The 57,671-nt window shown below is 46.2% G+C and carries 47 protein-coding genes (2 of these 47 cut by a window edge); 5 read left to right on the top strand and 42 right to left on the bottom strand.

The window, feature by feature from the left end; genetic code table 11:
• The 10 genes from mutL to GON05_RS30645 all read right to left on the bottom strand — a co-directional run.
• Positions 1-726, bottom strand: the start of a protein-coding gene (gene mutL, locus GON05_RS30690) for a DNA mismatch repair endonuclease MutL (RefSeq protein WP_157324678.1). It extends 1,296 nt beyond the left edge of the window; only the first 726 of its 2,022 coding nucleotides appear in the window; the start codon lies at positions 724-726; its stop codon lies off the left edge, out of view.
• Positions 727-732: 6 nt separating this feature from the next.
• The gene (locus GON05_RS30685; RefSeq protein WP_246239590.1) at positions 733-2,172 is read right to left on the bottom strand and encodes a S41 family peptidase; all 1,440 of its coding nucleotides are present in this window, start codon (positions 2,170-2,172) and stop codon (positions 733-735) included.
• Between the two features lie 50 nt (positions 2,173-2,222).
• Complete coding sequence (gene mutS / locus GON05_RS30680; RefSeq protein WP_181646356.1) at positions 2,223-4,847, bottom strand: DNA mismatch repair protein MutS; 2,625 nt, start codon at positions 4,845-4,847, stop codon at positions 2,223-2,225.
• A 205-nt stretch (positions 4,848-5,052) separates the two neighbouring features.
• Positions 5,053-6,522, bottom strand: a complete 1,470-nt coding sequence (locus tag GON05_RS30675; RefSeq protein ID WP_157324676.1) for a putative amidoligase domain-containing protein — start codon at positions 6,520-6,522, stop codon at positions 5,053-5,055.
• 108 nt (positions 6,523-6,630) lie between these two features.
• Positions 6,631-7,197: an outer spore coat protein CotE gene (cotE, locus tag GON05_RS30670; RefSeq protein WP_127451622.1), complete on the bottom strand. Its 567-nt coding sequence runs from the start codon at positions 7,195-7,197 to the stop codon at positions 6,631-6,633.
• Between the two features lie 114 nt (positions 7,198-7,311).
• Positions 7,312-8,271: an aromatic acid exporter family protein gene (locus GON05_RS30665; protein WP_157324675.1), complete on the bottom strand. Its 960-nt coding sequence runs from the start codon at positions 8,269-8,271 to the stop codon at positions 7,312-7,314.
• Positions 8,272-8,340: 69 nt separating this feature from the next.
• Positions 8,341-9,180, bottom strand: a complete 840-nt coding sequence (locus tag GON05_RS30660; protein ID WP_181646369.1) for an ABC transporter permease — start codon at positions 9,178-9,180, stop codon at positions 8,341-8,343.
• Positions 9,180-9,950 carry an ABC transporter ATP-binding protein gene (locus GON05_RS30655; RefSeq protein ID WP_157324671.1) on the bottom strand — a complete coding sequence of 257 codons (771 nt, stop codon included), beginning with the start codon at positions 9,948-9,950 and terminating at the stop codon, positions 9,180-9,182. Before GON05_RS30655 ends, GON05_RS30660 begins: the two co-directional genes overlap by 1 nt.
• A 44-nt stretch (positions 9,951-9,994) precedes the next feature.
• Positions 9,995-11,008 (bottom strand): ABC transporter substrate-binding protein, encoded by a 1,014-nt coding sequence (locus GON05_RS30650; RefSeq protein WP_157324668.1) that lies wholly within the window; start codon positions 11,006-11,008, stop codon positions 9,995-9,997.
• A 148-nt stretch (positions 11,009-11,156) separates the two neighbouring features.
• The gene (locus tag GON05_RS30645; RefSeq protein ID WP_157324667.1) at positions 11,157-12,677 is read right to left on the bottom strand and encodes a carboxypeptidase M32; all 1,521 of its coding nucleotides are present in this window, start codon (positions 12,675-12,677) and stop codon (positions 11,157-11,159) included.
• Positions 12,678-12,831: 154 nt separating this feature from the next.
• Here GON05_RS30645 and GON05_RS30640 point away from each other — a divergent pair, with 154 nt between their 5' ends.
• Both GON05_RS30640 and GON05_RS30635 read left to right on the top strand, forming a co-directional pair.
• Positions 12,832-13,155, top strand: coding sequence for an iron-sulfur cluster biosynthesis family protein (locus GON05_RS30640; RefSeq protein ID WP_157324665.1), 324 nt, complete (start codon positions 12,832-12,834; stop codon positions 13,153-13,155).
• 50 nt (positions 13,156-13,205) lie between these two features.
• A complete protein-coding gene (locus GON05_RS30635; protein WP_157324663.1) occupies positions 13,206-13,775 on the top strand; it encodes a beta-class carbonic anhydrase in 570 nt (189 codons plus the stop codon).
• Between the two features lie 46 nt (positions 13,776-13,821).
• On the opposite strand, the gene GON05_RS30630 is transcribed toward GON05_RS30635, so the two are convergent.
• From GON05_RS30630 to GON05_RS30590, 9 genes are all read right to left on the bottom strand, one after another.
• Positions 13,822-14,400, bottom strand: coding sequence for a nitroreductase family protein (locus GON05_RS30630; protein ID WP_157324661.1), 579 nt, complete (start codon positions 14,398-14,400; stop codon positions 13,822-13,824).
• Positions 14,401-15,317: 917 nt separating this feature from the next.
• Entirely contained in the window at positions 15,318-17,492 is a 2,175-nt protein-coding gene (locus tag GON05_RS30625) for a hypothetical protein (RefSeq protein WP_157324659.1), read from the bottom strand.
• 23 nt (positions 17,493-17,515) lie between these two features.
• Positions 17,516-18,694 carry an ABC transporter permease gene (locus GON05_RS30620; RefSeq protein WP_157324658.1) on the bottom strand — a complete coding sequence of 393 codons (1,179 nt, stop codon included), beginning with the start codon at positions 18,692-18,694 and terminating at the stop codon, positions 17,516-17,518.
• The gene (locus tag GON05_RS30615; RefSeq protein ID WP_127451607.1) at positions 18,691-19,410 is read right to left on the bottom strand and encodes an ABC transporter ATP-binding protein; all 720 of its coding nucleotides are present in this window, start codon (positions 19,408-19,410) and stop codon (positions 18,691-18,693) included. Before GON05_RS30615 ends, GON05_RS30620 begins: the two co-directional genes overlap by 4 nt.
• A 27-nt stretch (positions 19,411-19,437) precedes the next feature.
• The gene (locus tag GON05_RS30610) at positions 19,438-21,168 is read right to left on the bottom strand and encodes an efflux RND transporter periplasmic adaptor subunit (RefSeq protein ID WP_157324656.1); all 1,731 of its coding nucleotides are present in this window, start codon (positions 21,166-21,168) and stop codon (positions 19,438-19,440) included.
• A 15-nt stretch (positions 21,169-21,183) separates the two neighbouring features.
• Entirely contained in the window at positions 21,184-21,786 is a 603-nt protein-coding gene (locus tag GON05_RS30605; protein WP_157324654.1) for a hypothetical protein, read from the bottom strand.
• A 101-nt stretch (positions 21,787-21,887) separates the two neighbouring features.
• Positions 21,888-23,342 (bottom strand): sensor histidine kinase, encoded by a 1,455-nt coding sequence (locus GON05_RS30600; protein WP_157324652.1) that lies wholly within the window; start codon positions 23,340-23,342, stop codon positions 21,888-21,890.
• Positions 23,335-24,063, bottom strand: coding sequence for a response regulator transcription factor (locus tag GON05_RS39970; protein ID WP_127451600.1), 729 nt, complete (start codon positions 24,061-24,063; stop codon positions 23,335-23,337). The genes GON05_RS30600 and GON05_RS39970 overlap by 8 nt, the downstream gene beginning before the upstream one ends.
• Positions 24,060-24,593 carry a DUF309 domain-containing protein gene (locus GON05_RS30590; RefSeq protein ID WP_157324651.1) on the bottom strand — a complete coding sequence of 178 codons (534 nt, stop codon included), beginning with the start codon at positions 24,591-24,593 and terminating at the stop codon, positions 24,060-24,062. The genes GON05_RS39970 and GON05_RS30590 overlap by 4 nt, the downstream gene beginning before the upstream one ends.
• Before the next feature lie 181 nt (positions 24,594-24,774).
• On the opposite strand from GON05_RS30590, the gene GON05_RS30585 reads away from it, so the two are divergent.
• Positions 24,775-26,697 (top strand): glycosyl hydrolase family 18 protein, encoded by a 1,923-nt coding sequence (locus GON05_RS30585; RefSeq protein ID WP_157324649.1) that lies wholly within the window; start codon positions 24,775-24,777, stop codon positions 26,695-26,697.
• A gap of 188 nt (positions 26,698-26,885) precedes the next feature.
• Here GON05_RS30585 and GON05_RS40155 read toward each other — a convergent pair whose 3' ends face one another.
• On the bottom strand, positions 26,886-27,101 hold the full coding sequence (locus GON05_RS40155; protein ID WP_397369812.1) for a double zinc ribbon domain-containing protein: 216 nt from the start codon (positions 27,099-27,101) through the stop codon (positions 26,886-26,888).
• A gap of 161 nt (positions 27,102-27,262) precedes the next feature.
• On the opposite strand from GON05_RS40155, the gene GON05_RS30580 reads away from it, so the two are divergent.
• On the top strand, positions 27,263-27,421 hold the full coding sequence (locus GON05_RS30580; RefSeq protein ID WP_157324647.1) for a DUF1540 domain-containing protein: 159 nt from the start codon (positions 27,263-27,265) through the stop codon (positions 27,419-27,421).
• 94 nt (positions 27,422-27,515) lie between these two features.
• Here the strand turns inward: GON05_RS30580 and GON05_RS30575 are convergent, their stop codons facing one another.
• The 14 genes from GON05_RS30575 to GON05_RS30510 all read right to left on the bottom strand — a co-directional run bounded on the left by GON05_RS30575 (position 27,516) and on the right by GON05_RS30510 (position 38,632).
• Positions 27,516-29,591 carry a thioredoxin domain-containing protein gene (locus GON05_RS30575; protein WP_157324645.1) on the bottom strand — a complete coding sequence of 692 codons (2,076 nt, stop codon included), beginning with the start codon at positions 29,589-29,591 and terminating at the stop codon, positions 27,516-27,518.
• A gap of 93 nt (positions 29,592-29,684) precedes the next feature.
• Positions 29,685-29,942, bottom strand: a complete 258-nt coding sequence (locus tag GON05_RS30570; protein WP_157324643.1) for a hypothetical protein — start codon at positions 29,940-29,942, stop codon at positions 29,685-29,687.
• Between the two features lie 140 nt (positions 29,943-30,082).
• Positions 30,083-30,283, bottom strand: a complete 201-nt coding sequence (locus GON05_RS30565) for a hypothetical protein (protein ID WP_157324641.1) — start codon at positions 30,281-30,283, stop codon at positions 30,083-30,085.
• Entirely contained in the window at positions 30,276-30,686 is a 411-nt protein-coding gene (locus tag GON05_RS30560; RefSeq protein WP_157324639.1) for a hypothetical protein, read from the bottom strand. Before GON05_RS30560 ends, GON05_RS30565 begins: the two co-directional genes overlap by 8 nt.
• A gap of 16 nt (positions 30,687-30,702) precedes the next feature.
• Entirely contained in the window at positions 30,703-31,152 is a 450-nt protein-coding gene (locus GON05_RS30555) for an HAD domain-containing protein (protein WP_157324637.1), read from the bottom strand.
• Between the two features lie 115 nt (positions 31,153-31,267).
• Positions 31,268-31,591 (bottom strand): hypothetical protein, encoded by a 324-nt coding sequence (locus tag GON05_RS30550; RefSeq protein WP_221435282.1) that lies wholly within the window; start codon positions 31,589-31,591, stop codon positions 31,268-31,270.
• Positions 31,592-31,794: 203 nt separating this feature from the next.
• On the bottom strand, positions 31,795-32,295 hold the full coding sequence (locus tag GON05_RS30545) for a DUF5071 domain-containing protein (protein WP_338114247.1): 501 nt from the start codon (positions 32,293-32,295) through the stop codon (positions 31,795-31,797).
• Positions 32,296-32,567: 272 nt separating this feature from the next.
• Positions 32,568-32,936, bottom strand: coding sequence for a hypothetical protein (locus tag GON05_RS39965; RefSeq protein ID WP_338114235.1), 369 nt, complete (start codon positions 32,934-32,936; stop codon positions 32,568-32,570).
• Positions 32,926-33,282, bottom strand: coding sequence for a hypothetical protein (locus GON05_RS30535; protein ID WP_157324631.1), 357 nt, complete (start codon positions 33,280-33,282; stop codon positions 32,926-32,928). The genes GON05_RS39965 and GON05_RS30535 overlap by 11 nt, the downstream gene beginning before the upstream one ends.
• A 134-nt stretch (positions 33,283-33,416) precedes the next feature.
• The gene (locus GON05_RS30530; protein WP_157324629.1) at positions 33,417-33,980 is read right to left on the bottom strand and encodes a hypothetical protein; all 564 of its coding nucleotides are present in this window, start codon (positions 33,978-33,980) and stop codon (positions 33,417-33,419) included.
• 139 nt (positions 33,981-34,119) lie between these two features.
• Entirely contained in the window at positions 34,120-34,584 is a 465-nt protein-coding gene (locus tag GON05_RS30525; protein WP_181646354.1) for a CBO0543 family protein, read from the bottom strand.
• A 164-nt stretch (positions 34,585-34,748) separates the two neighbouring features.
• On the bottom strand, positions 34,749-36,161 hold the full coding sequence (locus tag GON05_RS30520) for a YfcC family protein (RefSeq protein WP_246239589.1): 1,413 nt from the start codon (positions 36,159-36,161) through the stop codon (positions 34,749-34,751).
• Entirely contained in the window at positions 36,154-37,368 is a 1,215-nt protein-coding gene (locus GON05_RS30515) for a M20 family metallopeptidase (protein ID WP_157324623.1), read from the bottom strand. Before GON05_RS30515 ends, GON05_RS30520 begins: the two co-directional genes overlap by 8 nt.
• Positions 37,369-37,744: 376 nt before the next feature.
• Positions 37,745-38,632, bottom strand: coding sequence for a LysR family transcriptional regulator (locus tag GON05_RS30510; protein ID WP_157324621.1), 888 nt, complete (start codon positions 38,630-38,632; stop codon positions 37,745-37,747).
• A gap of 200 nt (positions 38,633-38,832) precedes the next feature.
• Between GON05_RS30510 and GON05_RS30505 the strand changes: the two genes are divergently transcribed.
• On the top strand, positions 38,833-40,020 hold the full coding sequence (locus GON05_RS30505) for an MFS transporter (protein WP_157324619.1): 1,188 nt from the start codon (positions 38,833-38,835) through the stop codon (positions 40,018-40,020).
• Positions 40,021-40,081: 61 nt separating this feature from the next.
• On the opposite strand, the gene speD is transcribed toward GON05_RS30505, so the two are convergent.
• The 8 genes from speD to GON05_RS30465 form a co-directional block, all read right to left on the bottom strand.
• Positions 40,082-40,894 (bottom strand): adenosylmethionine decarboxylase, encoded by an 813-nt coding sequence (gene speD / locus GON05_RS30500; protein WP_127451576.1) that lies wholly within the window; start codon positions 40,892-40,894, stop codon positions 40,082-40,084.
• A gap of 123 nt (positions 40,895-41,017) precedes the next feature.
• Positions 41,018-44,656, bottom strand: a complete 3,639-nt coding sequence (locus GON05_RS30495; RefSeq protein ID WP_157324617.1) for an immunoglobulin-like domain-containing protein — start codon at positions 44,654-44,656, stop codon at positions 41,018-41,020.
• Positions 44,653-47,820: a GH92 family glycosyl hydrolase gene (locus tag GON05_RS30490; protein WP_157324615.1), complete on the bottom strand. Its 3,168-nt coding sequence runs from the start codon at positions 47,818-47,820 to the stop codon at positions 44,653-44,655. Before GON05_RS30490 ends, GON05_RS30495 begins: the two co-directional genes overlap by 4 nt.
• Before the next feature lie 77 nt (positions 47,821-47,897).
• A complete protein-coding gene (locus tag GON05_RS30485; RefSeq protein ID WP_157324613.1) occupies positions 47,898-53,804 on the bottom strand; it encodes a GH92 family glycosyl hydrolase in 5,907 nt (1,968 codons plus the stop codon).
• Positions 53,805-54,040: 236 nt separating this feature from the next.
• A complete protein-coding gene (locus GON05_RS30480; protein WP_157324611.1) occupies positions 54,041-55,618 on the bottom strand; it encodes a cohesin domain-containing protein in 1,578 nt (525 codons plus the stop codon).
• Positions 55,619-55,663: 45 nt separating this feature from the next.
• Positions 55,664-56,692 (bottom strand): S-layer homology domain-containing protein, encoded by a 1,029-nt coding sequence (locus tag GON05_RS30475; RefSeq protein WP_157324610.1) that lies wholly within the window; start codon positions 56,690-56,692, stop codon positions 55,664-55,666.
• Positions 56,693-56,719: 27 nt separating this feature from the next.
• Entirely contained in the window at positions 56,720-57,541 is an 822-nt protein-coding gene (locus GON05_RS30470) for a carbohydrate ABC transporter permease (RefSeq protein WP_127451564.1), read from the bottom strand.
• Between the two features lies 1 nt (position 57,542).
• Positions 57,543-57,671: the 3' end of a carbohydrate ABC transporter permease gene (locus tag GON05_RS30465; protein WP_157324608.1), read on the bottom strand. The gene runs 798 nt beyond the window's last position; the window shows 129 of its 927 coding nt (coding positions 799-927); its start codon lies beyond the right edge, outside the window; its stop codon occupies positions 57,543-57,545.

Raw genomic sequence — 57,671 nt, 5'->3', positions numbered from 1 at the left:
CATTTCGGGCTTCGCAACGAAGCCCGTGATGGTGTAATCCAAGCTATCCACTTGGAGTGGAAGCATTTGCTTGCCGATGGCTGTGCCGTATATGCCGGCGATCACTTGAAGCAAATCGCCGTTGCCCAGCGTTTGCAGCAGCATATTGCCGTTGTGCTTCAGCGAAAAGGCAATGCCGGGGTGTGCTAGCGCTAAGCGGTACATATAGTCCGAAATATGGCCTAGCTCGGTTTGGATCGTTTTCATATATTTGAGGCGCGCAGGCGTGTTATAAAATAAATCTCTAACCGTCACTTCGGTCCCACGCGAAGCGGCTGTTTCTTCAACCGTCCGAATGGTGCCGCCTTCGATGGAGATTTTCCGCCCTAAACCATCATTTGTAGAGCTCGTCACACACTCCAGTCGGGAGACCGACGCGATACTTGGCAACGCCTCGCCGCGGAAACCCAATGTGCGAATCGAAAACAAATCTTTGCTTGTCGCAATTTTACTCGTCGCGTGCCGCTGAAAGGCTAATTCACAGTCTTCGAGCGCCATACCGGTCCCGTTATCGGACACGCGAATCAACTGCAGCCCACCCTCTTCGATGGTTACATCAATCCGTGTGCTCTCTGCATCGACCGAGTTCTCAACAAGCTCTTTGACGACGGAGGAAGGGCGTTCCACCACTTCCCCTGCGGCAATCTGGTTCGCGATATGTTCGCTTAAAAGCTGGATTTTACCCATAATACCTTAGTTCCCCTTTACAGCTCGGATGGAAACATGATCTCCTTGCTCTTTCACTTGCAATTGCGGGAAATATTGCGCAAACAAGTCAACATTCACATAGCTTGTACCATTTTCGATGATAAGCTTGTCATCCTCAACCGGAATGGCATGAGTCCCTTTGCTGTCGGAAATATCGACGGTATGGTTCGCTTCATTCCATGTAATAGTCGCACCAACTAAGGCTGCCAATCCACGAGAAGTCGCAAACAATTTGCCATTTTCATGGAAGTTTCCGAAACCGCTGCTAACTTCAACCCCATTGAATGTCACCAAATGATTGGAGATGTCAACTTGAACATCAGGGATGCCTGCTGTGTGCAAGGCTGTAATGAATTGAGCGGCTGGTCCATCTACCTTCACATCTGGCGTAATGCCGACTTTGTTCACTTTCCGTTTGTTCGGTGTCAGATACTCTTCAATCGTCACTTTCAATGCGCTGTCGTTATCTAGCTGATACAGCTGCTGTACGCTTCCTTTGCCATAAGTTTGCATACCGATTACTTTCGCAACATTATAATCCTGCAAAGCGCCTGACAACACTTCCGATGCGCTGGCACTATTCTCATTGGCTAAAATATAAACTGGAATCGATAGCTGGCTCCCGCCTTGAATCAATACGGGATCATCGACGCCATTGCGATCTCTCGTATGAATGAGCACGCCGTCTTTCACGAAATGCTTCGCAATGTTCTGTGCGGTGTCCACAAGCCCTCCGGGGTTATTGCGCACATCCAGAATCAACGATTTCAAACCTTTGGCCTGAAGCGCGGCAAGCTGTGTATCAAAATCCTCATCCGCATCGCTGGAGAAATCTGTAATTTGGATGTATCCTACCCCATTCGTAAAGCTGTGGCTGTACACTTCAGGGACGTTAACCCCTTTGCGCGTAAGCTCAACGGTCAATTCTTTCTCTCCGCGAGCCACCGTTATCTTTACTTTCGAGCCTTCCACACCGACGATTTTGTTGCGCACTTCATCGATGGACGTTGTCGAGGCAGGCACACCATCTACCGCACGGATGTAGTCATCCCGCTGCAAACCGGCGATTTCGGCAGCTGAACCTGCAAAAATTTCGGTTAAGTATACGCCTTTTTCGTCAATTCCAATGCGTGCACCCATACCAACATAATTATTTTCCAAAGAACTGGAGAACTGGCCAAACTCTTCTTTACTAAAGAAAACGGTGTAAGGATCTTTCAATCCATCGATCATTTGTTTAATACTTTGACCGGCTAAGGCTTCCTCCGTTACCCCGCTCACATGCATTTTCCCGATAATTTCTCTGACTTGCATGGTTTGCAAATCTTCTTGGGCTAATGCGGCGCTAGCAGGCAATACGGCCATTAAAGCAGAGACGAGAGCTAAAGTTACCTTCATTTTTTTCAATCTAGGTTGATTTTTCATGTGCGTCTCTCCTTGAGTTTTATAAAATGAATAGATGAATGCCATCCGTATTATTGCAGCTTTTGTTTCCATTCATAGACCAAATTCAGCGCCTGCAGTGGCGTCATATTGATTAAATCAATCCCTTTCAGCTGATCAATCACCAGCTGAGACTTGGTGTCCGGCTTCTTCTTGCCGGACACAGCCGCGGCGCTGTCCTCCTCGAAGAGGGACAGCTGCTGAATCGGGGCGGACGCAGGAACAACGTCCGCCACAGTGGCGGCGACCTGCGCAGAACCCGCCGCCCGCTCTTCAAAGCCATTCAGCAGCTCGTAGGAGCGCTGAATGATCGTATCCGGCAGCCCGGCGATTTCGGCACAATAGATGCCGTAACTCGTACTAGCTGCCCCAGGAATGAGCTTGCGCAGGAAGGTTACCTGCCTGCCGCTTTCCTTGACCGCCATGCAATGATTGCGCAGATGGCGGAGGCTTTCTTCCAGATGCGCAAGCTCATGGAAGTGGGTCGATACAAGCGTCTTGCAGCCGATACGGTCATGCAAGAACTCGATAACGGCCTGCGCAATCGCCATGCCTTCTCCTGTTGAAGTGCCGCGTCCGAGTTCATCAATGATGACAAGGCTCTTGCTTGTCGCTTTCTCCGTCATCACTTGGATGTCCATCATCTCGACCATGAACGTGCTCTGCCCGCCGATCAAGTCATCGGCCGCTCCGATTCTCGTGAAGATCCGGTCCGTGACCGGAATCCGCGCGGATCTTGCAGGCACGAAACACCCGATCTGCGCCATCAGGCAGATGACGGCGACTTGCCGCATGTATGTACTCTTACCGGCCATGTTCGGGCCGGTAATGAGCAGAATGCGACCCTGCTCATCTTCAAGGCGCGTATCGTTCGCGATGAACGAGCCGTCTTGGATGACCGCCTCTACGACAGGGTGGCGGCCTTCTTCAATCTGGAGATCGAAGCCTTCGCCGATCTCCGGCTTGCGGAAATGCTGCGCCGCGCTGACAGCGGCCAGCGATTGGTATACGTCGGCGGTCGCGATCACTTCCGCCAGCTTCTGCAATCTGGAAATATGCTGGGAAATCCGGTCGCGAAGCTCCGTGAACAGCTCATATTCCAGATCAATCATTTTATCCTGCGCTTCCAGAATCAGCGCTTCTTTCTCTTTCAACTCCGGCGTGACGTAACGTTCCGCATTCGCCAGTGTTTGTTTGCGTTCATAGCGGCCTTCTTGAAGCGCCGACATGTTCGCTTTGGTCACCTCGATGAAGTAACCGAACACTTTGTTGTAGCCGATCTTAAGCGATTTAATACCCGTTGCTTCGCGCTCCTGGCGCTCCAGCTCAGCAATCCACTGCTTCCCGTTGGTGCTTGCCTCACGCAGTTGATCCAGGTAAGGTTGATAGCCTTCACGGATCATTCCGCCATCCCGAATGGATACCGGAGGCTCATCGACAATCGCGTTGGAAATCCACGCCATCACGTCATCGCAGACATCCATGTTCTCAACAAGCTTACGCAGGGTTGCAGAACCGGATTGTGCGCAAACTTCCTGCAGCAAAGGCACCTGCTGCAAGGAATGCTTCAGAGCGACCATGTCCCGGGCATTTGCATTACCGTACGAAATGCGCGCTACGAGACGTTCCAAATCGTAGACTTCCTTCAACGCTTGCTTCACGTCATCACGTACGATGAGCTGATTGTAAAGCAAGTCAACAGCTTCCAGACGCTCTTCAATGCGCGAAACACTCATGAGCGGCTTCTCGATCCAGCGGCGCAGCATCCGTGCGCCCATTGCCGTTACGGTTTTGTCGAGCAGCCAAAGCAAGGAGCCCTTTTTCGCGCGTTCACGGACTGTTTCTACAAGTTCAAGATTTCTACGTGTGAATGGATCCATCGTCATGAATTGATCAGGTTCATAGACCCTAATATGTTTCACGTGCGTAAGGGCGCGTTTCTGGGTTTCTTTCAAATAAGCCAGCAGTAAAGCCACGCCGTTACGATTAAGTGCCGATAAACCGGAAAGCGCGGAATCTTCTGCAAAATGCTCGTCCAGCAGCTTCTCGTCCGACTGCGTCCATTCGGTTAATACCGTGCTCCGTCCCCAAGTGACACCGGACTCGCGAATTGTCGTTAATAAAGCCGCATCCGTAATAATCTCGGACGGGTTGTACACATTAAGCTCATCTACAACGAGCTCCCAGGAAGGAGCTAATTTCGTCGTATACAACTCGCCGGTTGAAATATCGCATGCCGTAAAGGCATACCCTGCTTCGCGGCTTACCAGAGAAACAATGTAATTGTTGCTGGATTCCCCTAACAGCTTGCTGTCCATGACCGTACCCGGTGTCACAATCCTCACAATTTCGCGACGAACAACGCCTTTGGCCTCAGCAGGATCTTCGACCTGTTCGCAAATCGCTACTTTGTAGCCCTTCTCGATCAAACGAGACATATAATTCTCAGCCGAGTGATGAGGCACGCCGCACATCGGAATTTTCTCGTCTGCGCCGCCTTCTCTTCCGGTTAAGGTGATTTCCAGCTCACGGGAAGCGTTGATGGCATCTTCAAAAAACATTTCATAAAAATCCCCCAGACGAAAAAACAAAAATGCATCCGGGACCTGCGCCTTCACGGCCAAGTATTGCTGAATCATCGGCGTATATTGGGCCACCTTGCGTTCCTCCAACCAATCACGTTATTCATTAATCAAACACTATGAAACTACTATTTTCCTTTTCATAGACAGGTAAAATATTAAAAAGCAGAAACCGCTAAAGGCCCGCTCGCCCGAAATCAGCCTGCCAATTGGACAGGGCACATTCGGATCTACGAGCCTCTAGCGTTAGCCAATCTTCCATCTTTGTATAGATAATCTATTATAACATGATTCCTTCTTCAATTGCTTCTTTACGGTTGTACGGAGCAATTTTCCAAGCTTTGCGAAAGTCTTCTCTCTCATCCCAAGGTTTCATGGATAAAACTCGCTTGCGGAAGCGGTCGAGAACGGCTGCGTGCACCTCATAACCCTTCAACTGCTCTAGATCCTGCCAAAGCTTGGCAACCACACTGTAAAGCCGCTGCTTATCACCGCTATAATAGGCCGCTTGAATGTCCAGATCCTGCAGCGGCTGCCTTGCAAGCAGCCAGTAATTATCCGCTATAAGCGCAGCGAGCGCGAAAACCCCGCGCGTAATCAAAGGCGAATGCATCCAGCTCGGCAGCGTGCGGTACTCGAAGCCTCCGTGCGACTTTTTGCGGAAGTCGCCGAGAAAGCCGTATCTGGGGCGACGCTGGCCCGTCGTGTCGCCTTCAATCAAGATCAAAGGCAGCGCGAGGTAGTTATCGAGCGCGCGCAGAAGATGGGCATTCAGCCAGCAGCGGCTGAAGTGGATATGTCCGCCGAGGGGGTAGCCCCCCACCGGCATGCCGCCCGAGAGCCACGCCAGGCTCTCGTCAGGGATGGACCGCGCGGCGAGCTGCATCGTAGACAGCAGGTTCCTCGCCAGCTCGCGCGGGTCTGCGCTGGGCTGCGGCCGCAGCTCCGCCAGCGGCAGGATCAGGCGTTGCCCGCTGAGCACGATGGCATCGCAGCCGACTTCGCCTTTTCGCGTCAGGAAGCGGTCGGCGAAGACGACTTCGCCTTGCGGGCTCAGGAGCAGGAACTCGGGATCTGTCCCGAGCATAACCCGCTCCTTGCGCAGCACTTCTTTAGATAGTGCGAGCTCATACCGGTCAATGGCCTGTGCGAACAACTGCGCCAGCTTGTCATTGAGTTTAGGTACCGGATCTACATCCAAAACAACGGTATGCCCGGAGGCCAGCACCCCGATTGTAACCAATCCATAATCCAATCCTAGGGCATAAATGGCTTTTACCGCCTCACGGCTTGCTCGGCGCACATGAAAGCTGGCTCGGTCCGGCTGGACTTCTATGTAGGCGGAGCTTGCGTTTGCTTGCCGCTGATTAAATAGCGTTTTCTCAGACAGCAGCAGCGTTTCTTTTTTCTCGTAAACAATAAGCGTTTGTAAGTGAAAGACAGCCACTTTATATTTGTGGGTGAACGTCAGCGGGGCATCCTTCATCAAACCGCGTTTCTTCAGTGACGCTAAGGTCTTCAACCCATGCATAGCCAGCTGCTCGTCACGCTTAGCGCTTGCCTTCGCTCTGAGAATCGCTCGAATTGGCTGCAGCGCCTGTTTCTGTGGCCATTCATCATGAGCGGCTCCCCAGTGTATAATGGTCCGTCCCTGCCAATTATCCGGAAGTTTCGTACCGCTCGGAATTTGAATAAGATCAGCCAGCTCCAGCGCTTCTTTCTCCTGTGCGTGCAGTAAAAATGATTCCATCGAGATTGCCCCTTCTCGTTAAGCCCAAATATGTCTATAAAACAAAAAAGAGGGCAAATGCCCTCTGCCGAACCTGCTACGCCAGCATACACTGGCGTATAGGGTTCATTAATCCAGATCATCTTCAAGAAGTTCGGCATCGAGATCCTCGAAATCTCCATCGCCGCTATCATCGAAGTCCACATGTTTGTCATCGAAATCTCCCGGACCATACGGGCTCACAATGACAAACACTTTCGTTTCGGCAGTGAGCTCGACTTGGAACTCGCGCTCAACCCGAATCACTACGCTGTCGCCGCTTGTAGCGATACTGGCTTCCACACAGTTTGGCTCTTGCGTTGCGACAGCGGATACTTCAGCTGTCGTTGGCTTATGTTTTTTGTCCAGATAGCTTAGACCGACGACTTCTACATAAGAAACGGTTTCTTTTGCTACGTCTGTTTTCGTGTTGCGATCGTAAGAATACCAGATGTTGATATCATAAGTACCAACTACCTCTACGCCCTCTCCAGATTGGATCGCCTCGAATTGGTTATTAATAATCCAAGCGCCCAATATACTGGTCGGAGAAAAGGGCGGAGTCACGGTATGACTTACATGTGAAAATTTGCGACCTTTACCGCAGACAGCTTTAGTAATGATCTCTCTGCTTTGCAAATCTTTATCTAATGACATCCTTTCAACCTCCTCCATACAATCATTCATTACAAGTGTATGCAGGACAGTAGTCTAGAGTGACAATTATTTTATATTATTTTTGCTGTTTAAAAATAGGAATATCTGTTAGAGTCAACCCGCCCCCGCGCGGTGTTTTTTTTGCTTTTTGGCAATCGATAAATAGATCTTCAGCTCTCTGTTTAGCTGTAAAATCGCGGATCGGACCTCGAATTCCTCGCGGCTTTCCGGCAGGCTCATCTGTTTATAACGGGCATCCAGCTCTTGCAATTCTTTCTCCGCTTCGCCTGTATAATAGTCTTCCTTCACAGATTGGCTAATATCTTCAAGAATCTTTGCGAGCAGTTCTCCTTGCGGTAAAGCCTGATACACCTGTGCGACCAGAACGAGCATCCGATTCACCGACTCCAGCTGCTCACCCCTCATATAGAAATAAACCCGCCAGTAGGGTTCTCCACCGAAAAGAAGCGTATTATCTAAGGAGCGTTTGGCAAGCGCGGCACCCAGATCAATTTGTTCACTGACCTCCAGCAGCTCCTTCCCATCCCAAACGATGGAATTATCCCGCAGATGCTTGGCCATATTCATAAAAATGATTGAAAATAAGTCCTCTACTCTTTTTTTCTGGTCCGCCATTGCTTTATCCGTCTTTGGCATATAAGCAATATTGATAAGTGTAGCAACGCCTAATCCGATAAGAAGTAGAATGATTTCGTTCCATATGGCTGCCCAGCTATCATCCTCATACGCATAAAGATGAAGCAAAACAACGGCTCCGGTCACGGCTCCCTCTGAAATCCGCATGCGATGCAGTACCGGGAATACGAACAAAATGAATAAAACGACGACCCAAATATGAAAACCCAAGAACCTGAATAACAGGCTGCCCATTAACAGTGCGAGCATAGAGGAAGCTATGCGGTGCAATGAGCTTTCTATTCCTTTTTTCTTCGTTACTTCTATTCCGAGAATAGCTAACAGCCCTGCGGCGGCCGGCGTTTTGATCCCGAATAGATGAGCAAGATACATCGCTACCCCCACCGCAATGGCCGTTTTGAGCACGCGAAAGCCCATAGCGTTTCACCTCTTTACTGGTTGTACTATGGGCTCCATTATTTCATTTTGATTACAAAGTGGCAAGTATTACCGATGTTTTGTCAATCTTTTTTCTAAATTGGATACGATCTGGTACATGAAAGTCGCTACAATCGCAATAACGAACAACGTTGAGATAACCAATGTAAAATTAAAAACTTGAAAGCCGTATATGATTAAATACCCGAGACCCATTTGAGAGACTAGAAATTCCCCTACAATGACACCGATCCACGCTAAGCCTACATTTACTTTCAAAGTCGAGACAATCGCAGGAAACGATGCGGGTAGAATAACTTTTTGGAATACTGTTCTCTTCGTACCCCCGAATAAGGACACTACTTTCACGTAATTCTGATCAACCTCTTTGAAGCTGCCATAAACAACAAGAGTAGTTATAATGACAGTAATCGAAAGGGTCGTCGCAATGATTGAGAGCAATCCTGGACCCAACCCAACGATAAAAAGAGGCCCTAATGCAACCTTCGGCATACTATTTAAAACGACGATATAAGGGTCAAGCACCCTGGAAAGAAACGGTGACCACCAAATGACGACAGCCAATGCAGTGCCGAATAATGTACCTAGCACAAAACCTATGATTGTCTCGACAACCGTGACACCCACATGAGGAAGCAGGCTCCCGTCCAGCAGTTTATCCCAGAGCAGCTTAAATACCTTCGTTGGGTAACTGAACAGGAGCACATCAATCCATTTTAATCGGGCCGCAACTTCCCACAGAGCAAAAAACACAAGTAAAATGATGAGTTGAACAAGCCTTACTTGCTTCGTTTCCCTCTTCTTTGCTTGAGCGAACCGCTCATGAACCTTTTTGGTAAGTGAATCTTCAGTTGCTATATGTTTAGCCGATTGGCGTTGATTCTCCATCATGCGTCATGCCCTCCAAACTCCTGCCAAATCAATCGAAAGAGTGCATGGAACCCTGGCAATTCTCTTGCTTCAAAAGGCACTGATGTGCGAATTTCATCCGGAATACGGAATTCTTGCCGTATACGCCCCGGGTTAGGGTCCAGGACAATAATGCGGTCGCTCATCGCAATGGCCTCAGAAATGTCATGCGTTACAAGGAGCGCTGTTTTCTTCTTGACTTGCAGCGTTTCCACCACCAAATCTTCCAGCTGAAGCTTCGTCTGGTAGTCGAGTGCAGAAAACGGTTCATCCAACAGCAGCAGCTCGGGCTCGGTAGCAAGTGTGCGGACCAAAGCGACTCGCTGGCGCATCCCCCCGGAAAGCTGAGAAGGATAATAATCCTTGAAGCTGTACAGCCCCATCTCTTCCAGCAAGTGAAGCACGTTTTGCTTCTTCTCTTTGGTCAAAACACCTGCAATCTCTAATCCCATGCAGGCATTATCTTCAATCGTCCGCCAAGGGAACAGATAATCCTGCTGCAGCATGTAACCGACCTTTGTTGATGGACCGTTCACTACGTTCCCAGCAACCGACACAGTGCCAACGGTCGGCCGAATCAGGCCGGCAATGATCGACAAGAGAGTCGTCTTCCCACAGCCGCTTGGACCGATGAGACTTACAAATTCGCCGCGCGCTACCGCAAAATCGATCCCCTGAACAGCAAGTGTCGCCCTCTCTTCGGTCACGTAAACTTGAGTTACATTTTGAACCGTCACAGCTGAATCCATGTTCGTACCCCCCTCTCGCCCTTCATTGCCTTCCCATGTTCTTCTTAAGGTTTTACAGTCGATTTGGCTTTCTCAGCAAATGTGTTGTTCACCAGCGTTTTCCAAGCCACTTTTTCCTTCAACTCACCTGCAGAAGTCATGACATCGAGCAAATTGTTCCATTCCTGCTCATCGACGATACCGTCTGTGGCAAACGAACCTTGATCTTTGTAACGTTTAACAACACTTTTTACGATTTCAACATCGATATCTTTAAAATAAGGCAAAACGGCATTCGTGATTTCATCTACACTTTTCGCCGCGACCCATAGCTGTGCACGTTGGATAGCATTCGTGAACTTTTGAACCGTACCCGGATTTTGCTTGATGAAGCTTTGTTTCGTCATGAATACCGTGTATGGCAGGTGACCGCTCTCGACGCCAAAGGAAGCCAGCACGAATCCTTTTCCTTCTTTCTCAACAATCGATGCCTGCGGTTCAAACAACTGAACATATTCCCCGGTTCCCGACGAATAAGCCGAAGCGATGTTCGCAAAATCGATGTTTTGAATCAGCTGCAGATCTTTCTGAGGGTCGATGTTGTGCTTCTTGAGCGTGAACTCCCCTGCCATCTGTGGCATTCCGCCTTTTCTTTGGCCGAGGAATACAGATCCCTTGAGTGAATTCCAATCAAATTGATCCACTTTCTTGCGAGCCACGAGGAAAGTCCCGTCCGTTTGCGTTAATTGTGCAAAATTAATAACAGGATCATCTGAACCTTGCTGCGACACATAAATGGACGTTTCCGAGCCAACCAACGCCACATCGATGGCATTAGAGAGCAAAGCCGTCATGGTTTTGTCGCCGCCAGGTGTTGTTGTAAGCTCTACATCAAGGCCTTCATCCTTGAAAAAGCCCTGTGACAGCGCCACATACTGTGGTGCATAAAATAAAGATCGCGTTACCTCACCAATGCGAACTTTGGTTGTTTCCGTGCTTTTCGTTCCGCAAGCCGAAACGATGCTGCTGAGCAGCAAGACCACGGATAAAGCCACTCCCCATTTTTTCCGAATCTTCATACGACGTCCCTCCGCTAAAGTAGTAATCTATCCTATGCAGGAGCCCAGAAGACGGTTAATGGCAACTTTTGGTTAAATTGTTTGTTGCAACACAAAAAACAGCATCCCAAGACAGTTGTCACTGCCGAAGGATGCTGCTCATATGGTTTTATATGCCGTAGACCGACTTATACTTTTCTTCCAAATACTGAACCAAATACTCAGGGTTCAACTCTTCGCCTGTTACTTGGCGAATAATTTCGTTTGGCGTCAGCAGTTTTCCATGCTTATATACTTTCTCTGTGAGCCATTCCTTAATCGGCGCCAGATTGCCTTCGGCGATCAAGCTTTCGAAAGCCGGCAGCTCTTTACGTAAGGTTTGGGTAAATTGTGCGGCATACATGTTGCCGAGCGCATAGGATGGGAAATACCCGAACGATCCCCCTGACCAGTGCACGTCTTGCAGCACGCCCTCGCCATCATTTGCCGGCGTTACGCCCAAATATTCTTCATATTTGGCATTCCAAGCCGCAGGCAGATCCGCCACCGCGATGGTTCCGTTAAACAGCCCTTTTTCCAGCTCATAACGAATCATGATATGTAAGTTGTACGTTAGTTCATCCGCTTCAATACGGATCAGCGATGGTTCAATGTGGTTAATCGCCTTATAAAACGTATCGACATCCACTTGATCGATCTGCGGAGAGAACGTCGTTTGCAGTTCACCATAGTATCTGTCCCAGAACGCTTTGCTGCGGCCAATCACATTTTCCCAGAAACGGGACTGTGACTCGTGAATGCCCATGGAGGTTCCGGTGCACAGGTTAGTGCCTACCAAATCGTCGGAAATGTTCTGCTCATACAGCGCATGTCCGCCTTCATGAATCGTTCCGAATAATGCGGAAGTGATATCGTTAGGCAAATAGCGCGTTGTAATCCGCACATCTCCTGGATTCAGCGCCGTCGCGAACGGATGCACCGTTTCGTCCAACCGGCCAGCTTCGAAATCGTACTGCATTTGCTTCAAAATCGATAGTGAAAACTGTTTCTGTTTGCTGATCTCAAATTGTTGATCCAGGAAAGAGCGATCCGGTTGATTCGGTGACGCCTGGATACGCTGCAGCAAGGGAACCGCTTTTTCGCGCAATGCTCCGAAAACCTCATCCAGCTTCTCAACCGTCATGCCAGGTTCATACATATCGAGGAGCGTGTTATATTTATGTCCTTCATATCCCCATAGTTCAATAAACTCTTGGGTTGTCGCCACAATTTTCTCCAAATACGGCTGGAACGAATCCCAATCGGAATTGTGCTTGGCATCTTCCCAAGCGGATTCAGCTTGCGATGTCAGCACGACATAGGCTTGATATTTCTCGGCAGGTATCTTTTTGGAGCGGTCATATTCTTTTTTACACTCTTCAACCATCTTTCTCGAAATGGCATCCAGCTGTTCAAGCTCAGCAGGCTGCGTGAAAAAAGCAACATATTCGCCCATTTCATCGGAAGTGGACATCCGGAATACTTCGGTGGAGAGCTCTCCGACTACTTCAGAGCGTGTTCCAATCCCTTTTTTCGGGGCGCCAGTCCGCATATCCCAATAAATTAGGGCGATGGCCTCCTCGTACTGCTTCATTTTACGAACATAGGCTTTAAACGATTCCAGCTTGGCTGTGGCAGTTTGCACACTCATGCTTCAAATCTCCTCCCATCAATTTCTATTTTCATCATACTTCGTCCCTTCCACAGAATCAAATTTATTGAACTTGTGTTAGAATAATGACTAGCCATTATTCTTAATGCGAGTTAAATTCATTGTCAAACAACATTGTGAGGAGATGACATCCATGAAAATTACATTTACTGATTCAGCAATTGAGCGATTAACCCCATATATGGGCCAAGGTGACGCCCAGTTGAAGCTCGTTTTTGATACAGAAGGATGCGGTTGTTCCGTTAACGGAGTGCCGACGCTCTGGCTGGTTTCCGAAGAAAGTCAGCAGGATTTAACTGCCGAAACCAATGCTTTTAAGCTGATCTACAACAGCAAGGATGAAATTTTTTATGAAATGAATATGAAAATTGACTTTTCTGAAGGAAATAAATCCTATATACTGAAGAGTAATAATCAGATTTACAATGCGGGTATGAGCTTGGTCGACAAAAGATAAAGCTGCATGGAACGTATAAGCAGCACAATAACTTGCCTGGAGGAGAAACCATGTCTTTGATTAGTGAAATTTTGAATTACAATGAACAATTTGTAGCGAAAGAGGAATACAAAGAATTTCTGACTACGAAGTTTCCAGACAAAAAAATGGTTGTTCTAACATGTATGGATGCGCGTTTAGTCGAACTATTGCCTAAGGCGATGAATTTGCACAACGGTGACGCCAAAATCATCAAAAATGCCGGAGCCATTGTCTCCCACCCATTTGGCAGTATTATGCGCAGTATCATTGTAGCTGTTTATGAGCTCGATGCAGATGAAGTATTCGTAATCGGCCATTACGATTGCGGGATGACGGGGCTGAATTCGGACAAGGTGATCGCAAGCGCCAAAAAACGCGGCATTTCCGACGATGTCATCACAACGCTCGGCCATTCCGGTATCGATTTGTCAAGCTGGTTGACAGGCTTTGACCATGCTCGGGAAGGGATCGAGAAAAGCGTAAATATTATTCGCAATCATCCGTTGCTTCCCAAAAACTTGCCGGTTCACGGGCTGATTATTGACCCGCAAACAGGAAGACTGGATTTAATCAAAGATGGCTATCAGGATGTTGAATAAGCACGATAATAAACCCTCACGGGAAACCGTGAGGGTTTTTGCTTTTCTATACCGACTCTTTAATAATCAGCTTCTCTCTTGCATCAGTCCGCGGTCTCACAGCTGGTACTTGCTCCGGGTAGCCGATGTGCAGCAAGCCTACAATTTTCTCCCCTGGCTTAACACCTACCGCCTCGCGGAAGTTCGGACTGTGAATAAACGGGTTCGTTTTCCAAACAACGCCTACCCCCACTTCCCACGCAGCCAATTGAAAATTTTGTATCAAGCAGCAAACGCAGGCGAAATCTTCTTCCCATTGCTTCTGCCTCGGATCTTCGTTCATGACAACAACGAGATGGGCCGGGATCTGCATGAAATAGTCCAGTTTCTGCGCAGCGAGCCTTTCTTTCTCCTCCGCCGTGTAAGTGCGGATCATAGCTTCAGCAAGCGGCTTACGCGCCTCGCCTTTGTATAAAATGAACCTCCAAGGCTCCCTTAGGCCGTGTGTTGGCGCCCATACTGCTACATTAAGCAGCTCAGTTATAAGGTCCGTGTCGATGGGATCGCTTTTAAATGCGCGGACAGAACGTCTGTCTTTAATCAGTTCGCTGATTGCGCCTAATTTCTCATTTTGCATAGTATTCATCGTGCTTGTGCCTCCAATTTGGTTAGACTACTGCTTCAATGTACAAATTGCCTCAACATACAAATATAAGTTCCATTCGACTACGCAAATTACGTAAACGATCATGATAATCATTCTCATTTTCGCAAAAGGATATCTAACTGTCAATCTTTTTCATGCCATTCTCTTCCATTTGATTGACTTTGAGCTAACGTTGCTTCTATAGATTGACTCATGTTGGATGAAATCCAATGAGTTGCCCTTTTGTTAACCAAACTTCGCTTTACATAGGACGAAATCCAATACGCTCTTATAAAAGCTCTCAAAATGCGACTACATTTACTCCTCCCTCTGGATTTTGTCCAATGAGATGAGCTAAACGGTCGCCAAATTCAACCTTTTATTGGATTTCATCCAATGGCGATGCGTGCTCCTAGCTCCCTCGCTGCGAGGAAGGAACTATTGAAGGAGATAACTCCTCCAACGAAGTTTAGCTTGTTAAGAACTCGGTTGGAGCGAATTTTTGAGGTGGAGAACACCCAGCACAACGAATAATCCAGCGTTAATGAGACATTTGGTGGAGGAGGTAACCTCATAGCTAGTGTCAAGTTGGTCAACGATACACCCTTGAAGAACTACAGGCCGCTATTCTAGCAAATTCAGCCCGTTACCGCATTCGAGCGGAACTACAGGGCTTTATTTGATCCCCTAATCCCGTTTTCTTTATGAAAACGGACAAATAGCGTCCCATAGTTCCTCTCCGCACGAAAAGGTGCTTATTTCCCTGAAATAGCGACCCGCAATTCCCTCCAGGGAGGAAGCGCTCAAGCGATCACAGCAAATTTCATCGGGCGGAGCGCTCAACATAAAAAAATAAGGGTAAGCCGAAGCTTACCCCAATAAAAAAATGCCCATCCCCAAGGGATGAGCACTTTCTTTTACATAATCAACGTCTTTACCAAACGTTTCGCGTCACCGCTCGGTGTAGTAACAACCTCGTACAGATTAATTTTAACATTCGTGTTCAGTTGTTCGGATTTAATTGAACCGAAATCGATAAACTGAATGCCGGACATAATTTTGTCCTGGCCTACGAAGCTCATGGTCTTGGTGCTAAGCAGGCGGTCTTCCGAATCGACAACCTCGAAGACCAGAGATGAGAAGTTAGCATCTGTAATGACCTGCTCTTGACGTTTCACATCCAGATCCAGGCGCAGACGGTATGCGTAAGATTGATCTTTACTATACGTTGCACTGACCCTGTAATCGTTAATTGCAATACTAAACGGATACAAGGATACGGCACCCGTTGTTGGTACTGGTTGAACAGCTGTTTTGTAGGAGCCGATCGCTAAACGATTGGCATCATATAAGTTAAGCGCCAACTTATCTGCCGTTTCTGTACCAGGCACCAAGTAGGAGTAATTCAACACATAGCTGGTGTTCGGAGCGATCGTCTTCGCAACAGTAGATTGTCGATCACCCGAATAAGTAAAGCCTTCATCGTTGGTCAAATCGGTTTGGAAATCCGGTAAATTCAACGATGTCGTCCCTTTATTCGTCAGTTTATATTTGGCAACGACGGTTTTGAAGCCGAAGTCTGTATTCTCGCTCATTCCAAGCTCTACAAGCGATACATCAATATTCGAGTCAATAAGCGAATTGGACGACAGTTTGAATGGCGTACCGAGCGTGTAATCTTCCGCTGAAGTATAAGAGGAGTTCTCTCCGCCTTGTCCAGCTCCCGCCAGTGTCGTGATTGTAACCGGCAGCGACGCTGTTTTGCTATTGCCAGAATTGCTAGTATTGCCTGTATTCGTGGAATTCCCTGTATCGGAAGATCCTGAACCAGCTCCCGTATCTGCACCCGTTCCTGTGTTCGTTTGCGTGCTGTTATTCGACGTACCTTGTTTCTCTGAAACGACCAGCTGCAAAGCATCTGTGCTCAGACCGGCTGGCAAAATACCGGAGAAGCGGAAAGTCGTCGATTCATTTGGCGATAAGTAGGACGTCCGAGCGGCATTATCCGAAGACGTAACCGCCACACTACCGCGCAGTGCTTGAAACGAAGCAGACAAGTTAGGAATCGTTATAATGCCGTCACTTTTGTTCGTCAACGTGACATTGGCTTGAAGATGCAGCCCATCCGATTGCTTGCTAGCCGCGGCCCACGTTGTAGTGATATGTAGCCCGTCTAGATCTGCATCCGGGTATTGGGTGTCGTCGCCGATTTTACCAACCACGAATGATTTGGCTACATTTAATGACCCGAGTACCGTCGTTTTCACTTTGCCTTTTGGCGAGAAAAGCAGGGATAACCCGTTCGCATCCATGGATGCCGGAACCGCTGTTTGAATGGTCGTTTTAACAGGCTGCTGCGGCAGTAAGGTTTGTCCTGATCCCGAGATAAATTGGGAGACGTAAGTCAATCCCTTGCTATCTTGCAAATTAAGCTCAAGCGCATCCGGCAGCTTAAGGGTCGTATTGCTTAAATTTTCCAACGTTAAGTCTGTATAAACCAACCATGCACCGTCTTTGTAAACTTTGTAGCTATTGCCTAGCTGAGCTGTCACTATCGCATCATCTGCGAAGGTAGTGTCTACCTCCTGAAGGTTAATGGCAGCTTGCTGCACCACGGATTGCCCCGCTTCATTCATGGCGGCTTCTACGGATAAAGCCCCGATATCGTGCATCGTATTGTAGTTCCATTCGAAGATATCCACTTTCAGTTGACCCGGTGTCAGATTCGCAGGTATTTCGGAGCTGAATTTGAAAGTGCCGGTTTCCCCTGCTTGCACACGGCCGTTGACTTTCTCATTCAGTTTAGCCGTATAAGAAACCCCATTCGTATCCATAACTTTAACACCATAATTGTTAAAATCCACGGGCGAAGCGCTGTTATTGTTCAGCCCAAGAGAAAAACGAAGGGAGCCGTCGTCCGCTCCTGAGGACAAGGAAACCTTGTCTAATGTAAAGTAGACGGAATCGCTCAGGAAGACGCCTTCCTTGCCAGCGAAAGCCGATGTGGCCAGAGGTAGTGTCAGGAAGCTTGCAGCCGTTAGCATAAGTGCTGAGCGGCTAAGCAAGCGTTTCATTTTAAGATGTTGCTTCACAGGTAGTCCTCCTCTTTTGTTCATCAATCAGATCGTAAGGCGTCAATCGGACGCAGTTTGGATGCTTTGTTGGCCGGATATAAACCGAAAATAACACCGACCAATACGGAAAATAAAAAGGCGTATAAACTAATATCCAAGGAGAGGCTAGTCGTTTGTTTCGGGCTGAAATAGGGCAGTGCGTAGGATAAACCGATCCCTAATCCAAGCCCGATAAGTCCACCAAGTCCGCTGATGACGACGGCTTCGACAAGAAACTGGAGCAAAATATTGCGCCTTTTGGCACCGATGGATTTACGAATCCCGATTTCTCGCGTCCGTTCACTGACCGTCACCAACATAATGTTCATAATTCCGATACCGCCGACGAGCAAGGAAATAAGAGCAACAGCTACTAATTGATTCGTAAGTGTGTTCGTTGCTTCAGTCCGTGCCTTGAGCAGCTCATCCTGATTCGTAAGCACGAAGCCTGTATCGCTTTTAAATTTATAAGTCAAATATTGCTTCATCGTTTCTTGAGCAGTGTAAATATCTTCTTTGGTTGGCGCTTCAACGTAGGTCGTACGAATTTGCCCCAGCTTGAACACACGTCTGGCCGATTCCAGTGGCACAATGATAGAGCTGTCTACCGAGGCTCCTCCAATATTAGAACCTTTTGCTTCAAGGGTCCCGATAACACTGAACACAGCGCCATCGATATTGATTTCCTCTCCAACCGGGTCCAAAGTACCAAAAAATGTCTTCGCTACTTCGCTCCCGAGAATCGCCACATTGGAACGAAACTCAAGATCCGTCGGCGACAGGTTACGGCCCTTATCGACTTTCGCTTTAATAATGTCCAAGTATCGATCATTAGTTCCAAGTACGTTGTACTTCTCTTGCGTTCGATCATATTTGACATTGGAGCCATTCTTCGTCATTGTAGGCGCAATGGATTTGAATTCCTCAAAATTCTCGAAATTCATCAATTCATTATAATCCAACTGCGTCGCACGACCGTTTCCTGTCGCTGTAACAACGAGAAGATTGGTCCCCATATTTTCATACTGCTTGGCGATTTGTTCCGAAGTCCCTTGCCCGATGGACACTAGCGTCACGACAGAGCTAACTCCGATAATAACCCCCAGCATCGTCAGAAAGGTCCGCAGCGGACTGGAGACAATCGTCTGCAGCGACATCCTGAGCAGTTCACTTACCTTCATACGCTCACCTCTTGCTTAACATCGCTTTTGTCAGCGTTATTCCGGTAATCATCAATGATGACGCCGTCACGAAGGGCAACGACGCGTTTGGCATTATCGGCAATATGATGATCATGGGTAATCAGAACGATGGTATTTCCCTGCGCATTCAGTTGCAAAATTAACTCCAGAACCTCTTCCCCCGTCCGGGAATCCAAAGCTCCTGTCGGCTCATCCGCCAAGATAAGCGATGGCGAAATCGCAAGGGCTCGGGCAATCGCTACACGTTGTTGTTGACCACCGGATAACTCGCTAGGCTTATGATGGCCCCGCTCGCCCATCCCGAGCATTTTGAGCATTTCATGCGCCCGCTCCCGCCGTTCTTTTCTTGGAATTCCAGCATAGATCATCGGGAGCTCCACATTTTCCATCGCGGATAAACGAGGCAATAGGTTAAATTGTTGAAAAATAAAACCGATCTTTTGATTACGAAGCGCAGCAAGCTCATTATCACTCATACGTTCGGTTACGACACCGTCCAGGATATAGCTCCCCGACGTCGGAACGTCCAGGAGCCCAATGGTATTCATCAGCGTTGATTTACCGGATCCACTGGGCCCGATGATGGCTACGAAGTCGCCTTCTTCAACAGTAAGCGAAATACTGCGCAGGATAGGTAGATCTTCTGAACCGCGTTTATAGGTTTTGACAATATCTTTTAGCTCAATGATATTCATACCGCACGAACTCCTTTCCCGGCAGTGTTATCTGTTACCGCCACCGCCGCCTCCACCACCGTTAGTCCGGGTAGCTCCGCCTGCGCCGCCACCACCGCCGCCTGGGAATCCACCACCTGCACCACCGCCGCCAAATCCGCCGGCTCCACCTGCTCCGCCGTTTTGTTGGAACTGCTGTCTTAAACGGTTAATTTCGTCCTGGCTGAGGTTTTGCTGTCTTTTTACTGCAGTAGGAAGAACAACTTTATCTCCTTCACTCAGACCTTCTGTGATTTCAATTTGCGTTTTCGAGCGAATCCCGATTTTCACCTCATGATCAGGTTCTACGGTTCCATCCGCTTTTTTCAATGTGACAATACGCTTGCCTTTTTGTAGCTGCAACGCTTCAGGAGGTATGTAAATCGCATCTTTCTTGTCTTGAATCAAAATCTCACCTGTAGCCGTCATGCCGTATTTCAATACATTATCTTTGTTATCGGCAGCGAGTACGACATCATAAGCAGTTACACCATTCGTTGTTGTACCCACAGAAGAAATTTGCGTTACTTCCGCCGGGAAAATGCGGCCAGGGTACGCATCGACCTTGATTTCAGCCTTCATCCCAAGCTTAACGTTAGGCAAGTCTAACTCATCTACCTGTACCGGTAGCTGCATTTTGGCAATGCTCGCAACGGCTCCTAACTGCATACCGCTGGTTACCTTGGTTCCAACTTGTAAAAGACTAAGAATATCATTGCGTTTGTTAACAAAGTCCGTTGAGAATACACCATCAAATGGCGCTAAAATTTTAAGTCCATCCACCTTGTCTTGCGCCGAGTCCACTTTCAGCTTCGCACGCTCAAGAGCAGACTGTTTCGTGAGAATATCATCGCCGATCGTATCATTCGCGAACGTTGCAAGTAAATCACCTTGACGAACCATATTGCCTGTTTTTAAAGGCATCGTGGCCACATTGCCGGTTGTGCCTGCCAAAACAGTTGTGACTTTCACATATTGAAGCGCAGCTTTCGCTTGCGAATCAACCGCACGCCCGCCGATTGTCACGCTGCCCAGCACGCTCGTACCTGCATCCATGGAGTTGTCATTGGGAATGGCAACATCAATATCGACTACTTTACCGCCTTTTCCATCTGATTTCGGGTCTTTAGAAATGCTTTGAATCTTGCCTGTTTTCGTTATCATATAGCCATCTATCGTAAGATCAACAGGATCGCCATTGTGCAGCTGTGCAGCATCTTCTACAAAAAATGGCAGCGTCACCGTCAAGTTGTTTACATCGGAAATGGTTGCAATTTTAGTCGACTTGTTAATCGTAGCTCCTTCCTCCAGGTTCGTGGCATAGGTAAGTTTCCCGCTAACGGGAGCCTTAACAGCCATTAATCCTTGTTGAGCCATCAAAGAATCCAAGTCCTTCTGCGTTTGCTCGTAAGTCAACTGGGCATCCTGCAAATCACTTTCCAAGCTTGTACTCGTCAATTCTAAAAGTACATCCCCGGCCTTCACCGCCAGGTTCCGTTTTAGATTAATGGATTTAATGTCCGAATCAACCGGAACAGAGATCGTTTGTGTATCTTTGGGTTCGAATTGGGCTGTACCGGAAACGGAAGAACGGATATTACCTTTTTTAACCTCGTAAATAGCCTCCTTCACGTCCGCTGCTTTGCTTTTCTTACCTTTCGTCAAATAAACATAAGTGCCGCTTCCGCAGACGATTACCGCGATCAAAATAATAAACCACTTACTGCGATACCATTTCATGAAGTAACTTCCTCCTTAGAGTTTGGACATGAGTAATTCCATTAACTGCTGCTCTACGCTGATCCCCATGCTTCGAGGATCGAACTGGTTTTCTCCATGCTCACGGTCAATGAAGTCTGACTCTGCCTGTCGATCGGTCTTTCTTTTTTGCATAAAAGCTTTCACCCGCTTCTCTCGTTCCTCGGAAGAGAGCTCATCCCCCTGGTTGCCCGCACGCTCAGCAAATCGCGCCTTTTCTTGCTTGGATTGTTCCTCTAGAAAAGCAATTTGATCTGCGGTCAAGCCGCCAAGAACAAGCTTGCGTTCGGATTCGTTCATGCTTCCTTCATCTATGCTTTTACGGACCAATGGAAGAATCGTCTCTGCTTGCTTAGCAGTAATGGACAAATTGGTATGCCGGTCCATAAGAAGCAGTTCCTGAGAGAACATGACCAGCTGCATTTCCTTCACATTCTGGACGTCTTCTGTGGGGTTTTCTTCGGGGAGAGCTTGCTCGGTTATTGGGGGCGATGCGATCACAGCCTGCGTTGAGGAAAGATCCGGCAAATGAGTCTGACAACCACCCAATAGGAAGGAAAAAAGCGTCAAACCCATAGCTGCTTTCCAAGTGTATTTCATCAAACATACACCTCCAAGACAAAAAAATCCTGTCCAATAGGATCAGGATACATTTCAAACATGAAATAAGTTTGTTTAAGTTGTAAAAAAATTGTGAAACTCTACGAAATTCGCGGAAATGTTACACAAAATTCGGTTCCTTCCCCTACTCGGCTGCGTACTTGGATCGTGCCATGCATACCTGTGACTAGATGCTTGACAATCGTAAGTCCAAGCCCCGTCCCCGTTGGTACGTCTGATCTTGATGTTCTTGCTTCATCCGCTTTATAGAAACGATCCCAAATGCGCGCCAACTCGGCATCCGTCATCCCAGTTCCCGTATCACGAATGAACAGATGGACTTCATGCTCCGCTTCTTCCAAAGCAACGGTTAACGTCCCGCCTTTTGGCGTGAATTTTAAAGAGTTATAAATTAAATTATGGACGATCTGAGCAAATCGATCAGGGTCTAGTGGAACCTGAGCAGGTTCCTTATCCGGGCTAGGCAAAATAAGATGCAGTGATATTTCATTAACAGCGATTGGCGCTTTCAATAATTCCAATGATTCTTCAAGTGCTTCTGTCATAACGACCGGTCTAAGTCGAAACACATCGACACCATTTTGAATCTGAGCAAGGTCTAATAAATCCGTAACGAGACGCTGCAGCCGTTGAACCTCTTGATCACAGATGCGCAGGTAATGTGAATATTTCTCTTCAGGGATGATCTTATCGTTCATCGCCACGATGAAACCACGCAGTGTCGTAAGCGGTGAACGCAGCTCATGGGATACGTTCGTCAGAAACTCCTGCCGAGTCCCTTCCCATTCTTCCAATTGCTCCACCATGAAGTTGAAGCTTGCAGCAAGCTGCCCGACCTCATCATGTGAAGTGACCGGAACACGTGTCGTAAAATCACCATGCGCCAGTTCGAGTGCCGCACGGTTCATCTGCTGAAGGGGGCCGGCGAGTTTTCGTGAAATAATGTAGAGGATGAACCCTACAGCCAAGAGAGAAAACAAGAGCGGAACCAGAATATTAACCCTTACAGCGGAAATAGCTTCACCAATGTCCTCAGCCGGGAAATGCAAAATGAAAACCATTGGCTGATCATTTAATTGATAAGGGGCGTGATATGTAAATACATTAATCGTTCTTCCCTGCGGGGACGTTAAAGTGACCATGCCGTAACCGCTGTGGCCGTGCAATCCGTCGATAAACTGCGTATCCATCTGCTTAGGGATCGTTCGACCTTCACTGTCTGAGGAGCCGTTCAGAATATTCCCTTTATCGTCAACGAGCCATACCTGCCCATTAATGCTTCTCGCTAAAATGCGTACGGTGTATTTCAGTTCTCTCGTGGAAATGGTGCCGTCTTGAACAGAGTTCATAAGCCGGGTCACTTCGACAACCCGTTTCTCCAGCAGTTCAACTTTGTCCTTATAAAACAAATCCGTAAAATAATAGTTCCAGAACAAAAACAATCCCGCAAAGAAAAGCACACATGTCGCCAGGAACGACAAGAAGATTTTCAGATAAAGGCTGTTATATTTGCCCTTAAGCCAAAGCTTAAACATGCTGGACCACCTCAAAAGAATAACCAATTCCCCATAGCGTTTGAATGTTCCACGTATCATGTTGTCCCAGCTTTTTACGCAAATTCTTTACATGAGCGTCAACCGTACGCGTGCCACCGGTAAAATCAAAATTCCACACATAACCAAGCAGATCCTCACGAGTGAAAACACGGCTTGGGTGGCTGGTCAGGAAATGCAGAAGCTCAATCTCCTTTGGCGTGAGATCAATTCGTTTCCCACCTACGGTCACCCGATACTGATCCAAATCAATCACAATATTTCCGATCTCTAGTAATTTACGAGACGAATTTTGCGAAGCTGACACATCTGTCGGGACTTGAACCGTACGTCGCAGTACAGCCTTAATGCGGGCAATAAGCTCATTAGGATCAAATGGCTTAACTAAGTAATCGTCGACTCCTAAGTTAAATCCTCTTAATTTATCAATGGATTCGCCTTTCGCCGTTAGAAAAATGATCGGTGTCTGATGATACGGAGCATCCATTTTACGAATCATCTCACATAGCTCATAGCCTGAAATATCCGGAAGCATAATGTCGAGTAAAACTAAGCTCGGTCTCTCTTCTACAATTGTACGAAGAACCTCCTGCCCACGCGGCAGAAGAATCGGTTCATAGTTGGAATGCTCCAGATACAATCTGACCACTTCCGCAATATTCGGCTCATCATCTACGACAAGTACTTTACCTTCCGAGTTCACTTGGCGCCACCCTTTTCCTTACGAATTTGCTGTTGTCTTGCTCTTTCTTCAATGACCTCTGTCCGGTCTCTTCGTGTATGTTTTTGAATGAGTTCGATATCAGCCAATCGGCTTGGTGCATGCCAAGTCAACCCTCTTCGCTCGCATTCGGCCTGGCATAACGCCAATAACTCCAAATCTGCGATCGGCAAATTAATATCTTGATACAAATAACCATCCCGCTCGATTTGAGCCCAAGTCTGTCCAATTAACTCGCCAAGTTTCTCAGGGTCAAGCCCCAAAGAAGCCACATGCTCAGCCTGCGCATTACGCTCTGCGCTATGCAGCATTTTTACAGCACCTGCGCGATTCCCGCGTCTGATATGATACATGCCAACCGCTATTTGAATCAACGCGACATACGTTCTGCTGCGTTCGTCCCCTGGATGCTCTTTCCAAAATTCTTCCATAACCTCATGGCATTCAAAATAATCCCGCTCCGCATGAAAATGCAGTAAATATTCAATATAAGCTTCCGGATACTGCTTCATAAATCGTTCCTCCACCTTGTTCTGATCACGATAATGACTATGTATACCTCATGTTACTCGAAAGTTGTTCTATCGTCCAACATCACCTTGTATTTCGCTTACATTTCTAGCTATTTCCATCGCAACCATTCTATCATTCCGTACGTCTTATTAAGTAGATTAAGAGAAAGAGGCGTGATCTATGAAAGTTGGAAAATGGCTGCTGACGAGTACCCTTTTGTTATCCATAACGATACCGCAGGCTGTACAAGCAGCAGGAACCGCAGGCGGCACTACCGATAAAACAACGAAATACCGGGTTTATCAGTATAATCAAGTACTCATGGAATTTGCTACATATAAACAAGCGGAAACTTTTGCCAAAGGTTTTTCCAATAGTTATGTAGAAGAGATTGGCACACGCAAGTGGTTGTGGAACAACTTTCCTCGCTATCAGGTTTATCAAATGGACGCTACACTCCCAGAATGGCAATTCTCCACATTAGATGCTGCTATTGCTGAAGCGAAAAAATGGTCCAATGCCAGTGTTCGTGATCTAACTTCCACGGGCTGGGTGTGGGACAACTATCCTCATTATCAAGTATATCAAAATGAAGTTACTCTAGACTCTTGGAGATTTCAAACGTTGAATGAAGCCATCGCTGAAGCGAAGAAATGGGGCAGCGCCCATATCATTGACTTAAACAGTCGGGCTTGGGTCTGGGACAACATTTCTAATGAGGATAAAACCTTGCTTCGTGCTGGAGATCCTGTCTATAAGGTCTATCAAGGTACTTTTTCAGCCGATAATTGGGAATTCGCTTCCTTGGAGGACGCGGTAAAAGAAGCCTTGAACTGGGGCAACTCGACCGTCGTTAATAAAAACACGAATAAAACCGTATACAGCAATCTTAAATCCTATAAAGTATACCAAAATGATACCTTTCTTCAGGATTTCACTTCATTAGATGCAGCCATTGACTATGCAAAATTATGGGGACATGCCACCATTTTCAAGGATGGCCACAAAATTTGGAACAATTTTGCCGCTTATCAAGTGTTCCAGAACGCCTCTCTAATCGGCGAGTATACGAACCTTCCTGATGCGCTGAACTATGGCGTACAGTACAACAACAGCTCCATTCAAACGCTTGAACACCGCATACTATGGGATAATTTCAAGAAATTGCAAGTGTGGGGATGGAACGGCCAATCCGGTGGCGATGCGATAAAAGCTCAAGTCTCCAACACAGTTGGACTGGATGTCGATTCACCAAGCTATTTCGAGCTTGCGGACGCTGCAGGTAATCTCAAAGACAGCTCGAATCCCGATACTGTCAAATGGCTGCAAAACAGCGGCTTTACCGTGTACCCTCTCGTCAGTAATCAGTTCAATGCCAGCTTAACGACGCAATTCCTTGCCGATAGCAAGGCCCAGGATAAATTCATTAAAGCTTTGGTAGATCGTTCCGTGCAGCTTGGCGTTCCTGGCATCAACGTGGACTTCGAAAGCCTTGCAGGGTCGGACCGCAATGCATTCACTACTTTTATTACCAAATTAACAACTTACGCGCACTCCAACGGCTTGGCAATTTCCATCGATCTACCGCGCGGCAGTGTCAAATGGAATCATCTTTCCGCTTTTGATCATGAGAAGCTCGGCAGCGTTGTGGATTACGTTGTTATCATGGCCTATGACCAATTTTATAAGGGGAGTACATCCGCCGGTTCCGTTGCAGGTCTCCCTTGGACAGATGGTGGGATTCAAGAATTTTTATCCTATGGTATCCCGCGAGACAAAATCATTCTAGGCATCCCTTACTATGTGCGAGAATGGAAACTCGACGCAGCCGGCGCCTTGCAAAGTAACCGGACTGTGCTGATGAAGGATATTCCAGCTTTGCTCGCTTCCAAAACGGTCAAACAGACATGGGATACGACATACGGTCAGTATCGCGTGGAGTACCAGGAAGACGGCTTTACTTATGTATTCTGGTTAGAAGATTCCGCAACTGTCAAGGCTCGATTGGATGTGGCCAAAAAGTATGACATCGCCGGTGTCGCAGCTTGGCGGCTTGGTTATGATTCTTCGGATTTGTGGACGATGATTTTGCAGAACAAGTAATTTATTTGAAGCAGAAAAGCACTGTCAGGATGCTCCTGGCAGTGCTTTTATGTTTACTTTGAAATATAGTTCCTCTGTACATCTACGGTTGACACCATTTTTGGGTAAGAAAGCAACAATTTTGAGAAAATAGCAACTGGACTTACTTTGAGGGAACTGGAGTCCGCTATTTGGAGGAAAACCGAGTTTTACAGTAGATTCCATTCGTTAAATATCGTTGCCGTTCCGCAATCCGCGCAGTATTTTGCATCCGGTTTATTCACCTTCGAACAGCCCTTGTGTAGCAACGTTTTTTCCCGTGTACAGCGGTTTTTGAGTGGGGCTCCGCATTTGATACAATATCTTTCCTCTTTGTCCGCAACATATTTGCATCTGACACATTGCTGAAATTCCTTTTCAGCCATAATTTCACCTTCTTGAAGTAGGTTCTCTACTCCAAGTATATGAAGTCATTCGGACGAATGGTGAATGCGAATCCTTATACTTTTTTCCATTTTCGTGTCTGACCATGTATAAAAACATGCCTTTTTACCCCAACCTATGAGGTAAAGGAGGTGAATAACCGATGGCAAAAGATGTGCTTTGCGAAGTCAATTCCTGCAAAAACTGGGCAAATGGCAATAAATGCAACGCGTCCTCGATATATGTCGTGAGCCACCACGGCAGCAATCAAGCGCGCAATTCCGAAGAAACAGACTGCAAAACATTTGAACCTAAAGTTTAGTTTAAGAGCTATTTAACTTAAAGAGTGTGTGGAGGCCCTTTCGGGCCTCTTTTTTTCTTTCTATTGTTATTGTAACCAATAATGATAATTATTATCATCCAATACGGGAAAGATTTTCGAGGTCTTCTAGATCCTGTGTCGGCGCTTGGCAGGCAAAGTTCTGACATACATAGGCTGTCGCGCGCCCTCCCAAGGGCAGCTTGTCCTGCACAAGCGGAATCAGCTTGCGCACTTCTTCTCCCGCTGCCCCTGGCGGGTGAAGAATGAGCAGCGCATTCGGCAAAAACTGCCGCTGTACGGTGCGCAGCATGTGCTGCGTCTCCGGCTTCGCCGGGTCGCCGGCAATGACGATTTCGCTGGCTTCGCTGTAAGCGAAATCAAGCGCCGCCAGCATGAGCGCATGGCCCGGCGGGTAAGACGCGACAGCTCCGGCAAAAGCCAGGAGCTGTTCATCCGCGGCCTGCGACAGCTTTGCGTCGTAGGTTAGCTTCGCCAGCCGCTGCATATTCAGCGCGGCTGCGGCGTTGCCCGACGGCATTGCGCCGTCATAGATCTCTTTGGGGCGGGTGAGCAGCTGCTCGGCATCGCTGCCGTAGAAGAAGAGCCCGCCCTTCTCTTCGTCTCCGAAGAGACGAAGCATCTCTGCGTTCAGCTGGACCGCTTCACGAAGATAGCGCAGCTCGAACGTGGTCTCGTACAGCTCGATCAGTCCCCAAACGAGGAACGCGTAGTCGTCCACGTAGCCTGGAAAAGCGGCCTCGCCGTCGCGATAGCGGGCGAGCAAGCGCCCATCTTCGCGGCGCAGCTCGCGAAGCAGGAAGTCCGCGGCTTTCGCGGCCGCCTCCGCGTAAGCCGGCTTGTCCAAGGCGCGGGCCGCCTTGGACAGCGCAGCGATCATCAGACCGTTCCACGCGGTCAGAATCTTGTCGTCTTTGCCCGGATGGATGCGCTTCTCGCGGTGCTCGAACAGCTTGACGCGGGCTTCCTCCATCCGCTGCTTCAGCTGATCCGCAGGGATCTGCTTCCGCTTGGCAAAAGAAGCAGGCGTCGTCTGGATCAGATTCGGAATGTTGTGCCCTTCGAAATTACCGGACTCCGTAATATCAAACAACTCGGAGAAGAGGTCTCCCTCCTCTATGCCTAACACAAGTTCTACCTCATCGGGTGTCCATACGTAGAACTTACCCTCTTCGCCTTCGGAATCTGCATCCTCCGCCGAATAGAAAGCACCACCAACATCGGTCATATCCCTTAATACATAGGTAATGATCTGCTCCGCTACTTCAGCGTACTTGGCTTTGTCAGTAACTTGATAGGCTTCTACATAAGTCATAAGCAAAAGCGCATTATCATACAGCATCTTCTCAAAGTGCGGAACCAGCCATTGGGAATCAACCGAATACCTGGAAAAACCAAATCCTATATGATCGTACATGCCCCCGCGATGCATGGCATCCAGCGTCTTTTCGACCATTGCAAGGGCGCGTTCGTTCCCCGTTTTCTTATAGTACCTGAGCAGAAACGACAAATTGTGCGAGGTTGGAAATTTCGGCGCATTTCCAAATCCCCCGAACTCAGGATCGAACGAGCTCTCATATAAACGGAACGCTTCGTGAAGCGTCTCTTCCGTCAATTCTCCTCCAGAATGATGCTCCAGTAACCGAGCTGATGTCTCTTGTATGATCTGTTCCCCGACTTCGCGAACGCGTTCGGCGTCTTCCCGCCACTTCGCTGAAAGTTGCGCGAGTATTTCCACCATCCCGGCACGATTGTATTTCCGGCTGCGTGGGAAGTACGTTCCGGCGAAGAATGGCTTCTTCTCCGGCGTCAGGAACACCGTGAGCGGCCAGCCGCCTTGTCCCGTCATCGCTTGGCACACTGCCATGTAGATGTGATCGATATCTGGGCGTTCTTCACGGTCTACTTTAATTGAGATGAAATCTTTATTCAGCATGTCGGCTATGGTCTGGTCTTCGAAGGATTCGTGTGCCATGACGTGACACCAATGGCAAGTTGAGTATCCAATAGATAGGAAAATTGGTTTATTCTCCTGCTTCGCTTTTTCAAAGGCTTCTTCAGACCAAGGGAACCAGTCGACCGGGTTGTATGCGTGTTGAAGCAAATAGGGGGATTTTTCGTTTATAAGTGAGTTAGGTCTCCGTTCAGACATTTTACATTCCCTCCTTAGTTCTGGTTTTGTCCATTACAATGAAAGTTCTCTTTTATTTTGAAACAATCGTTATCAGTTAGCACAAAAAGCTTTTCAGGTAATACCTTTTAATTGTTCTTTTGGACTCCAATTTGACGGTGGTTTGGTGAAACTTGAAAACCATTTATATCCTATATTTATCCAACTTCTTCTCCATTGTTCAATTACATAGGGATTTTTATTGTTACCATTGTCATCATATCCATAGTGAAAACCGCAACAAACACAAATTTCATCAGAACCAAATCCGCGTAAATCGTATGGTGGTTCCTCTAAGCCTATATAATTACAAACTAAGCATGTAAACTTCATTTGTTCTCTCCTATCTTACCATTTCAACATTACTGCATGTTTGCGCAGCAAAGCTGCCCGTTGTTTCGTAGCAGCTTCTTGTTATTGGTTCTTGCACTCTCGTAATCCGTTAGAGCAACTTCATAAATTTGCTCTTTTATTCAATTTCCATTACTGAATCTTTCCCAATAATCTTTTGCCGTTTCCCTTAAGTGATTAACAGATAATTCATTGTCATTTACGTCATATAAAATTAATTCATCAGCATTAATATATAAATTTCCACCTGTTGAATGGCGATAGCTAGGAATAATGCAAGTAATGTTTATGTATTCGTTGGTTGATTCTGCTTTATCAATCAAAAATAAACACTTTGGGACTGTACGTTGATAGAACTTCAATAACGTCGAGATTAGTTATAAATACAAAATGAATTATTTCCCAGTTGCTTAATACCCCTAAGTTTTGTTCATTTAGCCAACTAATATAAGTAGAATGTTCCACTTTGAAGAAACGCCATTCTTTGTAAAAGAGTTCACCATACTTTTCACTTAAGTCGCAGAGCATCTTAAGTCGTTGTCCTTCATCAGTTGAACGATAAGATAGAATGTGACCATCGAAAATTACATTAATTAGTTGCCCTTGTTTTTTGGTTTCAAACGAAATCTGGAGTGCATCATCATTTCGAGTAAGGGATTTTAGATAAGTAGTTGTCGGAAGTTCATCAATATTTTCTGGATTCCATTTAGACCAATTCTCAATCAAAACTATCCCTCCACAGCTATACAGTTGGATTTATCATTAATCTTCTTATCACTTCATTTTTTACGCTTTTTGTAATTCCAGTCCTAAAATCGGTCTCTATAAGGAATGACTCGAAGTTGCCCATTGATTCTTCGTCATCAATAATCACAAAAGATTCAATACCATCAAAACTATCTATGTAGGCCTTAATTTCAGCTCCTCTGATTGTTTCACCATTAAAGGAAGGGGTTACACCAATAACGCAATCTTCTAGACCATTAGCCTTGAAAATTGACTGTAACTGAACCAATGTTCTTCCTTCCCTCCACGAAGACGAAATGACGATTTTTGCTCCTGTGAAGTTAAGTATCTCATTTAGATTTTGAACACAGGTCTTATCGAACGTATGACCAAAATACTTATCACTTGGTGTCAATGAATTTGTAGTCACTAAAACTCCATCAATATCTAAGAAGATTAATTTCAAACAAATTCGCCCCCAAATAAAATCAATCTTTCATCGCAGATAGTCCTGATTTTAAATTTTGAACTTGAATATTAGTATATTGATTATTGAAACCGGGTTGCATGAACTATTTCAACTATACAAGTTGTATTGTTCTTCTAAAGCGTTTAACAAGTATGTCAATAAATAACCCCACCAAAAACCAGGTGATAAAAAATATAAAATATGTTAAAAAATTAACTTCTAACAGTATACTGCTCGATGCTCCCCATTTATTATTTTCATAATCAAACATCCAATGTCTCATTGGTTCAACATTTGCAAGAATATTTATTGGTGGAATTAATCTAATAAAAATATTTGCAAAACCACTACCCATATAATCACTTAAACAAATAATGATACTTATAGTAGAAATCCAGAAGGAAAATCGTCTTTTTAATAATGACAATTTCTTCACCATCCGTTTTTATAAATTACACTTTCTAGTGTCAAATGAATCCACATTTTAGATACTCAAATTGTTCTTTACCTGAAAACAAGAAGGGTGGCTTCGTACAATTCCGTTATATTCATCCGAAAAATAGACTCGATTAGACGTTGGACACTTCTTGTTTTACACTCTTCATATTTGAAAATAAAAAATAATAAGTAGTATTACTTTCATCTATCAGCTATTTTTTCTAATTTCCAAAATAATTTGTCATTATTAAAGTCTGCTTGATCTAGATTGAGTTCTTTTATTAAATAAACTAATCCATTTGCCCAACAATCATCATTTTCATTAATTGCTGAAATCGATGCATTTTTAATATGTGGAATTAGTATTTTTGTCTCTATATCTTTTAGTGTCGTAATAATTGGTCTTACACCTGGCCACGTTATGTCTTGAAACCACTCCATTAAATAAGGCAACGCCATTGCATTCGCTGGATAACCAATATTTTTCAATACAATCGCGGCATTGTCCCAGCATGGTTTACTGCACAAATCATTTGATTGTTTAGCTAGAAGAATCACATCTTCATCTTTCAGGTTGGATAATTCTTTTACTGCATCACGTTGAACGTGTTCCGGGTTATTCCAACTCAAATCTTTAATAAGTTTATAAATATCCTCCAACTTAGCACCCTCTGACATAATAAAATAACAAAAAGCCAGCACATAACTCAACCGAGTTGTATAAGTAACTACTCTTTTATTGAAAAACCAATTGGTTAAAATTATTCTTAATTGGCGGACTAACGTCCCAACTGATCAATCTTATATTGTACTGTTTAAGTAATTCGTCTGCCTTAAGAAAACTATCCTTTGACATCGCACCTTCCTTTTTTACTACTGAGGCATTTGGAAAACTACTATTACTATTCGTATAATATGGATCACCCATATAGTATTCTGTCCTACCAGCCGTAAAGTATATTTCTGTTGCGTTATCAACCTTTAGCAATGTTATTCTTTGTTATTCTTTCATTACCACTCACCAATCTTTGTTTCCATTTACGATATTTCCCTCGTCCCTCATCTGCACCAAAACCATCGAACTCACATATTAATGTATCTTCAATCACTTTTTGATTTCCATTAATTTCATACTTCAAACGAAATGGAAATTCTCCGTATGTAATTTCAGGTCGTGGAGGATTTGGTTTGCTTTGAATGCCAATAAATATGAGCAGCCAAGGAAAAGCAAGATATGCTACGAATGCAACTACCAACAGCAACGGAAAATGTATTAATTTTAGTTTCAATAATTCACACCACTTTCGGAGCAAGCTAATATGAATCCACGTTTTATCTTTCAATATCTCTATGTGCTAAATCCAATGCAACCGCAAGTTTGATTTGAGCCAATTTTCGAAACCCATTAGAATAAACGTCAATTGAACAAATTTCAACTGTGGGTTCAGAATCCAAATCCATAAGGTCAAATTCAATTTGGGCAATTACACTTGTATCTATAAGGAAAGTAATAATATCCTCACCTTGATCTGGGATCCAATCGATAATATATGCTGTTTTAATATTGGGAAAATGTTTTCGCAGCACGAACAACATTCTTTGTCTATCTTTATCGTGGAACAAAGACTTATGCTGATTGATTAATGCTATTCTAATATTTTCTTCCGTTTTCGTACCTCTAAGTTTCATGTACTTCCCACCAAACTTCATAAGAAATTTGCTCTATTATCTGTTCTTTGGCTTAATCCCACATATCATAATCCATATTGAAGATGAAGTCGTCATGCATCATATCAATCCTCTTTTTCAATCAATTCACGCTTTCATTCGTACAAATGGTTATGAATAATTATTTTCTTCTCTTCGAGATTTAGATTATTTACATCAGCTATAAGCAACCTATAGATTAGCCTAGTCACATTGGCAAAAATTGCTTTACTTGAACCCACAGCAGCGTGCGCACCAAGATTAAACAATAAGTGCCCGGTTGGTAGCAAGTTAGCATAATATTTAAAACTAAGTGTTATATTCGAAATGGCTTGAGCATACTCAAAAGGTATTCCTATTTGAATCATATCGTTTGGTTTAGCGATGTTATCTAATAAAACTCTTCCTGTGTCTTTACTAATAAGTCCTTTAACTTGTAAAACTTCATTGTCTGAAGGAATAAACATTGCCCCTAGCAAGGCGTAGTTGCTGGCATTCTGATTTTTATTCATTTCAACAACAACAGAGATATTTGATTTAAGTAATATAGGTATTTTCGGTCTAATCTGATGTTCAAATGAATCAATAGTGTCCATTGAAATTGGTGGTGGATTATTAAGCCATATCCTAATCCTATGATTCTTAAATTCATTTTCAAATAAAAGGATTTGCTTGTTCATTTGACCCCCCCTCCTCCAACACAATCATTCTTCCATCACAAAACACCCCTGTTTTTTCCATTTAAACAAAATAATTATACAACAAAAAATCCAGCTTTTGGCTGGATTTTTATTGCCGGCATACTATTTAAAACATCAATCAAACATAAGAATCCGCTTTACGAACTAAAGCTATCGCTCCACGAACAATCAAAAAAGTTACTATTAAAGTAACCAGGCTTACAAAAGCGTTCCAGTGTTTGTACGTAATCAATTCCGTATTTCTTTCAGCCCAAAATTCAAGCAATGTCACCGGAATACTATACAAAAGTGCTTGTACAAAGATGCTTTTTAAATTCGAGTGCTGCGTAGTTATATTATAAAAGACGCAGAGTGTAGGAAAAACGAGAAAATCAAATACAATGTTTGTATCGAAAACTTTAGGAAAGAAGCGAATCGGATAATCCAATAAATCAGCTGCCATGATAAAGCAATCGGTAATTGTTGTAATAACTGACTTCAAGAAAAAAATAATCAACCAGTCTTTTATAGGTTTCCTAAGCATCCAGACGAACATTGAAGCAAAACACAGTATTGTGACGGCCCACAGTATAATAAATTCCATAGCATCCTCCCCAAATAAAGGAAAACAATTTCACTAATGAGATAGGTTCTCCATAAAGCAAGGAATTATACTTTGAAGTTTGGGTAACTCACTAGCTGATAGGTAGAAAAAAAGCATGCTCCTCCCCATTTAAATAGGAAGAGCATACTTTGCATTAACATCACTTATGCATACTTGATCACATTCGCCACGATGATAAAAATGGCACCGATAATCAGCCACATACACATCAACGGCCAGAAAAATTTTACCCATTTCTGATAAGCAATCCCCGATACAGCCAGGCTGCCCATCAAAGCGGAAGAGGTAGGTAGAATCATGTTCGTGATGCCGTCGCCCAGTTGGAAGGCCAATACGGATGTTTGTCTCGTAACGCCTAATAAATCGGACAATGGTGTCATGATCGGCATCGTTGTAACCGCCATACCTGTACCAGAGGTGATAAATACGTTCATAATATTTTGAAAAGCGTACATACCTAGCACTTGAATTGAACTTGGCAAGTCGCCTACAAGAATGGACAGTCCATTCACGATGCTGTCGATGACATTTCCTTGCTCAAGCACGACCATGATACCTCTTGCAATACCAATGATGAACGCGCCATAAGTAATGCTGCTTGCACCTTTGACGAATTCGCTGGCGATACGGCTTGGACCATAACCTGCGCTGAAACCGGACACAATCCCCATGGTCAAGAATAACGCACCGAGTTCCTCCATCCACCAGCCTTTTTTCGAAACACCCCAAATGACGAGACCGAAACCGATGATCACCGCAGCAATTGTAAGGTAGTGCTTGAGTTGAATGGTCGGCAGCTTGGAGAAATCGACTTTCTCGTTTGTAACAGATTGCTCTAAATCATAAACAAGCCCTTGCTTTGGATCTTTTCTTACTTTACCTGCATATCGAACCAAATATAAGCTTGTCACGGTGATCAGGCAAATTAATAAAATAACGCGCAGCCAAGCCCCCGAGAACATCGGCACTTGCGCAATAGCTTGAGCCAGACCAACGTTGAACGGGTTCAATATCCCCGCCGTAAAACCGCAGGATGCCCCCAAGGATATCATCGCCGTACCTGTCAAAGCATCAAAACCGAGCGCACGAGCAATCGCGATCCCAATGGGAACGAAAACCATGACTTCGGTGGACATTCCCATTGTAAAACCACCGACTGAGAACAGGGTAATGAAGATGGGTATCACCCACCTGCCCTTATTGGCAAATGTTTTTGCCACCCTGGAGGTTACCGCCTCAATCGTACCTGTCGACGAAATGATTTGGAAGGCCCCGCCAATAATGAAAATAAAGAAGACTACATCCGCCGAAGAAACCAGCCCGTGGACGATTGCTTTCGGAATTTCAACTAAATTAACCGGACTCGCATCTACTTGATGATACGACCCTGTCACGAGTAAGGATTTTCCAGTCACTTTATCTTTGACACGTTCGAATTTTCCTGCAGGGATTGTATACGTTAATGCCGCTGCAACGAAAACAAGGATAAATAAGATAACAAAGGTATGAGGCATTTTAAACCATTTGCGAGGACTATCTTTTGCTATACTATTCAATGCCCGTTCCCCCCTCTCTATTCTGCTTCCACGCTGTAAACTCATTGCGAACGCGCTGCATCGCCGACTTGTCCGTACATAAATCATACGTGGTAAGGGCTAACGCTTTAGCCGCTCGATTCAATTCAATCATGCCCTCTTCCGAACCCGCCAACTGAGCAAATTCCGGCGTATGCGTCGTGGCATCTCCTAGTCGGATATACGGGTGGATCGTCGCCGTCATCTGGCTGACATTCCCGATATCGGAGGAACCGACACCTCCCTTTTGCGGCGGCGCGGATACTTCTATGCCCATCTGTTCCAGATTGTTTTGAAACAATTGAGCCAAAGCCTTATTGTTGTTCCGCTCCGCATAAATTAACCCTTCCGCAATATCAACGGTAGCTCCAACACCTTCTGCCGAGCTGCGAACGGCCCGATATACTTTTTCTCTGACAATTTCCAGTTCTTCCACCGTCGACGCTCGCAAAATAAATACGGCTTCACACAGCTCCGGAACGACATTCGGCGCATCTCCGCCCTTGGTAATAATGCCGTGAATCCTCACATCCTCTTTCACAAACTGACGGATGGCGTTGATGGCAACGAAGGCATTAATTAAGGCATCCAGCGCAGAGATTCCTTTCTCTGGAGAGGAAGAAGCGTGTGCCTGCTTCCCGTGGAAGGTAAACGTTGCGTCGACACAAGCAAGTGCTCCGCGCAGAACCATCGTTTTATTTTGCGGATGGACCATCATCACGGCGTCGATGCCATCGAAGATGCCTTCGTTGCACATGATGATTTTACCGCCGCCTTCTTCTTCGGCAGGTGTCCCTAAGACAACGATTTTACCTGGCAGATCAGGATGTGCTTCCTTCAACGCCAGCGCGGCGCCTACGGATGCAGTCCCAATCAAGTTATGGCCGCAAGCATGGCCAATCGCAGGAAGCGCATCATACTCGGCCAGCAGCGCAATCGTCGGCCCTCCCGGTTGACCTTCCCAAGTAGCGCGAAACGAGGTCTCTAAACCCGCAATCCCTTGCTCTACCTCAAATCCCGCTTCAAGTAAGGGTTCAACCAACCACATCTTCGCTTTATGTTCATGGAAGCTGAGTTCCGGATTCGCATGAATTTGCTTAGAAATACGTCTCAGTTGCTCGTCAAGCGAATCTACAGCTTGCTCAATCTGTTGTTTGCTCTTACTGGCATCTAAATTCTCTTGGATCATTGTATAAGCCCCCCTGTCAAAACCTCGTGATGATTGACTATTTGCATGGATAAAGCCAATGATGAAATGAATAATTATGTAACATAATGAATATTATTTTATCGACTTCAAATCTATAAGTACAATTGATTGTTTTTTGGCCAACCCCTAAAAATTTTTTATAGCGGCGGCAGCTGTGGCGGAACTGTGGTAGCTCGATGACCAACTACAGTCTCTTATTTGTTCCGCATGCTACACTTTTCAGGTGACGTCGGCAAAATAAAGGAACGTAGTTCCCCTCACATCCGAAAAACAGAGCTTTTCAGAGGAATAGCGCCCCGTAGTACCCCAAAGCCACGCAAAAAAAATACACTGCCGAATGGCACTGTACATTTTCTTAAACATATTGGGATTTCATAAATTCCACAAATCTATCCACAAACGCAAGCTCTAGCGTAGATTCCCGATAAATCATCCATGTATTTCGTTTGATTGGCTCTCCGTTCTTTCGAATCAGCTCGATAGTTTTCAATCCATCTTGCGGCGAAACAAAAACCCCAGGAACAATCGAGTAGCCCAGCCCCTGCTTTACCATCTCTTTGCAAGTTTCATAGGCGTCTACCCACATTGTAATCGTAGGCGGCGTGTTATACCGCTCATGCCACCAGGCTTGAATCGTTTCACTGAAGGGAGACTGCATGGAGCTCATGGTTTTGATTCTTGGTTCTTTATAGTAGATATGAGGCAAGTCCGGGAGGTTATCTAAATCAATATCATCTTTGGAAATCAAATAAATATGCTCGTCGTGCAAGAGACATCGGGCATCATACCACGGGTAATCTCCTCGAATAACACCTACATGGATCTCTTCCTCTTGGAGCAATTCAAGAATCTCCGGGCTTAAGGCCGATGTAACATTAAACTGCACGTCTGGGCAAAACTCTTTGAACCTTTTGAGGATCGGCGGAAGTTTGTATAGACCATAATAACTGGCAACGCCCAGTCTTAGTGTCCCTTTGACCTCATTACGCAAGCTCATAATGTGATCCTTCATTTTATTCAATTCGATCAGTGTTTTTTTTGCATAGGCAACCAGATATTTTCCTTCTGGGGTAAGTCTGGTCCCCTTAGAGGATTTCACGATGATAGGCACTCCGAAGTCTTTTTCTAACTGCTGAATCCTGTAAGATAGCGCGGGTTGCGTAATGTATAAGCGTTCCGCCGCTTTTGTCAGACTCTGTTCCTCTGCAAGATACTGCAGCATAATGCAATCCTTCTCGTTCAAAGACCACCCTCCTCTGGGATTTTTATGTCTAAAGCTTAGCATACTCTATCGCATAATCACAAAAGGCTGATCCGAAAGTCAATTCCATTCACACATATTGCACTTTGTATAAATGCATAATATGGAGACAGTCTTTGACGGAACTCTCGTATTATAGACTAAGCTGATAAATCTTGAATGAATCATGGAGATGACCGATCATGCGCTTTGCTTTTCTGATTACTGCCCTTTTTCTCGCTTCACTTAATTTGCGTCCTGTCATAACGTCGGTCTCTCCTTTGCTCGGAACGATTCAGGAGGCGCTTGGCATGAGCGGTTCCAGCGCTAGTCTATTGACCTCCCTGCCTGTACTCTGCATGGGCTTCTTCGCTCCTGCTGCAGTGAAACTAGGCAATCGGTGGGGCATTGAAAGAGCGATTGCCTATTGTTTATTGCTCATCGGACTTGCTACTGCGGCGAGGTACTTTGTTACCTCTGAATGGTTGATGTTAGTTACCGCCTTCCTCGCCGGAATCGGTATTGCCATCATTGGACCATTATTGTCAGGGTTTATCAAAGGCAATTTTGCTAATCCTTCAGCAATCGTCGGGGTCTATTCCATGGCAATGGTTCTTGGTGCCGCCCTTGGGTCTGCTTTTTCCGTACCTTTGCAAAATGCCTTTAACCACTCCTGGCAAGCATCCGTCGCGTCTTGGTCCGTCCTGGCCTTCCTTGCGCTTTGCTTTTGGTGGAGACCGGTCCGGAAAATCCCAAAATCATCTGAATCTGCTGTAGCCGGCACCTTGCCCAAATCAGGTAACAGCAGCTTGAAACTCCCATTATCTAATAAACGTTCTTGGCTGCTAACTTGCTTTTTTGGGTTAATGGCCTTCATTTTTTATTCTCTTACCGCTTGGCTGGCCCCCATGGTGCAAGCAATGGGCTACGGGAAACAAACGGCAGGAATGATTTTGACCTTATTTACTGCCGTACAAATGCCTGTCAGCCTGGTTATTCCTATTCTCGTCAGCCGTTTTCAACGCAGAATGCTCTGGCTGATTGGCTGCTCGGTGATGGAGTTAATCGGACTTATTCTGCTCCAACTCCCCGTAACGCCTTGGCTAACCTGCATCTTCCTGGGAATCGGAGCAGGAGGACTGTTCCCCATGGCGTTAATGCTGCCTATCGATGAAACATCGAATACGGAGGAAGCCAGCGCGTTATCGGCAATGACGCAATCCGGCGGCTACATTTTTGCTGCCTTGGGCCCTTTTTTTGTAGGTTTTATCCATGACTATGCAGGCAGTTTTCCTCCTGCTCTTATCGGCATGTCGATACTGGTAGCCATCATGATTCTCATCCAGTTTAAAATCGGCAATAAAAAGCCGAAACTTGTTCAGTCCGATTAGTGGAAAAAAAGAACCGCTCATATCGGGATCTTCTCCCTGTGAGCGGTTTTTCGTCTTTCTATCAAGTGAAGACCATATTTTTCCCGTAAAAAATCTCGTCCATCTCCCATTTCACGCTTTTCTCAATTTCCAGCTGCTCTTCCTTGCTCAAGGAATCTTTGGTGTAGCCGAACAAATAGTTGTTCAAATCAAATTCTCGCAGCTTACATTTCGTATGAAATATATTTTCCTGATACACGTTTACGTCGATCATTTGGTACATGTCTTTGATTTCACTTGGTATATAGTTCTGAATGGAGCTGATTTCATGGTCAATGAACAACTTGTGCCCCGTGATATCGCGTGTGAAACCTCTTACCCGGTAATCCATTGTCATAATGTCCGTATCGAAAGAGCGGATTAGGTAGTTCAGCGCTTTCAGCGGTGATATTTCTCCGCAAGTGGATACGTCAATGTCAGCCCGGAATGTGCTGATCCCTTCGTCCGGGTGATACTCCGGATACGTGTGTACAGTGATATGACTGGTGTTCAAATGTGCTACAACAGCTTCCGGAAGCGGGCCCGGAGATTCCTCGAACGATTCATTCGGTTCTTTCTCAATCGGCCCCTCCGACACCAACATGGTGACACTTGATCCCTGCGGATCGTAATCCTGCTTGGAAATGTTCAGCACATGAGCGCCGATAATGTCGGCAACGGATTTCAAGATCGCGGTCAATCGGTCTGCATTGTACTGCTGGTCTATATAAGCAATATAGGCTTCGCGCTCTTCCTTGGTTTTTGTAAAGCAAATATCATACATGTTAAAACTTAGTGATTTGGTCAAATTATTAAAACCATGCAAGGTAATACGCTGCTCGGATGTTAATTTCACCTAGGTTCCCCCTTTTCATGATAAGGCTAAGCTTAGGATGTGATCACCGGGCAGCTTCTATTCCATTTTTAGACATGTAAAAAAGAGATGATGTCACAATGGACACCACCTCTGGCCTACCTTCTAGCCTAGAATCATTTTAGCTACAATCGCTAAGTCACCAATATCAATGACTCCGTCATTGTTGAGATCCGCTTTCTTATACAATGGCCAATTCGGATCATCGGATTTTATGCCATAGTAGGCTGCCATCATCGCCAAATCACCGATACTGAAGTGGTTATCTCCGTTCAGGTCGCCTGGCGTTTGCGTATTGATGGATGCCAGGAAAGCTTGGAGCGCCGCATTCAACTCGGCGGAAGCTTGATCCACTTGGCTTTGGCTTGCTGCCGTGTTATCGGCCACAACTTTGGCATTAACGATAGCGGCTTGTAACGCAGCTTTCGAACCAACCGGATATTGTCCGACACTTGTGCCTTCTGCCGCGGCGTCATGCGCTGCCTGAGCTTGCGCAATAAGTTCTTGGAGACCGGCTTTGTTTACACTGTTGATAAGAATAGGATGTACAACGCCAGCCACATTGGTCTCGACTCCATCTCCGTCTGAGATAATGATACTAGACAGTGAGATAGCTGTGGATACAGGTAACGCAGAAAGTCTGGCTTTCCATTGCAGGTTAATCAAACCGTTCGCCAAAGGATCTTTGTCCGCTCCTATTCTTGCAGCAAGGACACGAACTTGACCTGGTGTATCCTTCGTACCTACGAAGAAGACATCCTCTTGTCGCGATTTAGCGGAGATAAACTCCACAGCTGCCGCGTCATAGGTGAAGATCAAGTCATGCGCATAGACGTTTTGACTCACGCTGTGCAAATCATAAGTAAGATCGAAAGTAGCACCGGAGCTGACTTGATCCACACCAAATAAATACGCGATGTTTATGGCAGGACTTTCTTTTATTTTAAAATCAATCGTATACGTCTTCTGTGTGAAACGGTCTTCTGCCGTAACTACAATTGTCGCTTGGCCCGGCAGTTTGTCAGCCTGTGTTACCACTAGCGTTGCATTCGAATCTGCCGCTGTTGCTGCAACTGTAGGTACTTGGACTTCGCCTTCCGACAGTTCCACAGTGTAGGCTGCTGTGTTTGGATCAAAACCGGACATCCGCTCCCCATTTAGCGTGATGCTGCTTAAGGCTGCGTCATCATTCAAAGGCTCTTCGACGTCACCAAGCGCAGCAACCGTGATGTTAAAGGTTTTCGTGATGCTTGTAGTACCTCTGCTAATCCTGGCTGTCAGCACAGCCGTTACATTCGAATCACCGTAGCAAGGCCGCACAATATTGCCATGGAAATCAATTACTCCCGGATCTGAACTTGACCACGTAATCACCACTTCAGGCGAACCGGTTATGCTGATCGGCAAGAGCAAATTGTTCACGACGGATCTCGTATTCCCCAAATCAAGCGACGCTGCAGCCGACATCACACTTTCCTCGTCTGCACTCATTGCTTTCACGGTTTTGGAAAATGTTTTCATTTCGGTATCGGCACCTTTGGTCAACGTAGCTGTCAGATTAACACTCGCATCCGGCTGCCCGACACCTGGACGATGAACTTGCCCAGTTTCACTAATGGCATCTGGATTAGAGCTATTCCAGTTTATCCTGGAACCAAATCGGCCATTACTCGGTAAATACACATTGCCGGTCACCGTATTGCTGCTGCCAAGCTCAAGCTCGGCTTTATCTGCGGCTAGATCTCCCATATCTCCTTGGGCAACCACCGTCAAGATAAAAGGTTTATCTGCCGATACCCCGCCGCTCATGATTGTTGCCGTTAAGGTCACTACCGCATTCGGTTGACCCACCTCTGGCCGAGTCACATGCCCGGCATCGTCAATCACAGCTGGATTCGATGAATGCCATGCGATCGTCGATCGATATTTCCCTTTTGTCACCAGCGTCAAATGGTCAGCAACCGCGCTTGTATTTCCCAATTGCAGCGCAGCTTTATCCAAATCAACCGCTTCAGCGTCATCCATGGGAAGTACTTTGATTTGAAAAGCCTTCGTCGCGATCGAATCACCCTTGATTATCGTAGCCGTCAGCTTCAACTCCGTGCTTGGCTCCCCTTGAATGGGTCTGGTCACGATATGCCCGGTGTCGCTCATGACCAGCGGATTTGAGCTCTCCCATGTGATTCTTGTTTGCTGTTCGCCTGCTACAGGCAAATTCAAATCATGGGAGACTCCGGATGTATCGCCTAAGTTAAGTGCAGCTTTCGCGGCATTAACGGCGATGGTATCCTTTTCTCCAACCATCGAATTGTGATCAATCGTGATATCATCGACGGAGCCGCGAAAGAAGCCTGATACCGTACCGCTGGAATCGAATGCGAACAAAATTTTATCGATGACTTTTCCATTCGCCACTTCTCCGAGGTTCGTCGTAATCAAATTCCATTGATCTTCGAGAACAAAGCCCCCTTTCCCTTGCGCATTCGGATGAAGGACAACGCCATTTTGATCTTTGGCACCCAAGTCATGCAGGTAAGTACCGTCCGTAAACAAAATATCAAGTGCGACATACTTGCTTGTCGTTCTTGTCAAAGTCGACAGAACATCGGACTCTTTCTCAGGAAACAGCCAGTAAGATAAAGTTGTCGAAGCCTTAACCGGAATCTCCGTATCAAAGATTTGGTTGTAAGCGTAGGATTGATCAGCATTTAGAGCATTTCCAGAAAATTGGAGTGCGCCCGCGCCATTGTGTGCTCCGGTGCCTTTTTTGGACTCCATCCCGCCGATCCCGCAGCAAAATTCACCGATATTTTTCGTCAACGACAAGATCCTGTACGTGTTAGCCGGACCCGTCGTATCTGTAGGAGCGAGATCCTCCGCTTCAAAACCTGAATCGAAATCAATTCCCGCTTCATATTGGTAATCGGCCTCCCGCATCGCCAATACAGTTACAGCAAACTGTTTGATCTGCGATGCAGACCCTTTCTTCACGGTAGCTGTCAAGGTAAGCTGTGCATTCGGCTGGCCAAGATCCGGACGTTTCACGATTTTAGCCGTGTTGCTGAGTACCCCGGGATTCGAACTTTCCCACGTTATGGTTGTGCCCTTCCTGAACGTTGCTGGAAGGATGACTCCTTTCGTTAAAGCCGTCGTATCTCCTACATCAAGCGCTGCAACTGCTGACGCTACAGAAGTATTATCATCAAGCTCCGTTGCATACAATTTCCAATCCGCTAATTGCGTATTCGTCGATTCACCGCTGTTATTCAAAATAAACAACCGGTAATAGGCGTACTCCTTCACTTTGTCAGCTGCAATCGTATATTCTTTCGTTTGAAAACGCGCGCTGAATGATTGATTGCTTTGCTCATCCAGCACGTTCCAGCTCAACCCATCATTCGAACCTTCAATTCGCCAGTTTTTCGGGTCCCTCGTCGCTGCATCGTTGGCCGATACCATGGCATATTTACTAACTGCTTGGGTATCCCCATAATTGAATTGGACCTGCACCCAAACATTCGTTGTTTGAGCCCCCAGCCACTTCGTGTTGGCATTATTATCGAACAATTTCACAGCGGTTTCATTTGGCTGGTTTTCTTTGCTGAACTTAACGGTCATATTGCCCGCGATAGCGACATTGACCAAATCCCCAGGAGCTGCTTGAACGGTCAGGTTCGGAAGCAGGCAGAACATCAGCAGGCTGCAAATCAGAACATGCCAACGACTTAAGAGCTGTCTCATCATCTTCCAGTAACCTCCTTGTACCTGGCGTTCGAGTTAGGCAACTGGACAAGCCTCCAAAGCTTCGCCTCGCTGCTGAATCCAGCCGGAGCTTCGGTAGCTGCTGCCTCTTTTGTATTCAAAACGGCAACTAATGGCTGTGCAGCATCCGAATTGTTCGCGTCCGGCGCCTTTTGAGCGCTATCCTGCATTGGCGTGTAGTTGCTGCAGGCAATGGCGACTTGAGAAGCAAACTGCGCCTTGGAAGACGGCGCCAACGGATCCGGAGGAGTTGTTGCCCAGCTTGTATTAGGCGTTGTGCCCAGCGTAAAATCAAGAACCGCCCCGTCCTTGAAGTACTCGTATGGCAGCCAGGTACTGTCATAACTGTGGCCATTCAGCTTTAAGTCCTGAATATATTTCGCTTCTTCCGAAGCATGATTGCCGATTAACCTGATTTGTTTGCAATCGTTTAATTGAATGATTGTTTCCTCGAATAGTGGTGCGTGCACCGAGAAGCCACCGATACCCGGAATTGACGGGTACAGCCCAAGTGCTGCCAGAACGAACCAGGCAGAGCCCGCTCCCAAATCATTGTTGCCGATCAGACCAGCAGGTCCATCATGGAACAGCTCCGTCATGCCTTTGCGCACGATTTCCTGGGTTTTCCAAGGCTGTCCGGCAAAGTTGTACGCCCACGGAATGCCATAACTCGGTTGATTACCCAAGAATGAATACGGCTCAGTCGATCCTGCATTCAATTTTTGGAAGAAGAAATCGAGCCTTGTTCTTGCTCCCTCCAAACCGCCCATTTTCTCGAATAATCCCTTGTAGTCAAAAGGTAGCACCCACGTGTACTGAGCGGAGTTTGCTTCCTGGAAACCATGCTCGCTAGCCGGATCGAAGGTACTCTCGAAATTCCCGTTCGCCAGTCGCGGTTGAATATAGCCATCTTTGAACGAAAGCCTCCAGCTCTGCGAACGGGTCAAATACGTATTATATTTCCCTTCGTCCCCCAGCGCTTTGGCAAATTGAGCAATCGCAAAGTCAGCATTGTTATATTCCGGGATATAACCGGTTACCCAGCCGCCTCTTTCAATCGGAATGTAGCCCAGCTGCAGATAATCGGCCAAATTAAAGCGCCCATTCAAGCTGGATGGTGTCGATGCATGAAAGTCCATCACTTTCAAAGCTTCTTGCAAATCAAAGTTTCTGGCTCCAAAAGCGTACATGTTGGAGATCGTAATCGAAGCGGGATCGCCATTCATCACGTTCGTTTCGGAATTGGCAATACTCCATTTCGGTAAAAACCCGCTTCTACTTTTGGCATCATCAACGAAGGATTGCGCAATATCTGAGCCTATTTCCGGGAATAGAAGCCCTATGAGCTGCATCTGTGTGCGATATACGTCCCATCCGGAAAAAGTCGAATAATGGGTATATTTGCCCCCGGTGTTATAGATCTTTTGATCGAAGCCTCTATAATCGCCGTTCACATCGCTGAACACATTCGGATGGATTAAGGAGTGATACAAGAAGGAGTAAAGCATCCGCATATGCTTCTCGGTCCCGCCAGTGACTTGAATTTTACTGAGCGCCGTTTTCCATTTGGCCTGCGCCGTTTGTTTGACGGATTCGAAGTTCCAGCCAGGGTTCTCTGTTTTCAAATTCAGCTTCGCATGCTCCATATCGGTATAGGAGATTGCAACCTTAACATAAACCTCTTTCTGGCTAGATGTATCAAACCTGACATAACCGCCAACCTTCCGATTGTTCGGAATTTCCGATTGTGCAGATTGGCTGTCTTTCGTAATTTGAGAGCCTTTATACGTGCCGACCTCTGTGAACGGCTGACTGAACTCTGCTGCAAAATAAACGGTGTAGTTGTTCGTATTTTCAGCTAATGTACCGCTCCCTTTGGTTCCGCAGAATCCGCCGGCATTCACATACCCGGTCACCATGCTGCTATCCTTGTCAATCTGGATGTTGGCATCTCTGACACCTGTGGCGTTAATACCGGTATTAATCAGCATCATCGCCTGTGTGGAAGCAGGGTAGGTAAATCTGCCGATACTTGTTCTCTCCGTTGCTGTAAATTCCGTTTTAATGTTGTATTTATCCAACAAGACGCTATAATAGCCCGGGATTGCAATTTCATTTTCGCGTTGAAAAGGTGAAGCATAGTCTTCGAAATGCGTTGCCGGGGATTTTCCCATCTTGCCTACGACAGGTAAAAAGGGAATGTTCTGCGCAATATCGCAGCCGGGACCGTCAATATGCGTCAAACTGAATCCCGCAATGGATTTACGATCGTAATCATATCCCGAGCCCAAAGGTGATTTACCGGAACCAAGGTCGTTGTAACCGGTATCCGGACTCCATTGAATCATACCGAAAGGCACAACGGCACCCGGGAACGTATTTCCCCTATTGCCGCCGAAACCAACGATATCAAGCTTATTGTTCTGTGAGCCTAACAACGGATTGGCGTATGCCGAAGGATCGAATTCAGAGTTTCTAATTTGAATGTCATCGATAAATCCTCGGTATGTCCCCGCGTTTCCGCCGCTTTGTTCGTATGAAATGAGAATCCGCTTAATCGTTTTCCCCGCTGCAGCCGAACCCACAGTTGAAGTAATAAAATTCCATGTGTCTACAGCCAATTGATTGCCTTTGCCTTGCTCTTCGGGACTCATGACAACCCCGTGCTGGTCAACAGCTTGATAACTGTGCAGATAGGTTCCATCTTCAAAAGCAAGATCTACAGCGACATACGTGCTGTTTTTCCCAAGATTAAGTTCATTCCCACCTTGCATTGTACGGCTTTGCGGATAAATCCAATAAGATAACGTGGTATTGGGTTTAACAGGAATATTCACTTCGAACACTTTATTGTAAGCATAAGCTGCACTTGTATCAGAAGTTTTCCCCGCATAAAGTAATGCTTTTTTACCGGATTGGCGTAATTCACCGGAAATTTTGGATTCCGCCTGGCTCACATGAAGGCTCGCTTCGGTTTCATCTTCCCAATTTGGCTGTACAGCCTCAGTGCTTTCGAACCCTGCATTGAAGCTTGGTGCCGCAGCTTCTGCCGAATGTTCGAATGCCGGCGAGATGAACAACATACTCCACAACAGCACAAAACTAAGTAAAAGACTGCACGATTTCCTGAAGGTCTTACTATTCATCGCGTTCACCTCCACTTTTTTTCCATGAGAAAAATCGGGAGGAAGACGTTACCGCCTGCCATCCTCCCGATAGCTTGTTATTGATTCAAAATTTTACTTGCAATCATCGCAAGGTCAGCGACATCGATCTGGCCATCGCCACTCAAATCCGCTTTTTTGTACAGGTTCCAATTAGCATCCCGATCATTTTTTCCATAATAAGCAGCCACAATAGCCAAGTCACCGATGGTAAACTTATCGTCACCATTCATATCCTCTGGTACGCGTGTATTCACCGATGCAAGGAAGCCTTGCAGAGCCGAGTTCAGTTCGGTCACAGCTTGATCTACTTGAGATTGCGTAGCCGCTGCGTCACTTGCGATCTGGCTGGCTGCGTTAATGGCTGCTTGCAGAAGTGCTTTAGCGCCTGCAGGATATTCGCCCGTTTTGGTGCCTTCTACGGCTGCATCATGCGTGGATTGTGCTTCTGCAATCAAGGCATTAAGTGCTGCTTTATCCACTGTACTGTTGATTGCATTTTTGAACGTTTGCAAAGCTGCATTCAGCTGCGTTCTTGCCAGGTCTACTTCATCCTGTACAGCTTGCAGGTTCGCTGCTACTGCTTTAGCCGTATCGATAGCCGCTTGCAGAATTGCTTTGGAACCTACCGGGTATTGACCGTATTTGGTTCCTTCCACAGCTGTGTCGTGTACTGCTTGCGCCTCTGTAATCAGGCTGTTCAGCGCTGTTTTATCCACCGCTTTAATGCTGATCGTTTTCGAAACGCCTGACATTTCCGTCTCTTTCCCTTCTCCATCAGCAATCACAAGTTGGGAGACCGCGATTGTGCCGGCTGCGCCAAGCTCCGATGTCTTCGCTTTGAATTGAAGCGACAGAAGGGCACCGTTTGGCTGGGAAGCACTCGGCCCAACATGAACGGCAAGGTATCGGCTTTGACCAGGAGCTTTTTTCTCGTCCACGATCACGAAATCTTTGTCCTTCGCCGATTTAGCGGAAATCAATTCAAAAATATCCGAATTGTACGTAATCGTAAAATCTTGACCATACACACTTTGTGTCACTCCGCCTAATCCATACGTCAAATTAAACGTTTGACCGGCCGAAACGACGGAGCTGCCGCTTAAGAACGCCGTTGCTTCGCTCTTGCCGTGTTCAATGGAAATATCATCGAAATATCCGCGTGAATATCCGGTTTTACCTGTAGCATTAAAGGAAATGAGAATTTTATCTACCCTTTTCCCGGCGGCCACCGCTCCGATATTCGATGTCACAAAATTCCATTGATCAGAAACAAGTTTACCGCCATTTCCTTGTGCCAGCGGATTAAGACCGATACCGTTTTGATCGACGGCACTCAGATTATGCAAATACGTGCCATCGGTGAACAGCAAGTCAACGGCATAATTCTGGCTTGTTGTTCTAGCATTACCAGGCAGTACGGTTCCTGCGCTGCCTTCCGGATTTATCCAGTAAGAAAGCACCGTAGATGGTTTAATGTCGAAATCAGCATCAAACATTTGATTATAAGCATAGTTCTCTACAGCACTTGTCGCATTACCGGAATACAGGATCGCACTTGTACTGTTATTTCGTCCTGGTGTACCAACCTTTGTTTCAACACCACCGATTCCGCAGCAGAATTCGCCGATGTTCTTAGATTCAATGGTACGGTTTTCCCAAGTCGGCATGACATCGCCAGCTTCAAGTCCTGTTTTAAAATCAACACCGGCTTCGTAGCTTAGATCCGTTTCATTGAGAGCAAGCACCGTGATCGTAATAACCTTCGTAGCACTTACGCTGCCTTTATTCACCGTTGCGGTCAACGTTAAGATCTCATCCGACTGCCCAAAATCAGGACGCTTAATCATTTTGCCTTCGTTAGAAACAATCGCTGGATTAGAGCTTACCCATGTAATCGTTGTACCAAATTCAAAGTTGCCTGTAGGTAAGGTCAGCTTCTTTGTCACAGCGCTGGTATTTCCTAAATCCAGGCCTTTAACAGTTTCCGCTACCGCTGTTTCATCGTTTACAGGAGGAGTCGGGTAGCCAAGGAGCTCAATTTCGGCAAATGATGTAGTGGCGGTTCCCGAATTTTCTGTAACCTCTAAACGGTAGAATTCATATTTACCCGGAGTTTGAATCGTGAATGGTCGGGTATATGAACGCCAAGCAAAAGTTTCATTCGTTCTTTGATCCAATACCGTCCAATTCTGACCATCATTGGAGCCCTTCAGCATCCAGCTTTTTGCATCGCCTTCTGTATTGCCCGAAGTCAATGTATACATGGCCGCCTGCTTTTTCGAGCCGAGGAATTGATACTGAACCCATGGCTTCGCGCTGTTTAACGTAACTCGGGTATTCGAGCTGTTATCGAACAAGTTGCCGATTGTGGAGCTGTTCGTACTGTCAGTTACTTTGGCAAACCCTTGAGCAACCAATTTATCTGTCATATCTTTTAATGGAGCAGGAACGGCAGAACCTTGAGTAATGGATGACGGCACATCATTGTCACCGCTTCCCCATGTAGAAGGCGTAGGCCCCATATCAAAGTCCAGTGTAGCTCCCGCTGCAAGCACCGCATGCGGCAGCGATGTTTGCGTATAAGCTTCGCCATTCACTTTCAAGCTTTGCACGTATTTGTTCTCTTTGCTGTTATTCGGTGCATTAACGACGAGTTTTTTGCCATTTTCAAGTTGAATCGTCGCTTTTTTGAACAATGGTGCACCTACCGCATACTCAGGGCTGCCCATTTTGAGCGGATAGAAGCCTAATGCTCCGAAAATGTACCATGCAGACATTTCACCGTTATCTTCGTCACCTGCATAACCTTGGCCAATTTGGCTTCCAAGGTACAAACGGTCTAAAGCTTCACGAACTTTCTCCTGTGTTTTCCAAGGCTGCCCTGCATAATCATACATGTAGATAATATGGTGTGACGGCTGATTGCTGTGTCCGTATTGTCCCATTCTTACGTCTCTGGCTTCTGTCATCTCATGGATGACACCGCCGTATGAACCGGCATTGGAGCTGGAAGCAGGTTCCGGTATGCTAAAGAATGAATCCAGTTTCTCAGCCAACTTCGCTCTGCCGCCATACAAATTAGCCAATCCTTGGCCATCCTGCGGAGCATGGAAAGCCATGTTCCACGCATTCGTTTCCGTGTAATCGTTGCCCCAATTTCTAGGATCGAAATTCGCTGTTGAGGATCTCCAAGCACCGCTGGCCGTTCTACCATTGAAGAATCCTAAATCAGGGTTGAACATGTTGACATAATTTTGTGCCCGGTTGATGTAGTATTGTTGGTCATCTTTGTAATGAGCGTTATACGCATCGTTAGTATCATTTTTCTTAGCGAGCGCATCAGCTAGATTGGCAATACCGAAATCATTGATATAGCCATCCACAGCCCATGCCAAGCCTTCACCTGTATCCGTATTTGTATAGCCGTCGAAAACGGAGGTCGCCATCCCTTTTCTGCCTACATTGCCATTTGGCGGAGTGACGGCAGCGTCTTTCAACGCGGATTGATAGAAGCTTTGAACGTCGAAGTTCGTAACACCTTTCAAATACGCATCCGCAAAAGCAACATTCGCACTTGTTCCTACCATCAAGTTAGCATAACCAGGTGAGGACCATCTGGAAATCCAACCGCCATCCCGATAGTGCTGAACGAAACCGTCAATAAATTCGCCAGCCTTAGACGGCGTTAACAAGGAATAGGCCGGCCATGCCGTACGATACGTATCCCAGAACCCGTTGTTAACATAAATTTTGCCGTCATTAATTTTGGCGCATGATGTCGTTGCTGTACTTGTCGTACAGGACGTAATCGGCGTTTGATCCGCATGCTTGTATACCGGCGCTTCATTCGTGCCCACATTCTCAAAAGCGGAGTTCGGATACAAGAATAAACGGTACATGTTGGAGTATAAAGTAATCAGTTGATCTTCTGAGGCACCTTCAACCTGAATGATGCCCATTTGTTGATCCCACTGTGTTTGAGCTTTCTCTTTAATCGTTTCAAATGTGTCCGCAGGGCTGATTTCCAACTCCAGGTTCTTCTTGGCCTGATCTAAACTGATCAAGGAAGTTGCGATCTTCATCGTGACCACTTTATTCGTCGTGGTGTCGAATTTGTAGTAGGCCTGCACATTGGTTCCGCCGCCGCCACTGCCCGTCAACTTGCCGCTTGCAGTAACCGGCTTATCGAAGGTCGCATAGATGAAAATGCGCGTTGCGCCTGTGGAAAGGCCGCTTTTTTGATCGGAGTAGCCTGAGATAGCGTTGTTAGCTGCATCCAGCGTAATGCCGCCACTATTGCTTTGGTTGTCAAAAAGCAGATTGGACGAATCTCCGGCAAATGTGAATCGGAACATCGCTGCATGATCGGTTGGCGTATACTCCGTTTTGAGACCGTTCTCAAAAGTAACGCCATAATAGTACGGCTTCGCGATTTCGTTCTCGTGCTTGAAAGGTAACGCCCTTGTCGTACGGCTAATATTTGGCGTTCCCACCGTGTCGGAAGGCATCACATGGAAGGTTTGCCGATCCCCCATCCAAGGGCTTGGCTCATGGCTTAATGCGAACGCTTGAATCGTTGGTAAGTTGTTCGCATTATTGCTTTGATTGTAATAATAAGCCCAGTCGGAGCTTGCATTAGTTTTCGGTATCCAGAAATTAAATCCGTGAGGAACAGCAACAGCTGGAATATTATTTCCTCTGGAGAAAGTCCCGTTGGACTGTGTGCCTCTGAGGATGTTGGCATAGTCGGATAGCCGGCTGTAATTTACAGGCGCGGGGTTCCCCACAATTTTGATGTCATCGATCGTGCCTTTGAATCCCGTACCGGTTTTCGCTGCTGGATTATCGTACGCAACCAGAATGCGTTTAATTGTTTTTCCGGCCGCAACGGCCCCGATGTTGGATTTTTTGAAGTTCCATTGATTGTTGTAAAGTGTTTTGGAGTTGCCTTGATCTTGAGGATTCAGTTTAACGCCGTGTTGATCGAGCGCACCAAGATTATGTAAATAAGTGCCATCTGAGAATGCGAGATCTACTGCTGCGTAAGTGCTGGAATAATCCATTTGCGCTTTATCCGTGAATTCAGGAGCAATGTAATAGGAAAGTTCGGTACTTGACGTCACAGCGATATTGGCATCATACACTTTGTTATAGGAATAAGCTCTGCCATCAACCAGGTGAGTTCCGGAATAAGTAAACCCTTTCAAACCGGTCCACCCTGCATTTGATTTGGCATTATAGAGGCCCGATGGACCGTTTGAGACATAGGACTTCATATCTGCTGGTGGAGGAGGAGGGAGAACAATGCCATTGGAAAGTTGGAACTCGGATAACTGAATGTAAGAATCTCCGCTGTTTGCCGTAATGTTTAACCGGTAATAGACATACGGTGTTTCATTCGCGAAGTCATAGACTTTCGTCTGAAAACGTTCGCTAAAGGTCTGGTTGGTTCTCGTATCCAGCGTGGTCCAGGTGCTGCCGTCATTGGAGCCTTCAAACTGCCAATTTTTAGGGTCTCTTCCGGCTGAATCATTCGCAGAAGTCAAAGCATATCTCATGACGGCCGATGCTTCACTAAGCTTGAATCTTACCCAGCTAGTTGAGCTCGTATCCAGCCATTTCGAATTCGTGTTTGAATCGATCAAATTGACGGCTACTTCACCTGAAGATGTGTACTCACCTCTTGCGGTTACTTCAACGACCTTATTGGTGATGCTGCCCGGAATGCCTGCAAACGGCGTATTGCCGTCGATCCCCGAAGTTAGAGGATTCCCGTCGATGTCTGACTCGACTTTATTTTCCCATGTCACAATCGGGTCACTTGCCTCAAATGACGAGTAGAAGTCAGCACCTTCTGCTGCAGCAGCGGATACCCGCTGATTCGTAGGCAGATAAAATGATCCTGCCAGAAGTGTAAAGCTCGTTGCCATAGCCAGAAATTTCCTAGCTTTCCGGTTACCCATTCCAGAAAACCTCCCATTATTGTTTTCAACGCATCCTAAACTTGAAAATTCAAGCAGCCTCCTTTCGAAGCACACCTGTAAGCGCTTCCCCATACATATCTTACTGAAAGAGCCTGGCTTTAACTATGCGGTAAATCTATCTTTTCTTCCGATAAAATAATCACATTTGCATGCGATCGTCATTCAAGAATACAAAAAGTGAGGTCGCTTACCGCCTATCCCCTCACTTTGTGCCTTTACCGAAAAATCCATTTGGCTACCATCGCCAGATCGTCGATATCCACCTTGCCATTATGATTGAGATCAGCTCGTTCATACTTCGCCCAATCCTCATCGGCTGACGTGCGTCCATAAGCCGCCGCAACCACAGCCAGGTCTCCCACCGAAATTTTGTTATCACTATTTAGATCAACCAAAGTAATGCGAACGCTATGAGATACACCGCCAATGGTTGTTTCCACACCGTTCGTATCCGTTAGTGCAATGTCTTGAATCGTCATTGTTGTTGTTACTGGCTGAGATATGGCTTTGGCCCTCCAGCGCAGCGCTAATAAATCAGCGTCCTCTTGTCTTGGATATTCCCCTCCATGAAGCACGACATGTACTTGTCCGTTCGTTGCGGAATCAATGACGGCTGACATGTCTTCAGGGAGTGCTTCCACTCCGAGGAATTCCAAGTGCTCTGCCTCATAAGTCAGTGTGAAATCCTGAGCATAGATGCTCTCAGTTACACTTTTAAGTCCATAAGTTAGCGTAAATAGACCTTCGGAATAAACAGTTTCCTGACCGGTTAATTGAGCGGATGGCGGCTGATTTGCCTGTGTGGTGACCGTAACGCTTGGACCATTGGTGCTCCAAAGCCCGGAGGCGTTACCCGCTTCCACTTTGAAGGTATACGCCGTATTCGGCATCAATGATGTAATAGCATACTGATAGACATTACCCGTCACAGTGGCTAAAGCCTGCCCATCTTGGTAAACCTTATAGCCGGTTACACCGTCTGCATCGGTCGCACCGGACCATGATAAGGTCACACCTGATCTCGACACGTCGGACACGTCAAGCCGCTTTGCCGCCATCCATTCCGGTGGTTTTGGTACATCCGGCAAACCACTCATGATCGCTTTGGCTATGATCGCCAAATCCGCAATATCAATCCTGCCATCGGGATGGACATCCGCCTTCATATGTTTGGCCCAATCGGAGTCAGCCGATGTTTTACCATAAGATGCTGCCGCAATCGCCAAATCCCCGATCGTGTATTTGTTGTCTCCGTTCAAATCCCCAGGCAGCGAGTTGTCTACAGAAAGTTGGACCGTATGTGTCGCTCCACTTACGCTTGTTTCCACGCCGTCTCCGTTTGAAACAACGAGATTGCTAATTGTTACATCGGATGAGGCAGAATGAGTAAGCTTCTTAGAGTTCCAATGAAGCGTTAACAATTCGCTATTTTCGCGAATGGCATACTGCGCTCCATGGCTAACCGCAATGATTCGAACTCGTCCGGGAGTGTCAGACAGTCCGACAATCGAGAACTGATCCTTTAATTCCTTTACCGTGTCCGCACCGTTAAAACTCAACTGCTCAGCATCATAAGTGACTGTGAGATCCTGAGCGTAGACCGCTTGTGTTACCCCCTTCAATCCATAGGTCAAATCAAATGCTTCACCAACCAGCACCTTGTCCTGACCGGACAAGGTGGCATGGATGGCTTCCTCGGCTTTGGCAAGTGAGAGATCAGCAAACCAGTTCGCCGATAAAAGCATGAGAAGCGCATATACTAGGTATGTCCTATGCCTTTTTCTTTTTCTCATCGTCTAATATCCTCTCTGGCTTTATGTAAGGGCCAATGGCGCTTGTCATTTCTTATAATCAAGCAAAGATAAAAGGAGTGTGACCGCCTCAGCTCTGGTCGCATTGTCATTAGGCATGAACAGATGATCTCCCTTGCCTTGAACCAGCCCGGCTTCTGCTGCAGCTGCTACGAAAGAGTACGCCCAGGCAGGAATTTGGTCTTTATCGGCAAAAGTCGATATTGGTTGCTCAGCTGTCTGGATACCTGAAGCCCGCACAATCATCGTGGTGATTTCTGCTCGTGATATCATTTGGTCTGGACGGAATGTGTTGTCTTCATACCCTGATACGATGCCGGCGTTTACGGCTGAAGCGATGCTTGATTTCGCCCATTCCGGTATCGTAGACTCGTCTGCAAAGGCAAGCTGATCTTGGCCGTTCAACGGCAAATGAATGGCACGAGCTAACATGGTAGCAAACTCTGCACGTGTGATAAGTCCTTGCGGCCTAAAAGTGCCATCCTCATAACCGTTGACAAAGCCCAGTTTCGCCGCTCTTTCAATCGCCTCTTTCGCCCAGTGCCCTGCAATATCACGAAACATAGCTGCGTTATCGTTCGTAATATCCATAGCAATCTGCGTGCCCGCATTTTGCTTACTAGAAACCATTTTACTGGTGACCAGCTTCACGTCTGTAAGTTCTACCGCTGCTTGGCCCATGCCAATCGGTTCAAAAGTAAGCGTGCATAAGGGAACTTTCCCGCTTTCCCCGGCCTTATTGCCAATTTTGGTACTCGCAAATTGAATCTGATTATTTTTCACGATAGCAGGAATGGAGAAGCCATCTAGCGCGCTTTTCGCCTCCTTAAATCGTAATTGGTTGGGGTCATAAACGAAATTCACTTCATAAGCGTATACATCCTGAAGGTTATCCCCAGTCACTGTCACGTTAATTTCTTTATCTTTCCCTACTTCAGGTTTATCGTTATTGATTGTTAACGTGTAAGTGAAGGAGTCTGCAGCCCAAGTGGAGATTGGAACCAGCAGCATACACATCATGAGAGTCAGGCACATACCAAAAACTTTACGTTTCATGCAGATCGTTCCTCTCTGAGCTTCCTTTTATCCTTTAATCGAACCTGCCAGGAGACCCCGAATAAAATACTTGCTCAAGAAAATATAAACGAGCAGCGTAGGTAAAGCCGCCAAAATTGCTCCGGCCATCTGTACGTTCCACTGTACGATTTGACTGCCTGACAGGTTTTGCAGAGCCACCATGATCGGTTGCTGCTTCTGGGTGGTCAGCGTAACGGCAAACAGAAACTCGTTCCATACACTCGTGAATTGCCAAATTCCTACTACAACAAATCCCGTTAATGAAAGTGGAATCATGATATACCGATAAATGCCGAAAAATCCGGTTCCGTCAATTTTGGCCGACTCCAGCACTTCCGTTGGGATTCCCACGTAAAAGTTGCGAAACATCAGGGTGCAGATGGGCAACCCGTATACGACATGAACGAGAATCAATCCAGGGATTGAGTTGTAAAGCTTAATGGACTGCAGAAATTGAATTAAAGGGATGAGAATGCTTTGGTAGGGAATGAACATCCCGAATAACATCAGGGAGAATAAAAAGTTCGACCCTCTAAACTTCCATTTGGATAAAATGTAGCCGTTTAAAGATCCGAGCAAAGAAGATAACAACGTAGCCGGAATGGCAAGCAAAAAGCTGTTCGTCAAATTGGGGATCAACTTCTTAAACGCTTCTTGATAACCTTTCAAGTTAAAATACTGAGGCAGCGCCCACATTTTATCGAGTGTGATTTCGTTCAGTCCCTTGACGCTCGTGATGAGCATGACATACACCGGAACCAGATAAACAATCGCCAAAACGATCAGCGCCACATACAACAGCGTACGATTCACGCGCTCCAGCGACATATTATTCCTCTCCTTTGCGCAAGTTGGAAATTAAGTATGGAATGATGAGCAATGATACCAAGAGCAGCATAATCATCGCGATTCCTGCACCTTGGGCATAGTGATTTCCGCGAAATGTCGTTTCAAACAT

Source organism: Paenibacillus anseongensis (assembly GCF_009757995.1).
Classification (GTDB): Bacteria; Bacillota; Bacilli; order Paenibacillales; family NBRC-103111; genus Paenibacillus_E; species Paenibacillus_E chondroitinus.
Note: the sequence above shows the minus strand (reverse complement) of the source record. Positions and strands in the feature narration are given on the sequence as shown.

Excerpts from the sequence above, each read along its gene's own strand:
- GON05_RS30590 (WP_157324651.1), bottom strand. The coding sequence starts at position 24,593 with ATGAAGCAGTATCCGGAAGCTTATATTGAATATTTACTGCATTTTCAT.
- GON05_RS30475 (WP_157324610.1), bottom strand. The coding sequence starts at position 56,692 with ATGAAACGTAAAGTTTTTGGTATGTGCCTGACTCTCATGATGTGTATG.
- GON05_RS30610 (WP_157324656.1), bottom strand. The coding sequence starts at position 21,168 with ATGAAATGGTATCGCAGTAAGTGGTTTATTATTTTGATCGCGGTAATC.
- GON05_RS30630 (WP_157324661.1), bottom strand. The coding sequence starts at position 14,400 with ATGAATACTATGCAAAATGAGAAATTAGGCGCAATCAGCGAACTGATT.
- GON05_RS30490 (WP_157324615.1), bottom strand. The coding sequence starts at position 47,820 with ATGAATAGTAAGACCTTCAGGAAATCGTGCAGTCTTTTACTTAGTTTT.
- GON05_RS30605 (WP_157324654.1), bottom strand. The coding sequence starts at position 21,786 with ATGAAATACACTTGGAAAGCAGCTATGGGTTTGACGCTTTTTTCCTTC.
- GON05_RS30525 (WP_181646354.1), bottom strand. The coding sequence starts at position 34,584 with ATGGAATTTATTATACTGTGGGCCGTCACAATACTGTGTTTTGCTTCA.
- GON05_RS30685 (WP_246239590.1), bottom strand. The coding sequence starts at position 2,172 with ATGAAAAATCAACCTAGATTGAAAAAAATGAAGGTAACTTTAGCTCTC.
- GON05_RS30575 (WP_157324645.1), bottom strand. The coding sequence starts at position 29,591 with ATGTCTGAACGGAGACCTAACTCACTTATAAACGAAAAATCCCCCTAT.
- GON05_RS30515 (WP_157324623.1), bottom strand. The coding sequence starts at position 37,368 with ATGATCCAAGAGAATTTAGATGCCAGTAAGAGCAAACAACAGATTGAG.
- GON05_RS30675 (WP_157324676.1), bottom strand. The coding sequence starts at position 6,522 with ATGGAATCATTTTTACTGCACGCACAGGAGAAAGAAGCGCTGGAGCTG.
- GON05_RS30480 (WP_157324611.1), bottom strand. The coding sequence starts at position 55,618 with ATGAGAAAAAGAAAAAGGCATAGGACATACCTAGTATATGCGCTTCTC.
- GON05_RS40155 (WP_397369812.1), bottom strand. The coding sequence starts at position 27,101 with ATGGCTGAAAAGGAATTTCAGCAATGTGTCAGATGCAAATATGTTGCG.
- GON05_RS30640 (WP_157324665.1), top strand. The coding sequence starts at position 12,832 with ATGAAAATTACATTTACTGATTCAGCAATTGAGCGATTAACCCCATAT.
- GON05_RS30580 (WP_157324647.1), top strand. The coding sequence starts at position 27,263 with ATGGCAAAAGATGTGCTTTGCGAAGTCAATTCCTGCAAAAACTGGGCA.
- GON05_RS30660 (WP_181646369.1), bottom strand. The coding sequence starts at position 9,180 with ATGGAGAATCAACGCCAATCGGCTAAACATATAGCAACTGAAGATTCA.
- GON05_RS30585 (WP_157324649.1), top strand. The coding sequence starts at position 24,775 with ATGAAAGTTGGAAAATGGCTGCTGACGAGTACCCTTTTGTTATCCATA.
- GON05_RS30530 (WP_157324629.1), bottom strand. The coding sequence starts at position 33,980 with ATGAACAAGCAAATCCTTTTATTTGAAAATGAATTTAAGAATCATAGG.
- GON05_RS30505 (WP_157324619.1), top strand. The coding sequence starts at position 38,833 with ATGCGCTTTGCTTTTCTGATTACTGCCCTTTTTCTCGCTTCACTTAAT.
- cotE (WP_127451622.1), bottom strand. The coding sequence starts at position 7,197 with ATGTCATTAGATAAAGATTTGCAAAGCAGAGAGATCATTACTAAAGCT.
- GON05_RS30600 (WP_157324652.1), bottom strand. The coding sequence starts at position 23,342 with ATGTTTAAGCTTTGGCTTAAGGGCAAATATAACAGCCTTTATCTGAAA.
- GON05_RS30495 (WP_157324617.1), bottom strand. The coding sequence starts at position 44,656 with ATGATGAGACAGCTCTTAAGTCGTTGGCATGTTCTGATTTGCAGCCTG.
- GON05_RS30535 (WP_157324631.1), bottom strand. The coding sequence starts at position 33,282 with ATGAAACTTAGAGGTACGAAAACGGAAGAAAATATTAGAATAGCATTA.
- GON05_RS30570 (WP_157324643.1), bottom strand. The coding sequence starts at position 29,942 with ATGAAGTTTACATGCTTAGTTTGTAATTATATAGGCTTAGAGGAACCA.
- GON05_RS30655 (WP_157324671.1), bottom strand. The coding sequence starts at position 9,950 with ATGGATTCAGCTGTGACGGTTCAAAATGTAACTCAAGTTTACGTGACC.
- GON05_RS30485 (WP_157324613.1), bottom strand. The coding sequence starts at position 53,804 with ATGGGTAACCGGAAAGCTAGGAAATTTCTGGCTATGGCAACGAGCTTT.
- GON05_RS30470 (WP_127451564.1), bottom strand. The coding sequence starts at position 57,541 with ATGTCGCTGGAGCGCGTGAATCGTACGCTGTTGTATGTGGCGCTGATC.
- GON05_RS30615 (WP_127451607.1), bottom strand. The coding sequence starts at position 19,410 with ATGAATATCATTGAGCTAAAAGATATTGTCAAAACCTATAAACGCGGT.
- GON05_RS30645 (WP_157324667.1), bottom strand. The coding sequence starts at position 12,677 with ATGAGTGTGCAAACTGCCACAGCCAAGCTGGAATCGTTTAAAGCCTAT.
- GON05_RS30620 (WP_157324658.1), bottom strand. The coding sequence starts at position 18,694 with ATGAAGGTAAGTGAACTGCTCAGGATGTCGCTGCAGACGATTGTCTCC.
- GON05_RS30650 (WP_157324668.1), bottom strand. The coding sequence starts at position 11,008 with ATGAAGATTCGGAAAAAATGGGGAGTGGCTTTATCCGTGGTCTTGCTG.
- GON05_RS30635 (WP_157324663.1), top strand. The coding sequence starts at position 13,206 with ATGTCTTTGATTAGTGAAATTTTGAATTACAATGAACAATTTGTAGCG.
- GON05_RS30665 (WP_157324675.1), bottom strand. The coding sequence starts at position 8,271 with ATGGGCTTTCGCGTGCTCAAAACGGCCATTGCGGTGGGGGTAGCGATG.